Origin of the sequence: Flavobacterium oreochromis, assembly GCF_019565455.1 — a bacterium.
GTDB classification, from domain to species: domain Bacteria; phylum Bacteroidota; class Bacteroidia; order Flavobacteriales; family Flavobacteriaceae; genus Flavobacterium; species Flavobacterium oreochromis.
Genome location: NZ_CP067377.1, coordinates 1910686 through 1966742, shown reverse-complemented (window position 1 = coordinate 1966742; position 56057 = coordinate 1910686). Strand labels below are relative to the sequence as shown.

The window sequence follows — 56057 nt, the reverse complement described above, 5'->3', positions numbered from 1 at the left end:
AAATAATATTTTTTTCATATTTGTTTTTAGTTTATACTAATTGCTATATGCAAAAATATCTAAAAGTATTTTGAAAAAGAAAAAAATCGGTAAACAGTAAAAAATAACAGCTAAAAATGTATAAATCAATTATGTAGATGCAATTTGCAAACGGAATAAATTAGGTGTTTTATTTAGCTGAAATAAGAAAAACATATATAAATTTGTGTAGAAATCGCATGTTTTACTTAAATAAACACCTGCAAAAGCAAATAAAATTTTAACAAAACATACGGAAAAACCGTAACATTTTTTTTTAATAAACCTTTAAATTCGCAAACAGAATGAAAAAATTTTTGATTCTTATTTTTGTATTTTTTTGCACAACAAGCTGCACATACGAAGAAGTAATTGATTACATTACTGGGAATGATCAAGATCCCCAAGCAACTGAAGCTACATCAAGACTATCTGAGTCTTATTATGACATAGATCCTGATAAAATAAAACCACCAACTCATGGCTAAACTATTTACTATTGACAAAATAATATGTTTGTTAATTATTTTAACTGTTCCTTTTTTTTATTGTTATGAATTAGTCCCTGATAAAAAGGAGGTAGATTTTGTTATTTTTAAATATGAAAGCATTTATTACCAGAGCCTTTACGCGTTAGCGTGGGCTTTGGTTCAAAAGATTATAATCATATTTTTAATTTTCATCTGGTACACTACTAATAAAAATTGGTGGAAATATTCTCTGGTTGCTCCAATTTTCATGTTTATATATCAATCAATCTATTTGCTAGTAGAAGATTGTAAGCCAAAAGATGAGTTTATGAATTCATGGAACTTTGTGGCACCTTCTACGTTAATAGTAATAATTTTCTTACATTACATAAGTATAGGCATACAACGAAGAATTGAATTATTGAATCTAAACAAGATTATAGAGGACGAAATAGAAAAAGCTTCTAGATCGTAAAAACAGCTATTTTTGACAATGGTTGAAAGACTAAAAAACAAACTAAATAAATGCCTCTCTATCGAAGATGATAAAGAGAGGCTTAGACAGCTACGCTTAATTAAAGCAGAAGTAATGTTACTTCTCTTAGAAGAAAAAAATAAAAAATTGAAAAACGAAATTTTATTTATGTTAAAAAATTCATTTAATTAAGTTTTTGGAATTTCAATTTTTGATTTTGCTTAACTTCCAATGTGGTAATTTCAGAGTCTATCTTAAGCATGATTTTCATCAGGTCAATAAATTCTTCAACTTTTTTCAGCCTATTATTAGTAATATCAATTACACTATTGTAATCTTCTGTAGTCTTTTTTCTATATAAATCTAATTGACTTCTCAACTCTATTATAATATTACGCTGTTCCTCTATTATAGCTAAATAATCCTGATGGTTAATATCCTTATCTGATTTTCCACGATTTATTACGTGATTAGTGTCTACTAGCATAGGCTCAGTTCCATGTAACAACCACTCGAACCTAATGTTTGGATATGTTTCGCTGATGTCCTTTGCTAGCTTCTCAGAAATCTCATTCCTGCCTGATGTAACATACGTTAACCTCATGCCATTCTTGTCACCTATCGATACACCTATTGCATGTTTAGTCATTTTTAAGTAAGCTAACACAGATTCTATTCTTTCTTTCCCATTCATATTCAACCTATTAACCTTTATATCTTTCATTAGACATAAATCTTATTTAGAATAATTTTAAATTAAATAATTTTGTTTCGTTTTGTTTCAAAATGTTTTGATATGTTTCAATATGTTTTTATATTTGCTAAGTACAATTTGCAAAGCGCAAATTAAGCAAAGTTCTTTGACATATTGAATAAAATCGACGAAAGGCAAAAAAAACACTGTCAAGAGATTATAAGTTAAATCTTACAGTTGTAAAATACCCAGTTAGTTTAATGAAAACATATTGAAAGATATATACTAGATTCAATTCTGGTACTGGGTCTAATAATTTTAAAAAACCGAATCTATGCAAGAAGAAATTTATAAGATCATCAGAAATAATATTCCATTAAGGAAAAATATTGCTGATTTTTTAGAAGTAACTGAAACTACAGTTTATGGCCACGCAAAACGCAAGGCCCCTACCTTAAATAATTATATAGTTGTAAAAATTATAATGAAACATACCAATAAAAAGGAATCTGAAATTTTCGAAAAATCAGACCTCAATTTCATATGAATAAAAAACAAAAAATACAATTTTATAAACAGCAGGTTGAATCTGCCAAAATGATGAAAGAAGGAGCTAAGCTCCTTATTCACAATGCTAAACGTCTCGAAAGCGAAGCACAAAAGGCTCTGGATCAATTGGGAGTTGATCTAGAGCCTACTAGAAAACCAAAGTTTTCTTTATCAGATGAAACAAAATTCAAGCTAAGAGCAAACCTAACAAAATAAAAATAACCACTTCTTGCAGGAAGTGGCTAAGGATTAATAAACGCCTGGCATGGCATAAAACTAAAGTTATGACAAAGATACAAATATTGCAACAACTTGTACATACTCAAGTTAGCAATGACAAATCCAAGGATCTTTTAGGTAAAATTATCAGAAAAGAATTCGATGCTACTGATAATGAACAAAAAGCTTTTGAATTATTGACAATTGCTTTTAGATGGAAACTGCCTCAATTCAACGAAATGATTGATGATTATGAATTTAGTGATTTAAATTGGTTTTAAAATGCAAGAGGAATTCATAGAAGGAATAATTTACTTATGCATCTCGGGTATAATTTTTTTAGGAATATTCAATCTTCTATACTGGATATACAAAAAAACAAATAAATGGTATTAATCACAAAATCAACTTAAAAACAAACATATATGAGGACTATTAATATAAAAAAAATACAACTTATTAATTTCAAAGGAATTAAAAATTTGACGATTGACTTTGATAATAAAACGGATATTCTTGGCGCAAATGGAACAGGAAAAACAACAATTGCCGATGCTTTTACATGGTTATTATTTGGAAAAGACTCTACTGACAGAAAAGAGTTTGAAATTAAAACTTTAGATGAAGTTGGTAATGTAATTCCAATGATTGATCACGAAGTTTCGGCAGAACTGATAGTTGATAGTGAAATTCTAACAATTAAAAGAGTATTACGCGAAAATTGGGTTAAAAAGAGAGGTTATGAAGAAAGAGAATTTGGCGGGAATAAAATTGATTTGTATTGGAATGAAGTTCCAATGACAATAACCGAATTCAATAAAAAAATAAACACTCTTCTTGATGAGCAAGTGTTCAAAATGATTACGTCACCTACTTATTTTAACTCAATCAAATGGCCAGATAGACGAAACCTTTTGATTGATATTTTTGGAGAGGTATCAAATGAAGATGTAGCAAGAGGTAATTCTGCATTTGAAAAATTACTTGCTAAACTAACACAAGGAAAGACTCTCGATGATTATAAGGCACAAATATTAGCCTCAATCAAAAAGGCAAAAGAGGATTTAAAAAATATTCCGTCTCGAATTGATGAAGTTTTTAGAGGCAAACCAGAGGCACAAGATTTTGAAGTATTAGAGAAACAAAAGGCAAGCCTTGAAATCCAACTTAATAAAGTTGATTTAGAAATTTCAGATGTAAACAAAGCTTTCGATTCTAAATTAGCTTCCCAGAGAGAACAAAAATTAAGAGTAAACAATCTAAAAAGCGATTTAGAAATAATTGAGCAAAACGCCAAAAAAGAAGCTGAAAACAGATTAAAATCTGATACTTCTATTTTAGATTCTTTAGTAAAGCAGAAAACTGATAAAGAACAGGAATTACAATCCTATGAGTCGGCATTAAAAACGCTTAAAACTAAGAAAGAAGGGATTGAAGATCAAATTTCTTCAACTGAAAAGCAAATGGAAGATAAGCGCCAACAATGGCACGAAGAAAATAACAAGACTTTAGAATTCGACACGGATGATTGCACTTGTCCTACCTGCAAACAAGCTTTACCAACTGGAGACATCGAAGCTAAGAAATCACAAGCAATTACCAACTTCAATACTACTAAGTTGACTAATATTAGACGAATTGAAGCGGAAGGCACAAATCTTAAAGCTCAAAAAGAGAATTTAGAAGCTGAAATTAAAACCTTTGAAGCAAGAATTGAAACGGGTAAAGGTTCTGTTGAAAATGCCAAAACGCAACTTCAAGAAATTATTTATAAAATAGAATCTGAAAACTCAACCAGTTCTGAAATGCAGACGTTTGAATGCGTCTACGAGTCATTGATTTCTTCAAACAAAGAATATCAAGAAAAATCAATAGAGTTATCAAAATTTAAAGAAAGCAACGAAGAGGTGGGTCTAACGGTTGACAATTCCGAACTAATCGAAAAACGAAAATCATTAGTCTTCGAAATCGATAACTTAAAATCAAAGCTTCAAACTAAAGCACAGATTGAATCTGCTGAAATAAGAATTGCTGAATTACAACAAGAAGAAAAAACTTTAGCACAACAAATTGCTAATGTAGAAAAAGAACAATTCATCATTGAAAATTTCATAAAAGCAAAAGTTAATGCGCTCGAAGATGTTGTTAATAGCAAATTCAAATTTGTGAAATTCAAAATGTTTGACCAGCAAATTAATGGTGGCTTTAAAGATACTTGTGAAGTTACGGTAAACGGTGTTCCTTATTCAGATATAAACACCGCTTCAAAAATCAACGCAGGTTTAGATGTTATAAATGTGCTGTCGGAATTTTATGGAATATCAGCTCCAATTTTCATAGACAACGCAGAGAGTGTTCATACTTTAATTGATACAAAAAGCCAACTAATCAGATTAGTTGTTTCTGAGAATGATACTAAATTAAGGATCACCACTAAAGAGTTAGAAATAGCTCAGTTATGATTCCTTATAGAGTAAAAAGAAACCCCGATGGAACACTTGCTGAAAATTGCAAAGAAAATATCGGGGTAAAAATTGGCAGTTTTGATTGTACTGCCAAATGTCCATACAATCAAAATTCAAAAAAGAAATTCAAGAACAAGCTTTTAATCTTAAAGAGGTTAAATGCTCTGTTATTTCTAAAATTCAATTAATATTAGATATTTAAAATATGAGCGCAGAAGCAAACAACGCTACAGCAGTGGCAAAAGTAAAAAACGATATTTCGGTACAAGTGCTTTCAAAAATAAGTGCTTTTCAAGAATCAGGAGAACTGACCTTACCTAAAGATTATAAGGTAGAAAACGCTTTGAAAGCGGCATACATTATTCTGTCAGACCCTAAGAATAATCTACTTGCAAAGTGTGACAAATCAAGCATTTCTGAAGCTTTGCTTAAAATGGTAGTCTACGGTGTATCACCGATAAAAAAACAATGCTACTTTATTCCTTACGGAGATAAATTAGAATGTTCAATATCATATGCAGGTAACATTGCTATTGCAAAAAGATATGGAAAGCTTAAAAGCATCAAAGGGAATGCCATTTTTGAAGGCGATACTTTTGAATTTGAAGTAGACCAAAAAACAGGGCGTCGTAAAGTAATAAAACACATCCAAACTTTAGAAAGTGTTGGTACTAATAAAATAAAAGGAGCTTACGCTGTTTATGAACTAAATGATGGTTCTGTAGACGTAGAGGTTATGAGTATTAATCAAATTCAAATGGCATGGGCTCAAGGAGGTTCAAGGGGTAACTCTTCAGCTCACAAAAATTTTGCGGACCAAATGGCAATAAAAACAGTGCTTAACAGAACTTGTAAATTACTTATAAGCGCATCTGATGATTCTGTTTTATACGATCCATTAGAGGAAGAAAAGGTGATAGATGTAGTAGCTGAAAATGTTCAACATGAAGTTGAAACAAATGCAAATAAAGAATCATTAGACTTTAGTGCAGAAGCAGTAGAAACGCAATTTGAGGAAGTTCAAGCTACCGAGGCTGTTATGGAGACTGAATTTAAAGGACCAGGATTCTAATTATGAAACTTAAAGTAATAGGATCAGGATCGAAAGGAAATGCCTACATTCTCGAAAATGAGAATGAGGCGCTACTAATTGAAGCTGGAGTCAACATCAAAGAGATAAAGCAAGCCTTTGATTTTGATTTATCAAAATTAAAAGGATGTATCGTTACACATGAACACCTTGATCACGCTAAAGCAATGCATGATGTAATGCAATTAGGTATCGACGTTTATGCTTCGAAAGGAACTTTAAAAGCTAGAAACCTTCTTAATGAAAAAAGAGCTAATATCTTAACCCCCAAAGAATCAGTTGAAATAGGTGGTTTCAAAATACTTCCATTTGATGTAAAACATGACGCATCGGAACCTTTGGGGTTTCTAATAGATCATCCAGATTGCGGTAAAACACTTTTCTTAACAGATACTTATTATTGTAAGTATCTGTTTAAAGGACTTAGCAATATTATAATTGAGGCTAACTATTCTAAAGAAATTATTAACCAAAAATATGGTCCAGAAAGCGAAATGGAGTTTTTAAGAAATAGGATCTTAAAATCACACATGTCATTAGCTAACTGCAAGGAAACGTTAAAAGCAAATGATTTACGCCAAGTAAACAACATTGTGCTTATCCACTTATCGGATAGTAATTCTGATGAAAAACAGTTTGTCAAAGAAATTAATGAGTTAACTCAAAAAAATGTTACCGCTGCTGTTAATGGATTAGAAATAAACTTTAATAAAACTCCTTTTTGATGATTTATAATTCAGAAAAGAAAATTGATACACAAAGAGCTCTTGTCAAAATAAGACAGCTTATTTCTCAACGAAAAACCTTCGAGCTTACAGAAAAACGCCCCAAAAGAACTCTTAGTCAAAATAATTACCTACACCTTATCCTTTCTTGGTATGCTTTAGAATACGGAGAAACACTTGCTTACATTAAGCAGGAAGTATTCAAAAAACAAATTAACCAAGACCTTTTTCATACTGAGTTTATCAACAGAAAAACAGGAGAGATTAGAGATAGTTGGCGTAGTTCTGCAGACCTTTCTACTGCGGAACTCACGCAGGCTATAGAAAGGTTTAGAAATTATTCTGCTAAAGAAGCGGGTATTTATCTGCCCGAACCAAGTGATTTAGCTTACATAAAAGAGATAGAAATTCAAATCGAAAACAATAAACTCTACTTATGAAGATTACACCTCAAATGATTGAAAACACACAGGCGTTTTCAAAATTAGAAAAGTTCAAACAAAACCTATTGGTGAAAAAAAGTAACCGTTCAGTTTTGGAAACAGCTTTTATCCACCACTCTATTTCAGGCGAAATATTGCCAAACATCGGTGGCTCTAACACTGGTATCTTAAAAGAAATTATTCATGGAAAAGCAAGATGCTCAACAGAAGTACAAGATTAGCTGGATTGACTACAAACCAGGTAGTCAAGAGCATTTTGATATGTGCAACCCTTTTTTTTCATACCAATGTAGAGTTGTTTATCAGGCGTTATTACGCGGAGAAAAGATAACCACTAGCACAGCTTTGATAAAATACAAAGTAGGTGACCTTCGAAGAAGGGTAAAAGACCTAAAAGATATGTGGGGTGTACCAGTACTATCTGAGTACACTAAAACACGATATAAAATTTATTTTCTAAACATTAACCCCAAATAAAATGAATATCACGATTAAAAAGGCTTCATTACGAAATAATATGTTTCTTAATTACGAATTCGAACAGAAAGACACAGAAGTAAACAATACTATTAAGACCCAGTCCGACGCACCAATTCACGAGGATTTGGCTAACCTATTCCGAAAGCTGATACCTCACTTCGCTTTCATAACAGAAGAGATTAGCGAGGATTTGGCTCTTAATGCAATAAACGACCCCGACGATTATTTGTTCAGGCCTTTAGAGAATGCAATTGAACCAAAACTTTATAATTTCTATGTGACAGAATTCTGTGTAGTAGATAAAAAAGGATTGAATTTTGTTTCACTCTCTGGAGGTAAAGTTTTGGCTTCTAAAGACACAATTTCTTTTTCCACCTACTTAGTAGACCTTGATTCGTTAAACGATTACAAATTTGTAAGCGAGCTGTCAGATTTAATTGAAGAATTGAAAAGAGAGGTTTTACTTTATATGGATGGAAAGCAAGCGCCTAGAAAGCAACTTGAAATGTTTGACGAAGAAGAACCTAAGTCAAAAAGAAAAAGAAAGTAGAACAAGAAACGAGTGCTTTTGAATAATGCAGATTATTGAGCACCCAACAGAGTTTCATATTCGCATAGAATATGACAGATTTAAGATCACAAATGAAAATAAGATAAAGAAAATAGACGGATCTAAGTTTTCATGGGCAAAAAAAGTTTGGGTTGTGCCTTATTCGAAAAAACAGGAATTAGAGGAGGTTCAGAAGCAAACAAGAGCTGAGTGGATTGTTTTAGATAATCGTCCCGAAATAGTCGGGGCGATTCCTCCAATGCCTGATTTAGATTTCGATTTAAATATCGTAAACAGCGAAAATGGCTACAAGCCCAGACCTTATCAATTACAAGGAATAGCCAGAGGTTTAGAGTTAAAAATGTTTATCAATGGTGATGAACAAGGATTAGGAAAAACACTCCAATCATTAGCTACTATTTATGCTGCACACCTAAAAGGTGAAGATGTATTTCCTTGTGTTGTAGTTTGTCCATCGACAACTAAAATAAACTGGCAACGAGAATGGAAGATGTGGACAGGGATTGACGCTTTAATCCTTGAAGATAAGAATAAAGATACCTGGAACAGATTCTACGAAATGGGATTAAATAAGGTATTTATAGTCAATTATGAATCATTAAAGAAATACTTCGTAAAGTCGATGCCGAAAGGAAGGTTTAAATCTTCTGAAATGATAATGGATGAACGAATTCATCTATTTAAATCGATAATCATTGACGAAATACACAGGCTGAAAAACCCTTCCTCTCAACAAACCAAAATAGCTTTAAGATTAGCAGTAGGTAAAAAATACCGAATAGGACTAACAGGTACTTTGGTGCCTAACAGACCTATAGAAGCCTTACCTCAATTAGCTATTATAGGTAAGCTAAAAAGCGAAAAAGTATTCAAAGAGCGATATTGTGCAGGTGGTTCTGGAGCTTCGAATTTGAAAGAACTCAACTATATGCTTTACCAACACTGTTATTTCAGACGTGAGAAAAAGGAAGTAGCAAAAGACTTACCAGAAAAACAAAGACAAACAATTCTTTGTTCGATATCTAATCAAGATGAATACGACAAAGCTAAAAATGACTTTACAAAATGGCTCGCAGAACAAGGCTGTGATGATGCTGATATAGCTAAAAAGCTACAAGGTGAAATCATGGTAAAAATGGGAGCTTTGAAACAGATTTCTGCTAAAGGAAAACTAAAAGAAGTCAAAGACTTTGTTCAAGACATAGTAGATTCAGGAGAAAAGATAATACTGTTTGCTAACCTACATTCTATTGTTGACGAAGTTATACAATTATTCCCAGGTGCAGTAGAAGTCACGGGTAGATTAAGCCAAGAAGAGAAACAGCGATCTATAGACAGCTTTCAAAACAATTCAGATGTAAAAGTGATTGTTTGTAATATCAAAGCTGCAGGAGTAGGTATCACCCTTACAGCTTCTTCAAGAGTGGCATTTATAGAATACCCATGGACCTACGCCGATTGCGCACAATGCGAAGATCGAGCGCACCGTATAGGGCAAAAAAATACCGTAATGTGTACCTACTTCTTAGGAAACAATACCATAGACGAGTATATGTATAATATGATACAGCAAAAAAGACATATAGGCAACACTATAACAGGAGCAACTGATAATATGGAAATGACATTTGTGGACAATGTAATTAATCTATTCAAAACATGATCGATATAAACGCAATTAACCGTGGTAAAGCGGTGGTTAACGAAATAGCCTTTGCGCGATCATTTCATCATAGCAACACCTACTACCTGTTCAGAAATGTATCTGAACAGGTAGTAATAAAGATTGAAAACAACAAATTATTGTCTAGTCACAAACTATCTGGTCAAGAGATAGAATACCTACAAAATCAATTCCCAAATCTATTAAAAACACTTTAATACTATGGCAGAAAACAAAAAATCATTTGTCGCATATTGTGATTGGCAGGGTATTTTTGATATGTTAACGGATCAAGAAGCAGGAATTTTAGTCAAACATTTATTCTCTTATGTGAATGATGAATCGCCAATTTTAGAAGATAGAGTTTTAAAAATGGCTTTCGAATCTATAAAAACACAATTAAAAAGAGATTTAAATAAGTATAACTGTGAGTTAGAAAAGAAGAGCTTAAGCGGTAGAATAGGTAATTTAAAAAGATGGAATCCAGATATTTACAGTGATTTTATTGGTAAAAAAATAAGCCTTGAAGAAGCTGAAAAAATCGCAGAGCATCGCAAAACATCGCATTGCGATATTTTTATCGCAAACATCGCTGATAATGATAATGATAATGATAATGATATTATTAATATTAATAATTCTAAATCTCATTGTGTCGCTAACGCGCCACTTCCAAAAAAAAATAAATCAACCCCAATTAGCTTCTTCTAAAAATTCAAAAAAAATAGAAAAAGAAAAAAAAGTTGCGCCAAAAAAGAAAAAGCAACAGAGCATTGGAAATCGTTGCTAAACGTTTGGTTTAACTTTTACAAAACAAAATTTGCCATCGAGCCGACTTTCAATTCAGCCCAAGGCAAGATTTTAAAAACTATTCTGGAAAATTGTTACTCGCTGTCTCAAAAAAAGGACATATCAGAGGGAAAGGATTTTGCTTGGCCAGAAGACCGAGCCGTTCGAGTGTTTACTAAATTTCTTGAAAACGCGTGGAGTAACAAATGGCTTCGAGAGCATTTTTTGCTTAAAAATCTCATGTCCAACTTTGACGCAATTACAAATCAAACCGTAAAACAAACGCCAAATGAAAACACAAAGACACCTACCTACAAAAAGCAATTCAGGTTTAGCACTGCAAACGCCATCGAGACCATTACTGGCGGTTCTTAACGAGGATTATCCGAAAATACGAGCTGTTGAGGATGTTGCTGAGACCGACGGCTTGATGAATTATTTAATCACGCTTTTGAATCTGAAAATCTCAAACGAAGAGGAAGAGCGGGATTTGAATATCCAGATGCTGGTGGTTAAAGATTTTATCATTTCCAAATTCGGAAATCTAACCATTCCAGAAATCAAAGAAGCGTTCAAAATGTATGTTGCTAGAGAGTTTTCAAATATAAAAACTTTCAGATTATTAGATAGTATTAGCGCAGGAGAGGTTTTGAGTGCGTTTTTAGACCACCGAAACGAGTCGTTAAGGGTGTACGACCATAAGATGAAAATAAACGCGTTAAAACAAGAATTTCGAAATGAAGACGAAATAGCCAAAACAAAACATCTTCTTTTAAAAAACATTTTCACGGATGTAGAAGGAAAAGGGTATTCAGGCGATGCTTGGATGCTTTACGACGAACTTTATAATTCTGGAAAAATAACAATCTCCGATAGCGAAAAAAAGGATTTGTACAAAAAACAATTGCAAAAACACATCAAGGAAGAAAAGCAAATTGTGAACTCAAAAAGACCGCTGAACTACAAGGCGGTTTTGGCAGAAATTCAAAAAGAAGCCATGTCGAGTAAACCACTTTTAGTGGTTCAAAACAGGTGTAAAAGCGTTTTGGTTTCGGAATACATAAAGAATAATTTCAAAGACAAAGAGGAGTTTCTTGCCTCATTTTAAGCCATTTAAATCATGAAAGAAAAAATATTAATCGGCATCGATCCTGATGTTGATAAGAGCGGTTTTGCCTTTATTAAAGAGAATAAATTGCAACTGAAAAACTTAACCTTTTTCGAGCTTTTTGATACACTAAAATTTTACAGTGAAAGAGAAATTAAGCCAACGGTTTATGTGGAAATGGGAGCTTTGAATAAATCAAATTGGCATTCAAAAGAAGGTAAATCATCAAAATGGAACGCGAATATAGGGGCTGCTTTAGGGCGAAATTTTGAAGTAGCTAATAAGCTTGTAGAAATGTGTAAATATCTAAAGATACCTGTTGAATGCGTTAAACCGACAAGAAAAAAAAACTGACGGTGAAATGTTTAAAAAACTGACGGGTTTGAAAATTAGAACCAATCAAGAGCAACGCGACGCCTATATGCTTATCCATGGAAGATAAGTATAAAATTCCTTTCACAGGTTGAATTGTCAACCCAATATTGCTTCGTAATACTTAACAAATGAGCCACACATCATTCCCTTACGCCGAGGTTTTTATAAATCAGCGTTGGTGGGATCAATAATTAAAATTTATAACAATGAGTAACACTTTAAAAATTCAAATTCCTGCTGGATTTGAGATTGACAATTTCGACCCTAAAACAGGCGAGGTAAAATTCAAAGAAACGCCTAAAGACATCAAAGAACGTATCAAAACCTTTGTAGATGTATTAATAGTATTAAACATTGACGGTTCAGCGTTTGCAGAACAAACCCAAAACTTACCTTCAGACGAATTGGCGTACAAACAATTAAAACTAATTGCCCAAGCATTAAATCAAGGTTGGACGCCTGATTGGTCAAACAAAATGGAATATAAATATTATCCATGGTTCGAAATAGGTTCTCCTTCGGGTGGCGGTTTTTCGTTCGGCGGCTACGATCTCTGGTATTCGGTTTCGCTTGTCGGCTCGCGCCTTTGCTTCAAATCATCTGAATTAGCAGAATATGCAGGAAAACAGTTTGAAGCGATTTACAAAGATTTTTTAACCCTTAACAAATAACACAATACCGTATGGCAACGAGAATTTGATACAGATACCTCTCCAATAGATAAAAATCATATTAACGACAACTTAGTAGATAATATTATGAATACATCACCAGCATTTAAAAAAGCGATACAAAATTACTTAGAGAAACGAGCGTCTGAGGATGAACTCTTCGCAATCACCTACAAAAAAGAAAACAAAAGCATAGACGAATGTTGCAACTACATTTTAGAATGTGCTAAAAAGGGAAAGCAATTGGATATGCTGATGAAGAAGTGTATGGGTGGGCGGCTCATTATTACGATGAAGACGACATTAAGGATATTAAAGCAACTCCTTGTAATGTAGTTGTAAACGAATCGGTAAAAGTAGTTCCTAACGCTACGCTAGAAGCGTTAAAAAATAAGCCAAAAACGAAACCAATTAAAAAGGTAGAGGCTGCTAATGTATTAGATTTATTTAGTGATCTATGAAGCCTGTTACTAAATTACAGCATGAGGTAGTAGAATGCAGTAGCAGACTACTGCCTATTGAGAAAGAAGTTGTGGATTGGGCAAAAAAGATTGTTTATTGCATAAAGGGTTCTATACTAAAAACAGTGTTTTATGTATGGATTGCGGAGAAAAGTTTGAAAGAAATTTCAAAAAAAGAAAAAAGATAAAATGTCCTAACTGCCAAACGGCACTTAACTTAGAAGAAAGTAGGTGCTTTACAGATAAACAATCCGTTTGCTACGCTACAGCTGAAATATACGGCAGGTTTCAAGTGATTAGAAACTTTGAGTTAACCTCTGATCACCGTAAGGGAGAAAAAGTAAAATACACTAATAGAGAACTTGTCCAATACTGGATTGATGAAAAAGGAAAAGTTACCTTTATAGGATTGAAACATATACTTAACTCATATGCAGATAGCTGGAATTCTAATTGGGAGATTAGATTAGCAAGAAGTACCTACTGGTGTCGAAATAACTATGATACTTATCCTTTTATGTATCATAAAGACTCTTACTTTCAAGAGCGATACACCAAGTTAGGTATATCGCATAATCTCCCCAAAACAGGCTTATCTATTCTAGAGGCAGAAACAGAGATAGCTAGTAGGCCAAAAGTCGAGACACTAATTAAGCAAAATAAATTTGAACTTGCTAGATTCATAATAAGGGATAATTACAAAGGTAACCTATATTGGTCTAGCATTAAAATAGCGCTAAAACACCAATACTTAATAAAAGATGTTACTCTTTGGGTTGATTATTTAGATGTTTTAAAATACTTTAAAAAGGATTTAAACAACCCTTCAATAATTTGTCCTGATAATCTTAAAAAGGAACACGACCGGTTGTTCAAAAAGAAGTCAGAGATTGAGCGAAAAAAGCAACGCGAACGGGAAAGAAAGGCTGCTATACAAAGACAAAAACAACTTGAAGAAGCCGAGAAAAGATATCGGGATTTTGTATCAAAATTCACCAATATAAAACTTGAAAAAGGGAATATTACCGTTAGTGTTTTAAAGGATATCAACGAATTCAGAATAGAGGGGACATTCCTTGATCACTGTGTGTTTAGTAACGAATATTATTTAAAAGAAAATTCACTATGCCTTTCAGCCAAAGTAGCTGGAGTACGAACGGAAACTATAGAGCTTGATATAAATACACTTGAAATCATTCAATCTCGAGGCAAAAACAATAAACCCTCTCCATATCATACAAAAATTATCAACCTAGTAAAAAATAACTTATCAAAAATTAGAGAAATCATTAACAGTAAATTAACAGCGTGAAAAATGGAATTAAAAATAGACAGCAAGAAATTATTAGAAAAATTTCAATATCTAAACGGGGTTATTTCAAATAACTCTACTATGCCAATTCTTGATAATTTCTACCTAGAAATTGAAACGGATAAAATGCAGATCACAGCTTCTGACTTAGAAAACACTTTTGTTACAAGCATTGAGCTTTTAGAAAGCGTAATGATTAAGCAAGAGTTATGCATAAATGCAAAAATTATTATTGAGATTCTTAAAGCCATACCACATCAGCCATTGACCTTGAAGATAAACGAGAATAATACGGTAGATATTGTTTCAGAATCTGGAAATTACTCAATTGCGTACAGCGATGCAGTCCAATACCCTAAAGTTAAAAGTATTGTGAATCCAAAAGGGATTTCAATTAGTTCTGACACCTTACTGAAAGGAATTAGTAAAACAGTATTTGCTGCAAGTAACGATGATTTACGTCCCGTGCTAACGGGGGTGTTTATTGAATCATCAACAGAGCTAATCACGTTTGTAGCAACCAATGCGCATAAATTAGCTAAATACTCGGTACCAACGAGTAACACAGAATCTTTTTCTTTTATCTGCCCTAAAAAGCCTCTTTTATTATTAAAATCTATTTTGGAAAATGGCAAAACAATAAGCATAGAGTACAACGAAACGAATGCTTTGTTTGACTTAGGGAATTACAAACTAACTACTCGTTTAGTAGATGGTAAATACCCTAATTACGAAGCGGTAATTCCTAAAGACAATCCTTATCAAGTAATTGTTAATCGTCTTTCATTACTGAATTCGATTAAGATGTGTTCAATATTCTCAAGCAAAGAAACGAACAGTATAAAATTACATTTCAAAGAAGGAAATGTGGCTGTTTCTGCAGAAGATATTAACTACTCTAAAAGTGCGATAGAAAACCTTGCGTGTGTGTATGCTGGGGATGAAATAGCAATTGGATTTAACGCTAGATATTTCATGGAACTATTATCAAATATAGATTCGGAAGAAATTTATTTACAGCTTTCAGACCCTAGAAAAGCGGGAATATTACTACCAGTTGAAGGAGAGACGAACAGCACATCATTAATGCTGTTAATGCCAACATTATTAAGTTAAACAAATTATAGATCATGGAAATTTTAGGAAGAATTAAAGTCATTAACCCCACACAAGAAGTTAGTGCGTCTTTTAAGAAGAGAGAGTTAGTAATTACAACAGACGAGCAGTATCCACAGCATATCATGGTTGAGTTTACTCAAGCAAAAGTGGATGATTTGAATAATTTCCAAGTGGGAGAACAAGTAAAAGTATCGATCAACTTGCGTGGTCGAGAATGGATTAACCCACAAGGAGAAGCTAAATATTTTAATTCAATTCAAGGATGGCAAATAGAAAGACTTAATCAAAATAATACTACTCAAAGGCCTGAAAGCGCAGTTGATAGATACATGGAAAATAAAGCAGTGTTTAACCAAGAAGACGACGATTTACCGTTTTAATATTATTGTTTAAAATGAATTACGATAAAAAACAAACTTTTGTAAACGGCGTAATTATCGGGGTATTGATTTCATTTATCCTGAACGCATTATTAATACTATTAACATGTTAAATATAACTGCTTATGTGCACGGTATTCTGTTAAAATATCTCCCTTATGGGGTTTATTTTAATTCAAAATATGCAAGAATAAAATTAATAGGATATAATGGGAGATTTATATGTTTTTTTAACCAAATAAAATGATATGACGACCAAAACTAAGAAAAAGAAACCAGTAGGCACGCTTAATATTTTTGAAATAGAAAAAAAACTTCGTTTAGATGCTATACACATTTCACAAAACCGAGTAGAAACAGGGAAAGTGAAATATTTGTTGAAGAATTAGAGAAAATAACAACCAATTAAGAAAAATATGATTTGGAATAAACTTTCAGAAAAAAGACCATTTGCTTATAAAACAGGAATTTTCGATGGCAAACAAAGCGATAAAGTTTTGGTTTGTGACGAATACGGAAAATACCACATTGCAGAAATGTATGAGGGTTTTTTAGATGGTTCATCATTTTGCGACTTCTATGACCAAAATGACAATGAAATTAAAAACGTTGAGTATTGGATTGAAATTGAAAATCCTTTTTAAGCAAATAGTCACCAAAAACTAAAAAAATATGGATCATTACGAAGAAGTATTGAAACTATTACACGATAAATTCGGTTGGAATTTAACAAATTCACTCACTGCAACAGGCAAAAAACTTGTTGCAGATACAATTGAAGCCTTAAAGAATTTTGAACATAATAAAAATAAAAAGATAAAACTAGAAGTCACTGAAGCCCAATTGAATGCTATAATGAATTTAACAGATGATATATCTGCAATGGTTGGTGGAGGTGTACCAGCAGAAAAAGCAAGCCAAACAAGACCGAAAAAATAAAATTAACCAAGCTTTATTAAATTAACTATGAAAGACAACAAATCGAACCACGGCTACCGCGTAGAAACTAATGGGGAATGTTTAACACCTGTTATAAGAAGTAGCGGGTATAAATTTTAAAAGTAATTATGAATTTCACTATTGAACAATTAGAATATTTATTTAAACAACAAAAAGAATTAGTCGTGGATAGATTGCTAAATTCAACTGGTTCTTACAATAATAAAACTGATTCAGGGAATTACGTTCCTTTAGATATAAATAAAGAAGAGTTTAGAAAAATAGCTATGTCTGCAAAAATGCCAAATGATATAGAGATATTAAAAAAATATGATGCAAAGTAGATATGTAGCTATTTCTTATAACTAATAAATAGACGCAACTCCGTAAGTAATGAATAAACTTGAATTATGAAAAAAAAAGAATTAGATTTTTTAGAAACGCGGTTAATAAATACGCTATCTATCTGTAGTAGATTCGCTTTTAGTGAGATAGAATATGTTTACAGAAAAGTAAATTCGTTCGATAAAACAATACTATGTTTGAAATTAGCAACGTCAGGTATTCCTTTGAGTGATTCAATTTTAGAAATGGTAGAAGGCTTAAAAGCCACAGGTGCCGATCCTATTTAGTTGCGTTGAATTGGGGAGATGGCTGCGTCTGCTTTTGGTTGGTTATAAAATGCCCTATAACTAATAAATAGACGCAACTCCTTTTAAATTTCGTCCTACAGCGGGTAAATATGGTATTGTACCCAACCAATACGAATATAATATTGGCGACCGCATAGGGCAGTTAATTCTCCCTTATCCAAGTGTTAATTTTATTGAAACTGACCAACTTTCAGAAACCGAAAGAGGGATTAGAGGGTATGGTTCTAGTGGAAAGTAAAAAAATATTTTCGCTAAGAATTGTATTACAAATAAGGCTGTCTAAATAGACAGCCTTATTACTATATTCGGTTTGTAGGTTTTTTTAAACTTCTTCATCAACAAGTTGCATAGCTTCTTCTGATTTCAATTGGAAATTCTCCCATTCAATTTGTTTTTGTTTATCTTTTGTAAACGCTTCTTCTATAGCTAGACTTTCTCTATACTGAATAGCTTCGGCTGTCATTGTCCATTTTGCTTGGATGCCAAGTCTGTCTAATTCATCTTTTATATCTGAAAGTTGTAATTTGAAAAACTCTTTTCTTGGATTTACTTTGTTCAATTGAGAAAACATGAATTTTTATGAAGTTCTTTTTCAAGTTTAGGAGCGTCATCACTAAAAATCATAGAATGAACATCAAATTCAAATGGAACACTAGCATCGCCCAACTCCCTAACTCTATCAAGTGGATCCAAACGTCTTGTCATACCAATTTTAAACACATTTTCTCCAAAAGAACCAATATTTGAAATAATATAGACGTTCCCAGATTTTGTCTGTTGAGCCATTGATAATGCTCTTTTATTTTTATCCTCAGCAAGTTGAAGTTTGTCTTCTAACTCGCGTAACTTTTGTTCTAGTTCTAATCTTTGCTCATCGTTTGCTTGTGATGCTTCTTTTTGAGCTTTTTCTATTAGTTTTTTTAGAGTTTCTTCTTCTTTTTGAGCTTCTTTAATAGCTTTTTCATATTCTCTTCTTGCTCTTTCTTCCTCTCTAATCTGATCTCTAAGTATCTTTTGTTCTTCCTGATCTTTCCATTTTAATTCCTGAGCAATTACCGCCCATTTTAACTCGTCAATTCTAGCTTGTAAATACTCCTCTGTGATAACAGCGTTTCTAAAAGCTTTCCCATTGTTGTTTACTAATTGATATGAATCTTTGATCTTTTGTTCTAAAGTTCCATAATTATCTTTTTTTACTTGTGAAAGAATACTATCTACTTTTCCATTAAAAGCATCCAAAACAAAACTCATTGCTATTTGCTTTCTGTTTGCCTCTACATAATCACATTTGGCATAAGTTTCATTTTTAACCATTAATCTCGTTTTTTCCCTACAAAACTTTAGTTTTTCTCCAGCTTCTGTGTGTTTAAAATCTTCTGCTAAATTATCTAACAAACTATAAGTTGGAATTAGATATTGGTCTCCGTATCCCTCAATTATATTTTTCATAGCCTTTGCTGTTCTTTCATACTCCTTAGAGTCTTGCAAAGCTTTAAAAGCATCACCAGCTATTTCTTCAGCCTTTCTTTCTGCTGTCTCAATAATTTGTTTTGCTTCTTCAGTAGAATTGTTTAAAAGACTTGTTGCATTTTCCTTTAAAAGTAAAGCATCGGCATTAGCTTTAGATTTTGTTAATTTAGCCTCAGAAACAGCTTGATCAAGATTTTGCTTTGCAGTTTCAAGAATATCATTAGCTTCTAAATTAGCTTTTAATAAAATATCCTTAGCCGTTTGTTCGACATCAACAATGCCTTGATATTTTTTTAGAGAATTAATGTTTTCTTCTAAGATGGAGTTTTTTTCGGTTAACACCGCCTTTTCTTTTTCAAGAAGTTCAATTTCAGAACTTAAAGATTTAGCTTTTAGTTCTAAATCAGCGATGATTTTTTTGTATTTCTTTTTGTTATTGATTAAAACCACTGTCATAATTATGACAGCTAAAAAAAGGATAAAGCCCATAAAATCTGTTTGTTTAAGTTTATTTAAAATGAATTATTAATATGTTTTGTTTAAATAAGTATCGACTTGTATTTGTCCTTTTCGGTTTTCTAGTTCTGCTGCTACGGAAATAGGAACACATTTTTTATTTACAGGATTCAAAAATACTCGAAGTGACTTCGCTATTACTAATGCTATAGGGATACCTACAATAGAAAAGCAAAGCGCAAAAACTTGAGTTATTGCAAAGCAAGCTAAACACAATCCAAGTGGGAAATATATTATAGACACTATTGCAGAGTAAGCTTCCCACAAAGTGTTCTGTTTAATATTAAGTTTGTCTTTGCTTATCATTGTATTTCCAAATGGTTTTAACAGGAATTTACCATATTCCATAAGCCCAATGCCAATTGGTGAAGCGACTATAGTTGCTGTTAAAATTAATCCAAATAACATTGTTAGAATTGCTGTTAAAAACCCCAAAAAAGGGAAGTACCAAAGAATGTTTCCGATTGTCCTCATTAGAATTTGTTTTTAGTTAATTATTGTGATTTTTAAAACTGCTAATATATCCAAAAAACAATATCAATAAAACCATTTTTTCTTGAATAACTAAAATTATCAACCCAATATTGCTCTATAATTAACAAGCATAAATATGACAATTTTAACTTTTATTCCAGAAACAGATTTAGACCTAACTTTCGCAGCAGGCACTTTAAACAAAGCTAATATTAACTACGTATTCAACAGTCACAAAAACGCGATACTAATTACTTGCGACGATGAACAGACCGCTCATGTAGAAGGATTAATCATGTCCGGTGCAAACGGTAAACTAGTAGAAAAAAATACAGATTATTTATTAGGTGCCGAGGTGATAATCTGCCGTAATTTAACTTCTGATCCTTACAATAAAAAAGGTGGAACAGGAAAAATAATAGGATATTCAGATGATAAACACATGGAATTGTCAACATATAAAATCCAGTTTCTTGACGGAGTAGTCGGTTTATATCAATATGGAACTTTTAAATAAATATGTTTAAATTTTGTAAACGCTGTTTCACTTTCAGATTGTTCAAAAACAGCAAATGTATAGTATGCAATAAAAAGCCACTTTTTTAAGGTGGCTTTTTTAGTATATTTTACTATTTAATAATATAATTTACTAATTTTGTTTCATAATAATTCCAAAAAACAAAATATAGTGATAGGAAACAAAGTAATAGCTACAAGATTAATACAATGGAAGGAGTTACAATTCATTCAACAACCAAACTTCAAGGAATGGATAGGCTCTTCTGATAAGAAGCTTCAAGAATCATTGCTTAAATATCAATTTGCAGACCCTTTTAAGGTCTGGGAAGAAAATGGAACCATCTATTGTTTAGATGGCAAGCACAGATATTTAGACCTTGTTAAACTTTCAGAATCAGGTTTAGATGTACCTGAGTTGTTACCAGCGACATTTATAGATTGTGCCTCAAAAAAAGAAGCTGCCGAGTTAGTGTTAATCTACTCTTCAAGTTACGCTAAAATAACAGAACAAGGCCTTTTAGAGTTTGTCCAAAATTTTGAGCTAGACTTTCCAGACTTAGCTGAAATGATTAACATTCCAGACTTTGATGATATTGCATTTCAAGGTCTTCTAAACAAAGACGAGAATCCTTTGCAAGAAGAACGCGTTCCTAGTTCGTTAAAAGAAAGCTTTCTAATCCCTCCTTTCTCTGTTTTAGATACTAGAAATGGTGAATGGCAAGCTCGAAAAAGAAAATGGTCTACATTATTCAACTCACAAGAAAGCAGAGAAGATGTTGAGTTAATTGCTAAAAGTGGACAATCAACCGCTATTTATGAGTTAAGAAACAAAATGCGTGAAGCATTGAGCCGAGAGCCAAACTGGGATGAAACAATAGATTATGCAAAGAAAAAAGGGATGCACGTTTTTGAAGGTGCTAGTATATTCGACCCCGTTCTTTGTGAATTATCGTATCGTTGGTTTTGCCCTGATGGTGGAAAGATATTGGATCCATTTGCTGGCGGTTCAGTTCGTGGTGCAGTTGCAGGAATTCTAGGGTATTTCTATGAGGGAATTGATTTAAGAGCGGACCAGGTAGAGGCAAACAGAAAGCAAGTTAGAGAATTATCCCTCAAAGACGTGCATTATAATATTGGCGATAGTAACGAAGTACTTGATAGAATATCGATGAATGCTGACTTTGTGTATAGCTGTCCTCCTTATGCTGATTTAGAAAAATATAGCGATGATGCGAAAGACTTGTCTAACATGGACTACAAATACTTTAAGGAAGTATATTTTTCTATCATTAAAAAATCAGTCGCCAAACTCAAAGACGACCGCTTTGCGTGCTTTGTAGTTGGTGATGTTAGAGACAAAAAAGGGTTTTACTACAATTTTGTAAGCGATACTATTCAAGCGTTTAAAGAAGCTGGCATGGAACTTTACAACGAAATGATACTTGTAAACGTAGCTGGTTCCTTAGCTATTAGAGTAAGACGCCAATTTAATAATGGTCGAAAGGTAGGTAAAATGCATCAAAATATCCTTGTGTTTTATAAAGGTGATCCGAAAAAAATCAAAGATAATTTCCCAGAACTTAACCTTGGCGAGCTTGAAGCAACAGAGGAAGTAGAAACGGTTTTTTAAAACATAAATAAATAGGTTTGGTTATTTTTACGCCATTAAATTAAACCTAGTCAAAAATGGCGTTAACCAATGAAGAATGCATAAGAGAAATGGTAACAACAATAATATCATACCTAGACGATGAGAAGGTAATTAATGAAAACGCTTTGAAGGCCTACGAAAACAATTCCTTATTAGACACTGATTCAGATATTAGAATTTTAAGAGAAAAAGAAGCGATTAAGTTGCGCGATAGAATCACAGAACTAAGCCGACATATTGCCGTAATCAAACGAATGTTCCCAAATGGCTAAAAGCACGAAGATAGAAACGGAAAAAAGGGTTTTCACCATTCAAGGCTGGATCTTGAATGGTGTTCCTGATTATCTGATTCTCAAAAATATTGAGCAATCAGATTGGGATATTGGCAGACGCCAAGCTAAAAACTTGCTAAGAAAAGCTTACTTAGCATGGCATGAAAATGAAGAGGCTACGATTGAACAAAAAAGAAGTCTTAGAATTGCGGAAATAAAACAGAAACTCCGCAACATGAAATCGGAGTTTCAAAATACACCGAAAGGAATGCAAGTTTATTTGAACTATATAAAGGAAATAAATAAACTAGAATCACTATACCCTATAACTAGACATATAATTCAAGGAGACTCTGATAAACCTATAGTTGTAGAGTCAAGAGAGGATTTAGATGCTAGAATAGACCAACTTCTTGCTAAAGCTGAAATGCAAAAAAAATTATCAAATAAATAGTATATTTTACTATTTAATAATATATAGTATTAATTTTGTTAAAAAAATATTATGATAACTATAGAGGGAGGAAAAATATACGTGGACTCGGTAGAAACTGACAACACTGAGTTAATTGGTAACGCATTGAAAGATTATGCCGAAGCATCAAAGGACGATAAAATGTGTATTTATCTGAAAGATAATGACGTATTTATTTACGATAAAACTGAGAAACAGCATGAAATTTCTGAACAACTACTTTAAAAAACGAGCTGACAAGAAAAAAGAATCTAGGAAGCTACAAAGAAAGTAATATCGAATTATAACAACCTTATCAACGAGTACAACCTTATCATTGAAAAAAAATCAAAGCTATCAAAAAAGAACGAGATAATGTGATGTTAACCGTTGCTTATTTGATAGAAAAAAAACACCTAGTATTTGACAAATGAGTTTGACCGAAGCTGAAATATTAGAACTTGAATCGCTACTAGAGAAACGAGAACTTTATATTAAGCGAGACAGGCTTATCACTACAGACGAGCATACTAACCCTAACTTCTTGCTGTTACAGAAGTCTATCCAGGATCAGAAATACAATGAGGAGGGACATCTATTAGCAGGCTATAGAGGTGTAGCACTTGAAGGTTCGTCGCGTTCGGGAAAAACATGGTCGGGGGTTGATATTATCATTTGGCTATGTATGTACATTGAACTGAAAGGTTGTACTATCAACATCTATAGAGAAACATACAACGAATTCAAGACCACGTTATACGACGACTTCAAAAGACGATTAGATGATTACGGTTTGCCTAACCCCTTTAATCAAGCCAAAGAGATTAAGAGCTTCAAGATAAACAAAAGCACTATTTATTTCCTTGGTGATGGTAAGCACGGATCGAGTTGCGATTATGCCTTTTCAATGAAATCATGTTTATTGATAACCACGTGTTCGATCAATCAGAAATGCGCTGTCGTAAATTCTGGTGGGCCGACTACAACCCCTCAGTAACAGAACACTGGTTCTTTGATAAGGTATTGAAACGCCCTGATATTGCTTTCTTAAGAACGACTTACAAGCAAAACAAACACATATCAATACAGGAAAGAAACAAGATTCTATCGTATGAACCGTGGAAACAAGGTTCGTATATGGTCAAAGACAATATTATCTGTTGTTACAATAAGCTTACAAATAAGGTTGAACCAATTTCCAAAACCAATATACCTCCTCCACACCCTGATAATATTGATAACGGGACCGCTGATGAATATATGTGGAAAGTGTATGGTTTAGGCTTGCGTGGTACCATGAAAGGAATAATATTCTCATATGTAGAATGGATAGACAAGTTCCCAGATGATATGACTTACATCTATGGTAATGATTTTGGATTTACAACAGATCCGAATGCCACGGTAAAATATGCAGAGGACGAAAAAAACATATGGATTGAAGCCCTTTGTTATCAACCTATAGAAACTGAAAGTGATTTAGCAGATTTCTTCGTAGCTGCTAAAATAGATAAAGACGCTATAGTAGCCTGTGATAGTTCTGACAAGTACACAAGTGAATCAAAAGGCACTATAGAAATGGTGAAGGGTTTGAAAAAATTAGGATGGAAAAAAGCTTTTAAAATAAGCAAAACAAAAGGAGTCCTCTATTGGGTCAACTCGATGAAAAAAAGAAAATTCATATTGTAAAAAATAGACTATATGGATTAATAAAAAGGAACAAGAAAATTATAAAATGCGAGAAATAGCAGGTATGGTAGTAAACCAACCGTTAGACAAGTTCAATCATTTTTGGGATGCCGCTAGATACGCACATATTGCGTATAACCAACCTTCAACTATTTACGATTCGTCCGAAGAAGATATTGAAAACATAAATTACTAACTATGGAAAAAGAAATATTACTACAATTATTGCTAACTGAACCTGAAAAGGCAGTTGAAAAAATAAGAGCTACAGGTAAAAATATAGAGGAGATATCCAAGTATCAAAAAGAATACAAACAACACGACCGAAGCGTCAGAGATACGCAAGTAGCCAATATTCAAAAAGATAAGATGGCAGGTACTGGAACAAAAAAAAGGCTTGTGAAAGCTGTTCGCATACCGATAAACTTCCCTAAGAAAATAGTCACGACTTCTGTTTCGTTTGAAGTCGGAAAACCTGTTACACTGGTTCCTTCTGAAGATAATAATTTGTCAAAGCTTATAGCTCAGTTATGGAAAGTTAACAGAATTGATTCCTTAATTCAAAAACTGGTCCTGCTTAAGAAATCAGAAACCCAAGGAGCTTTACAATTGTATATAAAAGACATTGGTCCATCGTCTATACTTAGCAAAATGCTTGCTAAAATTGGGATAAAAAGTCAAGCTAAAGAAATCAAATCTAAGTTACTAGATAACAATACAGGAAAAATGACTCCTTTCTTCGATGCTTCTGGTAACATGACGTTGTTTATGTGGGAATATTCAACTTTCAATTCTGAGGGGAAGGAAATTATAAACATCGAGATTTGGGATGAAAAAAATTGTCATAAATTATCCACTGAAACAGGAAAATTAGCGTATTCAGACACTCCTAAACCTCACGGATTTGATAGAATCCCTATAGTTTATGTTAGTCAAGATGAACCTGAATGGTTCGATGTTAAAGAACTGATCGATAGATTAGAGACTACCTTATCGAAGTTAGGCGCATCAAACGACTATACTGCTTATCCTTTATTACAGATTTTTGGAGAAATTAAATCGTTCCCTGAGAAAGATGATACAGGTAAGGTGTTGCATTTCCCGATCAAAGTAGATGAAGACACAAACAAGCCAATACACGGAAAAGCTGAATTCTTAACAGCTAACAATTCCGTTGATCGAAGTAAGCTAGAAATTGAAAGTTTACTTTCATTGGTGTATAGCATCAGCAACACACCAAACACTTCATTTGACAATGTAAAGGGAATAGGAAGTGTGTCTGGCGTAGCCATGAAATTAATGTTTCTTGACGCTATAATCAAGGCCTACAGCAACGAAGGTGACAATAGAACTATGATTGAGCGAATTATTAATATTATGATTGGTGGAGTTATCACCACTACAAATCAATCATTGTCAAAAGAAGCTACAACTTTATATTTTGATGTCATTTTTAATTCTATCCTTCCAGACGACTTGAAAGAATTGGTGGAAACTACCTCTACGGCAGTTCAATCAGGCATAATGAGTAAGAAAACAGCGGTAGGCAAGTTGAACCAAACAGATGATAACGCTTCTGAATTAGAAGAAATTAAGAATGATAAATCAGTTGTTGCTTAATTTTTTTTGCGTTCTTATTTTTATTTAGTCTAAATTAAAATAATATATTTGTACTTTAATTTATCAATTTCAAAACCTATCAAAATGGCAGTTCCTAAAGTAAAAGTGATCGAAAGACTTAAGGCGTTATTCCCTAAGGCTAACCTGTCACAAAAGAGGTTAGACGCACTAGCGGATAAACTCGCAACCAAACCAGCCGACGATGCAGACGACTCGGCAATTGATGATGTGATTAATGATTTTAATCAGATCTTAAGTATTGAGGAAATCGCAAAAGATGACGATAGACTCAGAACTCTTGAATCTAAACAAAAAGAACCAAAGACACCTGTGTCTCCACAAGACCTACCTGCTCCTACACCGCCAAAAGAGGATATCCCTGAATGGGCGAAACAGCTGATTTCTTCAAACCAAAAAACACTTGAGGAAATAGAAGCTATTAAGACAGGAAAGGTACTTGAAACCAAAAGAGTCACCGCATCAGAATTGTTTTCAAAATCAAATACCTTAAACAAGATGCCTGATACTATCAAGACTAGCTGGCTAAACAGAATTGACTTGAATTCAGAAACAGCTATCGAAGATCAAGTAAAATCACTAGAAGAAGAGTACGCTGTTTTATCACAAACAGCAGCTAATAACACAGGTTATTCTGGACCAGCAGGTAGTGGGAATCCAAACGGATCAGTTGACGAGAAATTGGTAGAGAAGTTTGTAAACGAAATGTAAACCTATTTTAAAAAAAGAAATGGCAACAACAGCAAATTTAAACAACACACCAGTACAGGTAGATACTACTTTCGATGATATCATTGTGAGAAAAGCTACACATGATATTCCTGGTGGAAAAACACTAGACGTGACGGGAGTTGCGGACGAAGTGTTGAAAGCTGGAAGAATTGTAATCCAGAACACAACCAGCGGAGACATGAAACTATTGCTTATCGTAAGCGGTAATTATGAGTCTTTACCATCGGGCTATGCTTATAAAGGTATTTTAAAAGCATCAATCTTGAAGACAAAGCCTTTTGCCTCAGTGGTTGTAGGCGGAGAAATTAACGAGGCAGCTGCGGTTAATTATGGATTACCTGCTATTCCAGCAGAAGCAAAAACAGCTTTAACACACATTATTTTTACTAAAGACTAATTTATTATGCAAAAATCATTATTCCCTCAATGGGTCGATAAATATTTTCCGATGGCAGTATCAAAGGTTGTTGAAAAAAATCAACGGGAGTAACTCACCACTTACGTACTTACATCGTGAAATGTTAACTAAAGAGTTTTCCCCAACTCTTAGATGGAATTCGTTGTCAGTAAACAACGTAGCGGTTTCTGCTGATATAGTAGCGATGGATAGTTCGCTACCATTAAAAAGACGTGATTCATTACGAAAAGCGGATGGTGAAATTCCAAAATTAGGAATGGCTCTATCGCTTAACGAAACTCAAATGAACGAGTTGAATATCTTGATTGCTACCAACGCAGGTGATGGCGAGATATTCAAAAAATTGTTTAAAGACTCGGAAAGAGTGGTTCAAGGTATCTACGAACGATTAGAGGCAATGTTCCTAGAATCATTGTCTACTGGGCTCACAGTTATTACAGACGAGAAAAACCCTGGTTTAGGGATTAGAATTAATTTTGAACACCCAGAAGCAAACAAATATGGGGTTGTCATTCCTTGGTCGGATCCTAAGGCAAAGCCTATTGATGATATCGATAGAGTGATTGACAAAGCAAGAGATAAACATAGTAACGTAGTGCGTTACATCATGATGGATAAAACGACATTTAATAAGTTTCGTTCTAATGCGCAGGTTAAAGAGAAATATGCCTTTTTCTTAGGCTTCACGGGTACAAATATCCCGTCGGTTCCTAACGTAAGTGCTGCTAACGAGTTTTTATCTGCATCGTATCAAGTAGAAATCAAGATTGTGAATAGATCTATCATCACCGAGAAAGACGGTAAAAGAAGTTCATATACACCTTGGGCTTCAAATGCTGTTGTGTTCTTAACTGATTTAAACGTAGGTACGCTAACCTATGGTAAGTTGGCAGAAGAAACATTCAAGGTACAAGGGGTTGATTATGCTAAAGTGGATGATTTTATTTTAGTATCTAAATACCACGAGAACAACCCTATTAAGGAGTTTACGACTTCACAGGCTTTAGTTTTACCTGTAATTCAGAATATCGATGCAATTTATATTATGAATTGCGAAGAAGCCGTGACAGACGTTCAAACAGAAGGCGATGCTGGATTTGCATACAACTCTAAGAACTATACTAAATCGTCTGTTGTAAGTGCTATCAATACAGCTGTAGGATCTACTAAGGCTAAGTCTACGAATAAAGACGAAACATTATTGACATACATTAATGAATTGTCTGAGGAGCAGATTTTAATTTTTGAAGCTAACATAACCTTAGTGTAATGTATAGTAAAGAAACTATAGATGTAATATCAAAAAAAATAGGCTGGCCCATTACGAATCAGCCTATTACCTTGTCTTTAGATAACAGAGGTACATCTGTAAAAAGACAAGCTTGTATCACCCTTTAGTTACTCTAGAAAATGTAATAGCTACTCATCATAATACAGAAGCTACTGAGGCAGAAATAAATGAGTTTATTCGCTCTCAAATGATTCAAACAACTATGGTTACTATTGAATCTATATTAGATAATCACGAAGACTACGACAACTCAAAAGATTATAGTGATGTAATCCTATCTAAAGCTTCTTTGTTTGAAAATGCAGTCGGGTATGCGTTTGCTATCAAGATGATTGAGAGTTTTATTTCTTCTCCACGAAAAAACATACATGAGAGAGATTCGAAACTTACCTATCAAACTCTAAAAATAGAGATCGAAGGAGTTAAAAACGACCAAGGACACTTTGTAGCCAAAGGTCTTACTTATAAACTTCAAGGAGCTATTGCAAAGGCTCAGGCTCTGATATTCCCTAAAAGCATAACTGTTGAATCAGGTAATTTTTGGTAAATGATTTACTTAATAGAACACCCGATAGGGATAGACAAAGAAATACAAAAGATACAGTCTGCTATTTACAAAAATATCAACTGGGGAAATATCCAATGTTTCGGAAGAGTACAAAAGAATCCTAAAGGAGAAAAAGGATTTGTAGCTGAATCATACGTAGGCAAAGGGGAATATAAAGATGTTCTTTTTGACGACAAGTTTAACGCTACAATTTGCTTTATAGAAGATGAAACACATAAGGTTAGTAAGCTAGGAGAACTATCCACAGAAGTTAAAGTAGTGTTCTCCGTGGATCTAAATAAAATATTTCATAACAATTCCAAAAGAATGGATTCTGAAATAGAAATAGAGGCTTTCAAACTACTTAGTAAGCAAGGAATGTTTACAATAAAAGAGATAGAAAAAGAGGTCGACACTATATTCAAAGGATACGATACCTCTAAGATAAAAACTTTGAATATGTACCCTTATCACACATTCGCAATAATAGGCGAACTTAAATACAAAATTAATAACTGTTAAAAAAAATAATCATGGTATATCACGAGTGCAAAAATGGCGACACTGGATTAAAAAATACAGGAGCCCGCGAACAATGTTTAGTTGGCGTAACCGTACGTTATATGGTTGCGATCCCTGGTTTCTCTTTCGCTAATGTAGACGAGTTGAAAGACTTGTCTAAAATCAATCAATACGTAAAAGAAAAGAAACTATATCCGCTTTACGATGTGAACGAATATGCGGTAGCGGATAAAGAAGCGACTTTTTACGAAGGGAAGACTTACAGTTACGAAACAGGAAAAGCGAAAAAAGTCAGAACCTTCAAGAGTGTAGTTGGCTCATGTTCTTACAACGCATTAAGCAGTTTCAACGAAAAAGAAATGCAGGCGTTTGAATTCACGGAAGATGGCTACATCAAGGCTGTTATTACAGCTGATAAGAAAATAAAAGGACAGACTATCAAACTTAACGTAGGGCGTCTGCAAGACGCTGTTGATGGAACGCCACAGTCTACCCTAGTTACTGTAAACTACAAAGACTTCAAGGAGTACGAGCAAAATGGAGCAAACGTCCTAATTGATTACAGCTATAGCGATGTTTACGGCATCTTCGATGTTACTCTGTTGCAAGTTTCAGCAAGTGCAACAGAAATTAAATTCAAAGTAAAAGAAGGATGTGCTGGTGGTGGTACATCGGTTACTACTCTAACCGCTAGCGATATCGTTGTTAGAAATACTGCTGGAGCAATACAAAGTGTTTCATTCGTAACAGCTACATCAGACGGTGTATATACGCTTACAGGAACTACTTTTACCACTGGGTATACCGTGTCACTAAACAACGTTGTAGCGTCGGCTGGTAACAATTACGAAGCCTTAGAAAAATTAAAAGTAACTGTATAATTAATCCGTATGAGTACTTATAAAGGAATCACATTCGCAAAGAACTATAACAAGTCCTTTGCTGAATTTAAAAAAGAGTTTAGCAACACGCACGTATTTTTGGAAGTGACAAGTGCTGAGTTGGAGGAAGAATTGAATAAAGCTTACAAAATAGCAACCAATCATGGCGACACTTCTGGAACAATTGGAAAAAGCAAAAAAGCTGACATATCAGCAGATGACCAATGATTTATTCAAGTACATACGTTCAATAGAAAAAGAGTTCATTGAAAAAGAAAAACACAGAATTTCAGCAGATAGCAAGGATATAAACGGAAATCCTTTAGGGTTTTACTCAAAAGCGACTGAGGTTATAACCGGTGGTAAAAAAAAAAGCTGGGGATCCGTTTACAGGTATAGACACTGGCGATTGGTTCAAAGGGTTTTATATGCAAGAGGTTTCAGGTGTCTTGCGATTTAGTAGTAAAGACCCTAAAAACAGTAAGATTCTTGGTAATGAAAACTGGCTTTCAGATGAAATTTTCGGACTTTCAGATACAGACTTAAAGGCAATAATCGATGAACGGTTATTGCCTTTTATCCTAAGAAATATACGAACAAAATTAGACTTATAGCTATGCATTATTCATCTTTAGATTACTTACCTGTAAAGGTGTACTATGATATTTTAGAAACTAACAACGTCAATTTATTGTCTGACACGATTACAGATAAAAAGGAGTTGTCGGAATTATGGACAAGTCTGAGTAATAAATTCAAAGACTTAGACAATAGCGACTATGCAAAGCAAACATTCAGTAGAAACAAGCAAATACAAGTCCTTGAAGTAAAACAAAGGCTCGTATTGATGTATCTGAATCTGTTGAGCTTTGAGTACGATGATGCTATAGTAAGCAAGCTAAATGCGTTGGGATATAACGTAAGAACTGACAATACAGATGATTATTACTTAGACCTAAAGAGAGTTGAGGTTGAAACAAATGGTATTGAAGTTAAAATTAACGCTCTGAAGAATCAAGCCTCTAAAACAGATAACTCTCAATCAGTAACTATAGATGAAGTATTAGCTAGTTATTCAGTTATTCTAGGATTCGACTACGACTATAACACAATATCGTGTACTAAATACCTAGCATTGAAGAGCCAAGTAAATAAAAAAATAAAAGCCTTAGAAACAAAAAACACTGCAAAATGAGTAAAGGGGTTGTAACAAGAAAAGATTTATTCGAGGATGAGGCAATGAAATTTGGTGAAGTCTTAGTGAAACAATTCCAAATGACCATTGAAAAAAGTGAGGAGTTGAAAAAAAGCTTGAAGGAATATGAACGAATTTTCAATTCATTAAAAAAGTCAACAGACAACACTTCATTATACAACAGCATGAAAGAAGAAAAACTATTATTTCTTCAAAATATCAATGCTATAAAGGAACGTGAAGCCGCTGAAAAATCATTTATTAAAGTTCAGCAAGAAGAGACTAAAGTCCTTCAAGAAAAAATAAAAGCAGAAAAGCTTAAGCTCCAATTAGATAATCAACGAGCAGCTCAACAGAAAAGAAATATCGAACTGACTGTTGAAGAAAAGATACAGAATCAACTTGCCAGCAAAGCGGAAAGAGAGGCTGCTTTAGATAAATTAGGGTTAGTAGGCGCATACGATAAGCTAAATAAAGCGCGTTCGGAAGCAAAAAGTAAACTTAGAGATCTAATAATAGCCGAAGGCGAACACTCAGCATCTGTAAAAAAAGCACAAAAAGAATATGACGAGCTAGACGCAAGAGTGCGTAAAGCCGATAAAGCTGTTGGGGACTTCACTAAGAACGTAGGTAATTATCCTACACTAAGCAATATTACGAGCAACCTAACCGAATTATTATCTGCTTTAGGGGCGTTTGCAGGTGTATCATCAGCTTTTGATGTATTGAAAGATGGTTTAAATACGATTGTAGAGTTTGATCAAGCTGTGTCTGATTTGAAAGCTATTACTGGAGCAACAGGAAAAGACTTAAAATTCTTAAGACAACAAGCCGTAGAATTAGGAAAAAGCACTAAAGGAGGTGCTGTACAAGTGGTTGAAGCGTACAAATTAATAGCTTCTGCCAAACCTGAACTCTTAGAGAATGTAGAAGCGCTAAATAGTGTTACAGAAGCAACCTTAATACTGTCTAAAGCATCTGGCTTAGAGTTGCCTGATGCAGCCGCACGTTTAACTGATGCCATGAATCAATTTGGTGCGTCCGCAGAAGAAGCTAATAGATATATAGATACATTAGCCAATGGTGCTAAATATGGCTCAGCAGAAATACCAAATGTTACAGACGCTTTATTAAAATTCGGAGCAGTCGCAAAATCATCAAACATATCAATCGAAGAGAGTACAGCTTTAATAGAATTACTAGCGGAGAAAGGACAAAAAGGTGCAGAAGCAGGTACTTCATTGAGAAATGTTTTGCTTAAAATATCGGCACCAGATACGTTGCCTAAAGAAGCTTTAGCTGTGTTTGATAAGTTTGGAATATCTATCGAAAAACTCAAAGACAATACACTACCTATTCAGGATCGATTAGAAATGTTGAAACCAATATTAGTTGATAACTCTAATTTGGTTAAAATATTTGGTCAAGAAAACATAGTAGCGGCTCGTAATGTTCTTGAAAATACAGACAGATTGAAGGAGTTGACTTCTAAGATGTCTGAATTCGGAACAGCACAAAAACAAGCGGAAGAACGTAGCAATACTTTACAAGGGAAAATTGATAGCCTATCAGCAACATATGATAGTTTCATTATCAATCTGAACGAAGGGAGAGGCGTTATTTCAAAGTTGTTTGTATTATTTGCTGACGGTGTAAAATACGCTTTAGAAGGACTTATTAAACTGAATAGTACATGGGATGAACTGTTAGACAAATCAAGAAAAGAGGGGATAAAATCTGGATCAAAAGTATTTAAAGAAAGGTTTAACCTTATGGGAGGGAATATAAAAGAATTATCCGACGAGGCTAGAAAATCTGTTCGAGCACAACTAAGTGTTATACAAGAAGAGATTAGTAAAGGGAATAAAGACTCTAAATTACTAGAAGAAAAAAATCGACTTATTAGTTTGTTAGGAGCTAATCCAGAGGGAATAGCAAAATCTATAAAAGAAAGTTCTAAAAATAGATTAAAAGAATTACAAGATGAACTTTCAAAATTGCATAAAGAGGCTGCTGAAAAATCTAAACATTTAAGTGAGAGTGATAGGGAATATTTTATAAAAAGAACAGTTGATCCTGCTAGAAAAAGAGAACTGCTTCGAGAGATTCAGGAGGAAGCATCAATAATAAAAGAAGCAAACAAAAAAATAACTCACTTAAAAAGTGGGATTGCAAAAGATTCGGAGCAAAAGACTAGTACAGAACCTGTTGACGACAAAAAAGCAGAAGAAGCAAGAAGAAAAGCAATAGAAATAAAAAAACAATTAAACGCATCTGAATACGAATTAGATAAACAGCGTTTAGAACAACACATCGAGATCGCTAATGAAATTGCTCAAAATGAAAAAGAAGCAGATGCTGTTAGAATTGAAGCTATAAACAATAGGACGACAAAAGAGAAGGAATTGCTAGATCTAACTAAGAAGTACGAGTTACAAAAAGAGAAAGATAATTATAAAGAATTATTAATTGAGAATAAAGATAACGTAAAGAATATAGAAGTTATCGAGAAACAACATGCTATAAATAAAAAAATAATTAATGAGGATTTTTTATTCGAAACTAAGGAGGCCGAGAAAAAGAAAGCAGAAGAAATAAAAAAGATAAGAGAATTTGATTTCGATTCATACTCGAAAATATTAGAGGAAAAGTCTACAAGAAATGTAATTTCTATGAATTCTGAACTTCAGAAAGAAAACGAGCGTTTCAAATCTTTGGGTGATATCACTAAAATGTCACAAAACAAACAAGAAAAAATACTTGAAGAGCATGAAAAAAAGAAATTAGATATAAAGAAAAAGTATGCGGTCGAGGGTGTTAAAATTCAAATTAAAAACCTTGAAGACACACTATCTGCTTATGATTCACTCCCTGAGAATGAAAAAACTTCATCCGAAAAAAGGCTAGATATAGCAAAACAGCTTTCAGAAGCAAAGCTCAAACTAAGCGAGTTTGAGGTTGAAAAAAACGAAGAGAATAACGAAAAGAAGAAGTACTCTGATAAAGAATGGGCAGAAGCTATTTTAAATGTGTCGCAGAATATAACTTCTGCTATGGGGCAACTAGGGAACGCGTATTTCGAGTCTAGAACCGCCAACATCGACGAGGATATCAAAAAGAATGATGAATATTATTCGAAACAAATAGAACTAGCCAGCAACGATAAAAGAAAAAAAGAAGAATTAGAGAAGGATGCTGAGAAAAAAAGAAAGCAATTGGAGGACAAGAAAAAGAAAGAACAATATCAGCAAGCTGTGTTTAATAAAACATTATCAGCTGTACAAATTGGAATTTCTACTGCTCAGGCCATCATGCAGTCTTACGCTCAATTAGGACCTATTGGTGGTTCGGCTGGTGCTATTTTAGCTGGAGTCGTGGGAGCAATTCAATTAGCTGCCGTTTTAGCTGCGCCAATACCTAAGTATAAAGACGGTCGTCAAGGAGGTCGTAAAGAGCTTGCAATTGTAGGTGATGGAGGTAAACACGAAGTTATCGAACGCGCATCTGGAAAGATAGAATTAACCCCTGCGACTGATACATTAGTACAATTGTATGAGAATGACAAAGTACATAGTTCTATTGAAGAATATAATAGAGCATTGAGAGTTGCAAACAAGATGTCTTTAGTTTCTGAAATAAACAAAATAAAGGACTACGACTTAAAAAAAACGTTAAATAGTCTTTATGATCAAGAAGTATTAAATGAGCTAAAACGAAACACGCAAGCTATTAGAGAGGGAAAAACGACAGTCAACAACAACATAAAAGTAGATTTAAATCACCATTTGTGGAAAATAAAAAATAACACCTGGAACTAATGAGCAATATTAATCCGATACAAATAGACAGAATTAGATATACCCTGAAAAGTGAATACCTGCCAGATATGGTTATTGATGAACCTATAGGGTGGAATGATGATGAAAAGGAATATTCTCGTCATGAGAACTACATGGGGATATTTACGAAACTTTCAAATAGCTTGAAATTCAATAAATCATCCAGAGATTACATCAATATTATTTACAATAATTACGGTATCAATTCCGATATTACGCTAGTTAAAGAAGAGCGTAATCCTACTACAGATATATTTGAGATTATATACACAGGAGTACTGGATATGTCTACTTGGGAGGAGGAAGACGGAATTGTAAGATTGAAGTTTAACTCTGGCGGAATCGAAAAGGAACTAAAAAACAAAGAAAATCAGATGGTTGAGATAGACCGTCTGACTTCTTTAGGCGGAGATCCAATTCCTAGTTTAAATACAGTAACCGTAACACTAGACGGGCGAAAAATATTTTTGAGAACTGAGTTAGAGCAGAACAGCTTGAATAATAGTGCTTACTTAGAAAATTACGGAGAAGGAATAACAGTAGGGATGACAAAATCTATTCCTATTAAATTAAAAATAAAGTCTCACGAAGAGGCGAAAGATGTTGAGCCAGATGTTTATAGAGCGTATGACCGTCATAGTTCTTCTTGGGCGTTAGACCAGCCGTTAGAAACAAGTTTGTGTTTCTTTTCGCAATCAAATTTTAGGCGAAAATTAAAAATAAGTATAAATATAAGATGCAACTTGCAAAGAGTAAAATTCGATAGTGTTAATAGCCATGCTATTCATATAAGACTAGGTCAATATTCAGGAGGGAGTAATTATAATTTTAAAAGAAATTACAGCTTATTGCATATCTCTAATTTACATGAGCTGCCACAATCGCAAGACATTAATCTTAACCTAAACGATACAATAATTTTAGAAAAAGGAGATAGTCTGTCTTTAACAGCTGATCAAGTTACGAGTTTAGGTGACTCTTATACAGAAAGAGGGCATTTACATGTAAAATTCACCTTTTATGAAGTTAAAATTGACATTCAAGAAGAGTCAGAATTCGAATCGACAACAACAAAAGCCGTGTTTGCTCATGAATTAGGCGAAAGACTCACTAGTATAATTACTGGCAAGCAAAACCTATTGTATTCAGAAGTTTTAGGGCGAAAAGAAATTGGCTATAAAGAAGATGGAGAATTTAGCCATTTAGCTATGGCACACGGTTTATGGATTAGAGGGTTTGAAAAAGATCCTAATTCGGAAAATGATTTATTCAAACCTCTTACGACTTCATTGAAAGACTACTTATCATCATTAATGGCTAGTTGTGATCTAGGTATGGGTATTGAGTACATAGGCAACAAGGAGAGAGTAAGAATTGAAAGTAGAAAGTTCTTTTTCAACGGAAACGTAACTATAAAACTACCTAACCAGGTAAAAAATGTAAAGAGAAACGTTGCTACAGATAGATGCTATTCTTCTGTAGAAATTGGCTATAAAGATGGTGGTACCTACGAAGAAGCTTTTGGGCTAGATGAATACAATTCCAAGACAACTTTTTCGACGGTACTGACAAGGCTAAAAAACTCATACAATCAGATATCTGAATATGCAGCAGATTCTTACGGCTTAGAGTTTACTCGAAGAAAACAAAAGTCTAAAAACGAAACCGTAGACACTCCTCGAGACAACTCTGTGTTTTTTTTAGATTTGAAAAAGGATATCGCCTCTAACCATTATAAATTAAGAACATGGGTAGATGATAAAAAATCAAAGCCAACGGGTGTTTTTTCACCTGAAACAGCTACGCATCTAAGGTTTACCCCTTTCAACATGATGTTACGTCATGCGTGGTGGTTCGGAGGTTGTTTAATAAAAAACAAAACTGATTATTTACGTTACACTAGTTCAACCTCAAACAGTAATCTGACAACTGAACTACTTACTGGGATGAAGATAAAAGAAAGTGGCGATATTCAGAATATTGAATTGCCAAGGCCTCGTTTCATGGTAGAAGAAGTTGAATTTGATTACAAATGTGATAATCAAATAATGAAGTTAATAAATGGATCCACAAGAATTGATGGTAGGCTTATACCTAATTTGTACGGAATGATCGAGTTTACTAACGAGAAAGGATTACAAGAATACGGGTACTTAATAAACTTAAAACCTAACGGCAAAGGTCGTTGGAAATTAATTAAAGCAAATCGATAAAATATGAATTCAACTATCACAATAACATTTAACAAGAGCTTTACAATAGATTACACATACTTTTATTTTTATATAGGTACTTATGGTCAGTCGTATCCGCAAAATAAAAGTATAGGAAGTTACTACTGGATGAACGGCGCAAGCAATATGTTACCTATTTTACCGCCAACTAATATTCCTGGAGAAACAGAAGCTATTCAACTATATAACGCATTACAAGCATCTAATCGTTCACTTACAACCACTAGAGTTGCTAATATAGTTACCATAGAATTGAAAGATTCTAATCAATATTTTGCAAAATATGGATCTGGAGCACCAAATTACAATGGATCAGACTTAATTACTGCCATAATCAATAATTACAACCCTGCTAGATTAAACCTTTTGAACGTTAATTTTAAAACTGATAATTCATATAAATGTAAAAAAGTAGAATGTGAAATTATCACAAACAAAACAGTTAACCTGATTAACGGAGGGATTAATCAGGCTAACCCAATTAAATTAAATTTAGACAGGGGTTCTAGTTCTGAATATACACTTGTTTCTTTACCTCGTAAGCAGATAAGTGAAATGTTAAGGTTTTCTAATATAGGTGATATTTCATGTATTATCGTATCATCTCCATACAGGGATTATTTTTATAAAGGAAGTAGTTTTTTAGTGCTGTACTCAAAAACTACAGAAAATAATAAACTTTTCACAATAAAAGACATACATTTAACAGATAACACAGAATACATCTTATATATTGATAAGCCTGTCACGTCTACATATGTAAACGAAAGAGTTATTATCGATTACACAGATACAGTCGTATTGAATATAAATACACCCTCTGTTCTAGATCCTAATAATTATCTTATTTCTGTAGTAAACAATAACAACACCTATTCTGCAGTAGTAAATTCTAATACAAGCACGACTGGACTTGCATTAGAATATTCACTTGACAACATAAATTATCAAGTATCTAATCAATTTACACAAGTACCACTTGGCTCAAATACATTATATGTCAGAGATCAATTTGGTTGCTCTTTTACAAAAACTTTTACCGTTTCTGAATTTGGCGATAACGATCCTTATTTTTATTTATCAAAATCGAATAGCATTCGATTTGCTGATAGAATAGCATGGGGTGATTCCGCAAACTACAAAAAAGACGAAAATACATTGAGTTATGAGGTAGATGTTGATAGTAGATTTAGAGAAGTTCAGCAATTTCAAACGGCTGATATAATTACAACACAATTTAAATCGAATTATAAAATAAACAATGTTTTCGTAAATCATTCAGGATTGACCACTAATTTACTTGTAGATAAAAAATCTAACAATTTAAACATAACTGATATTAGAGATTCTTCAGTATTATCTGTAAATGGCAAATTGGCCATATACTTTAAATCAGGGAATGTATACGATTCATCTAATAATGTAATTTCAAAATATACATTAAATGGCGACCTGCCAGAGTGGGGAGATATTGGAAATATTTTCTCCATAAATTCTGTTTCATATACAATTCAAGAATTGCATTATGATGATAAACTAGATTCTTATATTTTAATAACGAACAACAGTTATAGTGATATAGAACGCATAGAAAAAGTAAAATGTACTTATAATCGATTACCTTATGAAGTATACGAGTTTACAATTGATATGAGTAATTATATCGATGAAACAATTACAGTTAGTATTGAAGCCTCAATGTCTAATTTACACCCGCTAAAACTATTAAGCGAAGATATTGACGTGAGAGTAAGACACGCTGATACTGTTGAAATAAAGTACTATAACGATACAAATACAGATATTGATTATAGCACAGGAATAATTCATAAAATAAGAATTCCATTGACAAAAAAATCAGGAAAAGTAGATGGTGACTCAGAAACTCAAAGAACAGACAGTTCTGTTTATATGCTTAAATCAAATTTGTACGAAGTTGATGAGTTTAAATTTGAACCAGTTACAAAAGAAATTTGGCGTAAAGTAATGATAGCACTTTCACATGAAAATGTTTTTATTGACGAGGTAGGCTACGTTAAGAACTCTGATTTTAATACTGAAGGTCCGCTCGAAAACAGTAACCTGTATGTTCTTACAGCTTCTATGATAAAAACTGGCAGCGCATATAATAGTAAAACCACTGGGAATGTTGGGTACAATGGAAGTGTTTCTGCTATACCAGGAATAATTGAATATGATAATGGGTATATTCTATACTAAAAAATAAAGCCGTCTATTGACGGCTTTTCTGTTTATAATTAAATTCTTTTTCAAATTCTTCTTCTCTTTTTTATTATGGTATTCAACACCTTTTCGGTGATATTCATCATCTATTACTGTAATATTCTGATGTGTATGGTAGTGATTATTTACAGAACTATCAATATACTTACCGCCTGAAAAAGAATTATCTAAATAACCTCCTATTGACTTGCCGATATTACAGCCTAACCAAGGTAGGCCTACTACGATTAAAAGTATAAAGACTAAAGCTCCCATAGTTCCAAATTTACTAATAATCTAAGCAATATAAAATTTGTTGTATTTATTTTTATTTAGTCTAAATAAAAATAAAGTATATTTGTACAGAGAAAAATAACTGATAATGAGTGATATTTTATCTGTACTATCGCAAAAAGTAACCGAGCTAAGCAAGAAGTATAACGATCTTGTTTCTGCTGGGAAGAAAATATACGAACTACCATGGCAATCTATTTTAAAATCAGACTCAAAAATACCTGTTTCAAGTAGCGGGGTTTCTGAACATATAACGGTTGGGCAAATAATAGATGCTGTTCAAATAAAACAAAACAATAGGCTGTTAAGCGTTGGTAGTATTGTTTTGGCTGGAAATAATTTGACCGTGAAAGCACAAGTTTCTGCATTAATTAACGGAATCACTTGCTTTCAAAATCAAGACACATTAATTAATATCCCTTTTTCTAGTGCTGGCACAATAAGGGTCGATATTATAATTATTAATTCTAACAGCACAATTACTAGAGTTGTAGGCACAGAATCAATAGGAATAGCATTAGATCCTTCGGTTCCTATTGATTCTGTAATTATTGCTAAGATAAACATTACTGATAATTCATTAAGCAATACACCTCCTATTTTAGGCTTAATAGATAGATCAGCTTCTCACCCTAAAGGTTATTATGATGCCTTTCACAATACTCCCCTATTAGCAGATGGCACAGGTGAAAAAGGAGATTATTTAACCGTTTCAGTAGAAGGATCTAGAGACTTTGGCTCAGGAGTTATTCATCTTAAGAAAGACGACCGCATAGAATACAATGGGAAAATTTGGTGTAAAACCACAGATAACAATCAGAAAACGCCACTAACCAGCGACAGTCTTGGTCAGGCAACCGACAGCTTTCCAAAAACTGACGTAATAGCTCAAGAGGATTATATTGACTTTACTATGTCTACTTCAAAGAAGAAATATAAAATTATTTTTTCGAATTTTTTAGAAATTTTGGCTAATGTCTTTCAGATAAAACTCATTAGTGGTCAGAATATTAAAACACTCAATAACACATCGCTATTAGGTTTGGGTAATATTGATATTAATTTTTCCCCATCTACCACGAAGTGTTATCAACTTCTTTATCAACACAAGATATTGCAGGTATTGTAAAATACTTAAATACATTAGTGCCTGATATTATCATTCCTGCTAATTCAATATTAAAAGTAATTGTCACTGACACTGGTCAGATGTTTGAAGTAAAAGTTAATAATAGAGTTATTGGAAAGAATAAATCTGAATTATTTGCTAATGAAGTAATTCAGATAGTTAAGAATGATGAATTTTATAATATTTCATTCCCTAAATGTAGAGTAATAGGCTATGGACTAGGATCTTCAGCTAGATATATGGGTTTAGAATTTCCCTCTTTTTACTCGGGAAATTTATTTAGTTTCAATACAGGAGTTAATCAAGCCTCGGCTTTAGTCCCTAACTTTTTCTCTTTGGTAGGGATCTCTCCATTTGAAATGACACTTGATTCTATATACTATGTAGATAATGTGGCTGCTTCGACAAAAATAGCCATATACACAAGTGAAAACAATTTTAATAACAGTGTATTATACACTGAATCTATAATAAAACATGGATTTAACAGCGGGTTTTCCTTACCTACTATAGCTAAAGATAAGCTAATCACATTATATATAATGATAGAGACGTTGGCAGCTCCAACAGGTTCTATTCATTTAAGATTTAAAAAAGCAAAATAAATAAAATGAAAGAAGATGAAAGAATATTCATTAATTGTGAACGGTAAACCCAATAAAGTATATACACAAGAATTTATAGAAAACAACAGAGGATTGTTTAGTAATTCTATTTTAGCGCCAAAATATTTAGGGGATTTTATAGACCCCCACTGGAATGGCAGTTCTTATTATGAAGGTCTGAATTCTAAAGAAATAAGAGAAAAAAAGAATGACCAAATAATAAGTTACCTTGATAAGGTAATATTAAAGATCAAGGTATACATAAAATCTATGGCGATGGCTAAGTCAATAAATGACGACTTAGATTATTACGAAGAGGCTTATACAAACAAATATAATTTATGTGTAAGGTTAAAATGTTATTTGGAAAAGGGAGGAGAAAACCCCGATCCTTTTAATACGATAGCCACGGAAGCTCAATTAGAAGGGCAAACAACCTTCAAGTTTATCAATAATGTGATAGATAAATTCGAGCAAGGTAAAGCGTTTAATGATAATGGAATTCAGCTTATTGAATGCTTACGAAAGCGAATCTATTTGGATTTAGACCAAGAACTACACGAAAAGGCAATGAGCCGATTAAAGCTAATTGACGATTTACCAGCAACGATAACGCCTGCTGATGTAGCGAGTATTTACCAACAAGTAATGAGTATATAATTATGAAAAGTATCATTAATTTATTTTTAGAAATACTGCTAACAGCGGTTAGTTTCGTGGTGTTCCCAACCTTGTTTATTATAGGAATAATTTACTCATTGGGTAAGCACATTTGGCAATTAGACTACTCGCTAAACAAGCAATTGCGACCAATATTCAGAAGCATAAGTTTATCACTCGATGGATTGGCTAATGCTGGTGCTGGCGAACTGTTAAACGATACGTTCAAGTTAAAAGGTGGTATAAAATATGGCAAATGGTATCAAACCATTTCAGCCGTTACAGGAATGATAATGCTTTTCATAAACGATACGTGGCTAAGGCGATTCTTAGACAAAGTATTGGGGAAAAACCATTGCGTTGATGCAATATCGGAAGAGGACAAACAATTTTATAAAATAAATCACTAACCAAATTTTAACTTACTTATTTTAAAAAAATGAAAGAATTAGACTTTTCAAATGTATTGAACAACCTTGCTCATTGGGAATTATTCATCATCGTATTAATCGTGGTAATTTCCTACTATTACCGCAATGCTATTGCCGAAATTATTAAAGCAAAATCAATCCTGAAAAAGAAAAAAGACATTGCTAATCTTGTTCAACACGACTTTTTCAATACCACGGTAAACGTGCGCAACGAAATTATGCGAATAGACTTCGCAACTAATGGAGAGGTGGATATGATTAAGACTAAATTATTACATCACTTAATCAAATTGAAGACAACTGAAATTGAAGCCTCAATGACGGCTTTTTTAAAAAGACCTGATCTAAACGAATGCAGTTCGCAAGGCTTACGATACTTAGTAAAGTCTAATCTTTTCAATATAGTAAATAATTACACAATACAGGCTGAGCGTGACTTTATTCGTTGCGGTATTACTGTAGAAGATGCACGCTTTGTAATTAATTCCTATGAAGACTTTCGCCAAGAGGTGGTCGACGGATTTGTGCAACGTGTAGAAAGTATCACAACCAATGATGACTACTTTTCGAACTACGATAAAATGAGTGCAATATTAGAAGTAGTGGCGATTAGTTTATTTTTAATTCCAAAAGACGCTAAAAATGCGTTTGACAAGATAAACGGGCGCTTCAAAAAATATCAAAACGTAAACTTAGATTTATTAGGATAATATGGATGAAATCACGCTAAAAAGGATAGAGCAAGCGCACCCAAAGGTAAGGGAGAGATTGCTTGAGCAATATAAAGAAGTTAATAGCTTATTAGGCAAAGGCGTGCGTTTACGCTTTGCCTATGTTTATAGATCGCCTGAAGAGCAAAGGGCTTTATTTAAAAAACGCCCAAAAGTTACAAATGCAGATGCTTGGCAATCTATACATAATTACGGTCTTGCTTTTGATATTGTTTTGTTGATTGACAAAGATGGAGACGGCAATTTTGAAACTGTGTCTTGGGATATGGCCAAAGATTTTGATGGTGATAAAGTTGCTGATTGGATGGAAGTAACAAACTACTTCAAGTCGAAAGGATGGGAATGGGGTGGTGATTGGAAAACCTTTAAGGATTTTCCTCATTTTGAAATGAACTTTGGTTTTGATTGGAAAGCATTAAAACAGCGAATTGACAAAGGAATAATTATAAAAGATTCAAACAGGATAGTTTATCCGCTTATTTAAAAGAGCTATGAAAAAGTACATTTTACTATTATTTCTAATTCTTGTCAATTCATGCGGAATCATAAAGAAAAACAAAGCCTTTTTTAAAGAGAAAACAAAGGTTGAATTAATCGAAAACAAGAATGTTAAACAAACTGAGCTTGATACTTCTAAAGTCTTTGAGCCTGTCGATGTAACTAAGCCAATGGTGGTAAATGGCGACACTATATACAATACAAGAGTTGTGAATAATTACAAAACCATTCATACAATTGTGCGTGATAGCATTCATTTAATAAAAGATGATCAAAAAAAAGAAGTGGTCAAAGAAAAAGAAACTGATAACACTACTGTTTATTTATATCTGTTTGGTTTCGTATTCTTGTTTTTGTTTGCCGTAATTGTTTTTCTAATTGTGTATTACGGCAAAAAATAATTTTTATCTTATTTGGTTAGCTTAAAACTGCGAGATATTTATATATTCTCGCAGTTTTTTTGTTTTAAGAGAAAATGGAGGCTTAAAAAAATACAATTTTTAAAGAAAATTATATACAAAATTCTGTAAAAATTATATAATGCGTTTTTGATAAGTCCTGCTTTCTTGTTTTTTAATCGATAAAATTTGCATTTCATCTATTTTTAAAAGTTTTCTTTTGAAAACTAAATTTTAGTCGTATATTTGTAGAGTCAAAATGAAACAATAAAAATAAAATTAAAATTATGAAAACTTACAACGTACAAAAAGAGTATCAACAGAGAAAAATACAGAATCTTACAACACAATAGAATTTGATAACTTAGCAGAAGCGGTTATAAAATTTAACGAATTATTAGCATTACAAGCAAATTCTGCAGGTGAATTTAATAATGATCAATTTTCTGAATATTACAGTGAATACCTAGAAATTGAGTCTTTCGATGAAGAAACAGAAGAGTTTGAAACAGAAAAAGAAGTTTTAGTTTATGTAGAAAGAACTTTTGACCGAAACAATTACAGAGGGAATCATGCTAGCAATTACTGGGGAGTTGGCAAATGGAATGGAAAAGAGTTAGTTTACTCCTTCAGCTATGACGGAGAGGTTCAGTATTCAGAAGTAAAGGAAAGTGAATTAAAGGAATGGTATAATTACTAATAAAAAAGCCTCTCAATGAGAGGCTTACATTTGTCAAAATAAAATTTTAATAAAATTAAAATTTTATTACAAATATAAACATAAACATAAACATAAAAAAATAATGGCTTTTGAGGAGTATTTAATTCCTGCATTTTTACTTTGTAAAAATGCAGCGAAAATAATAATGACAGCGTACGCCTATGGGTGTACGCTGTCAAACACCTATCATTAATTGAGGTGATCCCTTTAAGTGGGATTTTGATTAGTGATATAAAAGTAAAAAATAAGAAATTTGGCTATATCAATTCAGATGGTGAAGTTGAAAATTTTATTTTAGCTTTTACACAAAACAACGTCGAAGCAGTGTCAACTGACACAGAAGATGAAGTTTTAGAAAAAGCTTTTAGATTTTTTGAAAAGTACATGAAAAGTACTTAACAAATAATTAATATTTATTTATCAGTAAATTATTTTTAAAAAAACTCATATGAACGAACATAGTATAAATAAATTGGATTCAATAGGCGAACAACTTAACGCCATTTTAAAAAAAAAAGGTTTAAAACCCCAGCATCTAATCGACGCGGGGAAGAACAGTAATCAAGTATATTCTGTTCTTCGAAGAGGTAACCCCTCACGAGTTGATTATCGCATATCTAGTTTAGTAGACATTCTTGTTTTACTAAACTTAGAATTAACAATTGAAGAAAAAGAATAAAAAAATATAATATTATTTGTTTTTGATAGTAATTTTACTATCTTTGAGGAGTCAATTAATAACACGTTCTATGAAATCATCTGAATTCCACCGAAAGGTACTAAGAAACGGATGGGTGCACATCCGAACAGATGGTAGTCATTACATCTACGAAAAGAACGGCAGAACTTACCCTGTTCCTTTTCACGGAGCAAAGGAATTAGGGAAAGGACTTGAGTCTAAAATGACAAAAGAGATGGGGTTGAAATAAGCCCCTCTCTTAAAAAAATAGAGTTTTAAAAAGTTGTAGCGATGAAAATTGTAAGAATTATTATTGAAAGATCAGAAGATATGTTTTCTGCTTTCGCTGAAAATGTAGAGGGAATCTATGCTGGAGGTGACACTGTTGAAGAAGCTAAACAATCAGTATTAGATTCGATACGATTATTAAAAGAACATAACTCTCTTGAGAATATTCCTGACATTTTAAAAGGAGAATACAACGTTGTTTTTCTTTTTGATACAGTTAGTCTTTTAAATTACTATAAAGGCATATTCTCAAATGCAGCATTGGAAAAACTAACAGGAATAAATCAGAAACAATTACAACATTATTCTACAGGACACAGAAAACCAAGACTAGAACAACGCGAAAAAATAGAAAATGCCCTGCATAAGTTGGGAAAAGAGCTTTTAGCCGTGGAACTATAAAATAGAGGTGTATAATTAATTGACAATTTATTGAATTCACCTTCAATGAAAAACCCCTTTTAAAGGGGTTTTTGTATTTGTTAAGCAAAATTATTATTTAAAGACTTCAAGCGTATAAATTGTCTTTCCTTTTCACCTACCGCATAATGCTTTTCCACCATTTGAGTTGATTTATGACTCGCCATTGCTGCAGCATCTTTCATTGATAACATATCAGCAGTTTCATCTAAATTAATATGTTTAAGAGCGTAAAAATCAGCCTTTATATCTAATTTCTTTTTAACATGCGTGCTCCATCTTCTGCTAATTTGTTCTCTTCGTATTCTTTGTGGACCAGGTATTAATCCTTTTGAAAAAACATAATCATCTTGAGCGCCACCATATAAAGATTTTTCCCATAAATCAAAAGCAACGTCTTTGATCACACGCTCAACCCATTTATATTGTTTCCCTTTTGCTATTAAAACCCTGTATTTTTGGTAATCAAGAAGAACATCCTTAACTTTCAGATCTAGTAATTCGCTAATCCGTCCGCCTGAATGGAAAAATAAAACGGTGAATCTCCAGAAGTCTGGGTGATGATTTTTTAGATGCTCATTAACTTTCTTTCGTTCAGATTTATTCAAAACCTCTCTAATAGTTGTTTCTTGAACTCTTTTCTTTATGGATATAACTACATCTGATTCGACCGCTTCGAACTCCATCATTTCTTTAAACAAAATGGATAGATAACCTCTATATTTATTGAATTTATGTTCGGAAAAAGTAGCCTCTGTTTCTTCAAGGTAATCAAGAACAGTTCTTATATGCTTTCTCTTAACATCTTGAATTTTGACCTTATCCATTTCTACTGCTTCAATTGCGGGAATTACTTTATTAAGCATGTATTTGATATCGTAATTTGTTGATTTAGCTACTTTTAAACTTGCGTGTGCTAATTTCAACGCATCAGGAAAATAAGACTCAGGAGTTAGTTCTTTTGTGTTGGCATAGGTCCTATCTTCCATAAAATGTTTAGTTATAGGATTGTAGCCTTTGTCAAGTATCTCTACAATTTCAGATAAATAGAATTCAGCTGCAGCCTTTCGTTCTTCAAGGGTCTTGAACTTATTTAATTTTTTTCGATATGGAAATCCTTTAGGGTATTTATCTTTAAACTTTGGATCGAAGAAGTTGCACTGGACATACCAATTTGAGTTCATAAGTTTTTTAGAAGACGATTTATTCCAGTCTTCAGGTGACACCCACGCATCAGTTCGTGAGCAACCGAAAAGTAATTTTTTCATGTGTTTGCGTAATTACATTGCCGTTTACATTGCCGTTTGCTAAATTACGCGTCTCGAAAGTGTTTATAAAAAAAGTTCTAAACCCTTATTGGGAGTGGGTTTAGAACCTTGTAGCGAAGACGGGAGTTGAACCCGTGACCTCAGGGTTATGAATCCTGCGCTCTAACCAACTGAGCTACCTCGCCATTTTTTTCGTTGGTAACATCCTTTCCGAATGCGAGTGCAAATTTACAACTAAATTCAAGTTGTGCAAACTTTTTTTCTACTTTTTTTTATTTTTTTTAATAAAAAAAGACAAAACACTGTAAAACAATAACTTAAAAAATAAAAAAACATACAAATTTAGACAGAATAAAAGATAACTCTTTAAAAACTTCTTTATTATTAAAAAATAACTAAATCCACAATACAACTTCTAATGCAAGAGATAAATAAAAAAAACATTTTACTTGTTTTAGTAACTCATATTATCTATATTTCGAAAAAAAATCATTATGAACAGCAAAATACGATACGAATTAGAGTTTCCTATACATTCATCTCCTCAATTGTTATATCAATATATTTCAACCCCATCTGGATTACAAGAATGGTTTGCTAACAACGTTAATTCAAGAGGCGATTTCTTCACATTCAAATGGGATGACTCAGAAGAAAAAGCACGTATTTTTTCTAAAAAAACAGGTGAAAAAATTAAGTTCAAATGGGTTGATGAAGAAAATAAAGATACAGAGTATTACTTTGAACTAAGAATATTGGAAGACGACATCACAAAAGATGTTTCTTTAATGGTAGTGGATTTTGCTGAAGAAGATGATCTATCAGAAGCTAAAATGCTTTGGGAAAATCAAATTTCTGATTTAAAACATGTTTTAGGCTCTATTTAAAAAAGAATATAACTTATCTTTGTCCCGATTTATCGGGATTTTTTTATGGACATTTTTTCAACTTTACAAGACAACAGAGCTTTTCTATATGGAGATGCTGTCTTTGAAACTTTAAAAGTATTAGACAACAAAGTTTTATTTTTAGAAGACCATTACTTTCGATTAATGGCATCTATGCGTATTTTAAGAATGGAAATTCCTTTAAGATTTACTCTAGAATATTTTGAAAATCAAATATTAAAAACTGTCAAAGAATTAAACATAGAGAAATCTGCTCGTGTTCGATTTAATGTTTTCAGAAAAAATGGAGGGTTGTATTTACCACAAACAAATGAAGTAGATTATTTTGCAACTGCTATTTCATCAGAAAACACTATATACACTATAACAAATAATACTTATGAAGTAGACATATACAAGGATTTTGTTATAACAAAGCAACTTTTATCAACTATTAAAAGTACCAATCGAACAATAAACATAACAGGAAGTATTTACGCAAATGAAAACAACCTTGACAATTGCTTACTATTAAACCATGAAAAAAATGTAATTGAAGCATTAAATGGAAATATTTTTATGGTTAAAGACGATACTTTAATAACTCCTCCTCTTTCTGAAGGGTGCATTAATGGAGTAATGAGAAAACAACTGCTTACAATTGCTCAACATATTGAATCCTTAAAAATAGAGGAAAGACCGATATCTTCTTTTGAATTACAAAAAGCAGATGAGTTGTTTATAACAAATGTTATTAAAGGAATTCAACCTATAACAAAATATAGAAAAAAAGACTATAAAACCTCTACATCTGAGCTATTAACTTCAAAACTAAATATCAAGATTCGATTAGATTAATTATAGATAGGATTCTCGGGAGCATTTGACCATACTAAATACTCCCCTCCTTGTTCTATTATTTTTTCTCTCCAAAAATCAGACGAGGATTTACCTATTATATTATTGCTCAAATCATTTTCAGAAATGATCCATGAATGAGACTGTAACTCACTTTGTAATTGTTCTGCATCCCATCCTGAATACCCTAAGAAAAAACGTATATTATTTCTACTTATTTTCCCACTATTTATAAGCTCTTTCGTTTGCTGAAAGTCTCCTCCCCAATAAATTCCCGATGCTATTTCTATACTTCCTGAAATTAAATGAGGTACATTATGTATAAAATACAAATTATCTTGTTCAACAGGCCCTCCATTATATATTACAAAAGAAGCTGAAATTTCAGGAATTAAATCTTTAATAGTATAATTTAATGGTTTATTTAATATAAAACCTACTGAACCTTCTTCATTATGATCAGCGAGCAAAACCACTGATCTGTTAAAAGATAAGTCACCTATAATAGAAGGTTCGGCTATTAACAAATGCCCTTTTTGCGGTTTAATTGCTATCATACTTATTATTTTTTTAACTAAATTTAACAAATAAAATATTTATAAACAAAATATAATTATAAAAAAATAAAAAAGCCACGATTTTACGTGGCTTTTTATATAATATTTAAAAAACTATTATTTATTAACAGCTCCTTCTAATTCTGCACCTGCTTTAAATTTCACTACGTTTTTAGCTTCAATTTTAATAGTATTACCAGTTTGAGGGTTTCTTCCTTCTCTAGCCGCTCTTGTAGACACTGACCATGATCCAAAACCTACTAAAGCAACTTTACCACCTTTACTTAAAGTTCCTTCAACATTACTTAAAAATGACTCTAATGCAGCTTTTGCAGCAGCTTTAGTAATTCCTGCATCAGCAGCCATAGCATCGATTAAATCTGATTTGTTCATAATAATTAGTTATTAATTGATAGGTTAATATTAATTCTAAGCCCCACAAATTTAGTAGGATTTCCTTACCACACAACATTTTTAACTCTTTTTTATTTATTTTTACAACAAAAGACACTCTAAAAGTAAGGTAAAAATATTTTTTGACAGAAAATACTGATTTAAATATAAGATTATTCTACTTTTAAATATTCTGAAAAACGCATTCCATTTAGTAACTCTGAAGCATTCATCCTCTTCTTTCCTGGAAATTGTAATGATTTTACATTTAAAAAACCTCCTTTTAAAGCAATACGAATTTCTTTTTTTGTACACTCTACTTTCCCTATTGGTAATTCATGTAGAGTATCTTCTTTTTCTACTTCATATAACTTTACACTCCATTGCTCTTCTTGATCAACAAAAGTACAATACGCTGCAGGATATGGCGCTAAACCTCTAATTTGATTATAAACAGCATCTATACTTCTATCAAAATCAACTTTACAATTATCTCTATCTAATTTGTATGCTGTTTTCATTTCAGGCAAATCTTTTTGCAAAACAGTCGTTACATTATTATTTGCTATTTTCTCTAAAGTTTCTACAACTGCTTCGCAACCTAATTTGATCAAACGATCATGTAATGCTCCTGCATTTTCATTTGGCAAAATAGAGGTTTCTTTACTTAAAATCATTGCCCCTGTATCAATCTTATCATCAATAAAAAAAGTAGTAACACCTGTTTTTGCTTCACCATTAATAATAGCCCAGTTAATAGGTGCCGCACCTCTATACTCTGGTAATAGAGAAGCATGAAGATTAAAGGTTCCTAATTCTGGCATTTTCCAAACAAGAGCAGGCAACATACGAAATGCTACTACAACTTGCAGATTTGCATCTAAAGAGCTTAATTCTTTTAAAAAAACTCATCTTTAAGATTTGTTGGTTGTAATAGACGAAGCCCTTTTTCTAATGCGTATTCTTTAACCGCTGAATATTTAATTTTTTGCCCTCTACCTGCAGGTTTATCAGGAGCTGTAACAACTCCTACTACTTCATATTTTTTTTCTTTTACAATGGCATCCAAAATTCCAACAGCAAATTCTGGCGTTCCCATAAAAACAATTCGTAATGATTTCATTATTTAAGAATAAATTGGTTTTTATGATCTAACTCGATCATATTATACTCTAACATTTCCTTTAAAACTTCAAAAAGTATTTTTTCTTCTATGTTTATTTTTTCTAAAATTTGGCGAGAACTCAACGCTTGATTTTTTAGTAACCCGATCAACTCTTTCGTTAATGTTTCTCTGTTAAAAGTTGTTTTATTTTTTTTTAGGCAATAAGAACAATTTCCACAATCCACAACTCCTGTTTCTCCAAAATAAGTGAGCAATAACTTATTTTTACATTGAATTTCATCATTTACATAAGCTATAACTGCTGCTAATTGACTTTTTTTTGTAAGATTTTGTTTTTCTAGATATTTTGCCACTCTATTTATAGTACGATCATCTTCTCGTACTTCTAAAAAAGCTATTTTAGACTCATTTTGAATAATTAATAACTGTACTATATTTTTATCTTTAAGCTTATGTAGTAAATCTAAAACATTTTCTTCTTTACAAAATGCTTGTTTTGCGACAAAAGAAGTATTTATATTCGTTTGAATTTCAAAAATACCAGGATAATTTCTTAAAATAGCCGTGATAATAGCTTCTTCTTCAGGATGAAGACTTATGTAGCGTATTACTTCTTTTGATTCAATTACAAACTGAAGTTGCACCTTTTCAGATTGTTCATTAGAAAGTGAAATAATTCCTTGTCTATCTAAAAATTGTAAAGCATTAAAAGTTTTTAAAACAGGAAAATTATAATGTATACAAAAACGATTTAAACTGAAAGTAAATTCTTCATTAATCCCTTCTCCATAAGGTATTTGAAAATAATTTGATAATTTTTTATATACTTCTTTTAAAAAAAAACACATCAGGCAAAACATTTATAAATTGCTCTTCTGCATGAATTACATCATTGGCAGATGCAATCATAATAGCAAAGGCTTTTTGACCTCCTCTACCTGCTCTACCTGCCTCTTGATAATAACTTTCTAAGTTTTCGGGTAAATTAACATGTATTACAGTCTTTACATTAGATTTATCTATCCCCATCCCAAAAGCATTAGTTGCAACCATAATAGAAGAACTTTCATTCATCCATGATTCCATATTTTTACTTTTATCTTTAGGCAATAAACCTCCATGATAATAAGTTGCATTAAAACCTAAAGCATTTAACTGGTTTGCATAATCTAAACATAATTTTCTATTCCTAACATACAGGATAGATGGTTCCGGATTTTTAAGTAAAATCTGTTGAATTTTATAAAGTTTATCCTCAGACTTTATAATATGATAACTCAAATTATCACGTAAAAATGATTTTTTAAAAATTTTAGGATTAACGAGTCCTAGATTTTTTAAAATATCATCTTGAACTTCTGGTGTTGCGGAGGCTGTAAGTGCTATAAAAGGAATTTTAGGAAAAGCTTTTTTTAATATATTAATTTTCAAATAGGAAGGTCTAAAATCATGCCCCCATTGAGAGACACAATGAGCTTCATCTATTGCTATTAAATTAATTGGTAAACTTTTAATACGGTCTAAAACCCAATCTTGCTCTAATCTTTCTGGTGATAAATACAGAAAACGATAATTTCCAAATTGGCAATTATCTAACAACTGTATAAGGTCATCTACATGTGTCCCTCCTGTTAAAGCAATTGCCTTAATCCCTCTTTTTTGAAGTTGATTAACTTGATCTTTCATTAAGGCAACTAGAGGCGATACGACGAGGCATAAACCATCAGTAGTCATTGCTGGAACCTGAAAACACAAAGATTTCCCTCCTCCAGTAGGAAGAAGAGCAAACGTATCATGACCTTCTAGAACTGACTGGATGACTTCATCCTGTACAGACCTAAAACTATCATATCCCCAATATTTTTGAAGAATTTGTAATGCTTTTTGCAAAAGTTAACTATTTAAATCAGGTTAAAGTTAATAACTTTAACAAACTTATCCAATTACTTTGAGCTGGTTAAAAATAAAATCAACACGATATTCTACTGTTCCTGTAGGAACTTCGATTAATTGATATCCATATTTTTGATAAGTAAGTTTTAAATGCTCATAAATAACCTTAGCTTGTTCAAAATTTTCATACCTCGCTTCATCACTTATGTATATATCTTCCCACGGAGGTAAAACAAAAACAGTATCATAACGTGTTTCATGGCATTGAACATCAAAATGCTCAGGATACTGATCACCTATAAAGTCCATATAAGCTAATACATCAGGAACCCCTCGATCAATAAAAACCAAATGATTTTCTTCATTTCGTGCATTTTGGAACTGCCTAAGACGCCCATCTAACAACATTTGACTAAACAATAACGGCTCTGTCAAAAACAATTGATCAACTCCTTGTTTTTTAGCCTCTAAAGTTACCTCACGCGAAATCTCGGGATAACAAACATATCCTTTTTCAACTAAGCTATTGATAATAGTAGTTTTACCTGTACCAGGACCTCCTGTAATTACAACAATTCCTCTTTTCAAAACATCAATTTCAAGGACGCAAACTTAATCAAACTATTTGTTTTTTAAAAATGAAAATAATACTTACCAGAAGTATATCTTAATTTATAATAATTTCCCATAATAACTCCTTACTTAATACTAAAATTTTAGACTTAAAGGAGTTAATTTATATTCAAGAGATCAATAAAAAACAAAGTAAATTTTGATCCTTAGAAAAAACCATTAAAAAGATTATATTTGCCTATATTTATAATGTAGAAGATGGATAAAAAAACCACTGAATTTTATATTCGATTAAAAGAGGAATTAAATGCTGTAAATAAAGTTTGGCCTTCAAAATATTTATATAAATTTATAGTTCCTACTGACACAAATAAGATAAGTGCAGTAGAAAAAGCTTTTGACTGCATGGGAGCTGTAATAGATACCCGTCAATCAAAAAACGGGACTTTTACTAGTATATCCGTTGATGTAGTAATGCCCAATGCAGAAGAGATCATAAAAAAATACCAAGAAGTGTCAACTATCGAAGGGATAATTTCATTATAAGATGAGTACAAAATTTAATGCAGATCAAGTTTTAGGAGCAATTCATTTTTTAGAGTACAACTCTGAAAGGAAACCTCTTGCTATACCAGAATATGGACGTCATCTTCATAGCTTGATTGACCAAGCAATTGCGGTTGAAAACCGAGAGGAACGTAATAAACTAGCAAAATATATCATTGGAGTTATGGGAGGAATGAATCCTCATTTACGTGACGTTCCTGACTTTCAACACAAACTTTGGGATCAACTTTTTATCATGTCTGACTTTAAATTAGATGTTGATTCTCCTTACCCAATCCCTACTCGTGAGGTAATAAATATGAAAGCTGCACCGCTACCTTATCCTCAAAACTTTCCAAAATATCGTTTTTACGGCAATAATATTACTTATATGATAGCCAAAGCAAACGAATGGGAAGACGGTGATCTTAAAAATGCTTTAATTCGCGTGATTGCAAATCATATGAAAAAATGTTATTTAAGTTGGAATAAGGATAGTGTAACGGATACTGTTATATTTGAACATTTATATGAATTATCTGGTGGAAAAATAAATCTTTCTTCTGCTAACGAAGAGCTTTCTAACACCCAAGATTTAATGCGTACCAATAAAAGAACATCTAACAAGATGCAAAGTAATAACAATAATAATAACAACGGTAAGCATAATAAGAATCAGAAAAGTATTCAACAAAAAAGACCTTTTAAAAAAAATAACTAAGAGCCGACAGCTCCATAACTTTCAACTCAAAACATGGGAACTTTTAAAATTGAAGGAGGAAAACCTCTTAAAGGAAACGTTCAACCACAAGGTGCTAAAAATGAAGCCCTACAAGTTTTATGCCCAGTACTTTTAACTTCTGAAAAA

At 32.7% G+C, this 56057-nt stretch carries 73 protein-coding genes, 1 tRNA gene and 2 pseudogenes (2 of these 76 only partly in view); 62 read left to right on the top strand and 14 right to left on the bottom strand.

What is annotated here, in order from left to right; translation table 11 throughout:
- Window positions 1-18: the beginning of a hypothetical protein gene (locus tag JJC03_RS09405; RefSeq protein WP_235873162.1), read on the bottom strand. 750 nt of this gene lie to the left of the window's left edge; the window shows 18 of its 768 coding nt (coding positions 1-18); it begins with the start codon at window positions 16-18; its stop codon lies beyond the left edge, outside the window.
- A 480-nt stretch (window positions 19-498) separates the two neighbouring features.
- On the opposite strand from JJC03_RS09405, the gene JJC03_RS09400 reads away from it, so the two are divergent.
- A complete protein-coding gene (locus tag JJC03_RS09400) occupies window positions 499-963 on the top strand; it encodes a hypothetical protein (RefSeq protein ID WP_235873160.1) in 465 nt (154 codons plus the stop codon).
- Window positions 964-1147: 184 nt separating this feature from the next.
- Here JJC03_RS09400 and JJC03_RS09395 read toward each other — a convergent pair whose 3' ends face one another.
- Window positions 1148-1687, bottom strand: a complete 540-nt coding sequence (locus JJC03_RS09395; protein WP_235873159.1) for a hypothetical protein — start codon at window positions 1685-1687, stop codon at window positions 1148-1150.
- Window positions 1688-1991: 304 nt separating this feature from the next.
- Here JJC03_RS09395 and JJC03_RS09390 point away from each other — a divergent pair, with 304 nt between their 5' ends.
- From JJC03_RS09390 to JJC03_RS09270, 24 genes and pseudogenes are all read left to right on the top strand, one after another.
- Window positions 1992-2204 (top strand): hypothetical protein, encoded by a 213-nt coding sequence (locus JJC03_RS09390; RefSeq protein ID WP_235873158.1) that lies wholly within the window; start codon window positions 1992-1994, stop codon window positions 2202-2204.
- Window positions 2201-2422: a hypothetical protein gene (locus JJC03_RS09385; RefSeq protein ID WP_235873156.1), complete on the top strand. Its 222-nt coding sequence runs from the start codon at window positions 2201-2203 to the stop codon at window positions 2420-2422. The genes JJC03_RS09390 and JJC03_RS09385 overlap by 4 nt, the downstream gene beginning before the upstream one ends.
- Before the next feature lie 68 nt (window positions 2423-2490).
- Complete coding sequence (locus JJC03_RS09380) at window positions 2491-2706, top strand: hypothetical protein (protein ID WP_235873154.1); 216 nt, start codon at window positions 2491-2493, stop codon at window positions 2704-2706.
- A 144-nt stretch (window positions 2707-2850) separates the two neighbouring features.
- Window positions 2851-4887: an AAA family ATPase gene (locus tag JJC03_RS09375; RefSeq protein ID WP_235873152.1), complete on the top strand. Its 2037-nt coding sequence runs from the start codon at window positions 2851-2853 to the stop codon at window positions 4885-4887.
- Between the two features lie 208 nt (window positions 4888-5095).
- Window positions 5096-5962, top strand: a complete 867-nt coding sequence (locus JJC03_RS09370) for a RecT family recombinase (RefSeq protein ID WP_235873151.1) — start codon at window positions 5096-5098, stop codon at window positions 5960-5962.
- A 2-nt stretch (window positions 5963-5964) separates the two neighbouring features.
- Entirely contained in the window at window positions 5965-6705 is a 741-nt protein-coding gene (locus tag JJC03_RS09365; protein ID WP_235873150.1) for an MBL fold metallo-hydrolase, read from the top strand.
- The gene (locus tag JJC03_RS09360; protein ID WP_235873148.1) at window positions 6705-7145 is read left to right on the top strand and encodes a hypothetical protein; all 441 of its coding nucleotides are present in this window, start codon (window positions 6705-6707) and stop codon (window positions 7143-7145) included. The genes JJC03_RS09365 and JJC03_RS09360 overlap by 1 nt, the downstream gene beginning before the upstream one ends.
- A complete protein-coding gene (locus JJC03_RS09355; RefSeq protein WP_235873146.1) occupies window positions 7142-7369 on the top strand; it encodes a hypothetical protein in 228 nt (75 codons plus the stop codon). The genes JJC03_RS09360 and JJC03_RS09355 overlap by 4 nt, the downstream gene beginning before the upstream one ends.
- Complete coding sequence (locus tag JJC03_RS09350; RefSeq protein ID WP_235873144.1) at window positions 7332-7625, top strand: helix-turn-helix domain-containing protein; 294 nt, start codon at window positions 7332-7334, stop codon at window positions 7623-7625. The genes JJC03_RS09355 and JJC03_RS09350 overlap by 38 nt, the downstream gene beginning before the upstream one ends.
- 1 nt (window position 7626) lies before the next feature.
- A complete protein-coding gene (locus JJC03_RS09345; RefSeq protein WP_235873143.1) occupies window positions 7627-8178 on the top strand; it encodes a hypothetical protein in 552 nt (183 codons plus the stop codon).
- A gap of 25 nt (window positions 8179-8203) precedes the next feature.
- Window positions 8204-9862 (top strand): DEAD/DEAH box helicase, encoded by a 1659-nt coding sequence (locus JJC03_RS09340; RefSeq protein ID WP_235873142.1) that lies wholly within the window; start codon window positions 8204-8206, stop codon window positions 9860-9862.
- A complete protein-coding gene (locus tag JJC03_RS09335; RefSeq protein ID WP_235873140.1) occupies window positions 9859-10080 on the top strand; it encodes a hypothetical protein in 222 nt (73 codons plus the stop codon). Before JJC03_RS09340 ends, JJC03_RS09335 begins: the two co-directional genes overlap by 4 nt.
- A gap of 4 nt (window positions 10081-10084) precedes the next feature.
- The gene (locus tag JJC03_RS09330; RefSeq protein ID WP_235873139.1) at window positions 10085-10573 is read left to right on the top strand and encodes a DUF6291 domain-containing protein; all 489 of its coding nucleotides are present in this window, start codon (window positions 10085-10087) and stop codon (window positions 10571-10573) included.
- A 367-nt stretch (window positions 10574-10940) separates the two neighbouring features.
- The gene (locus tag JJC03_RS09325) at window positions 10941-11759 is read left to right on the top strand and encodes a hypothetical protein (RefSeq protein WP_235873138.1); all 819 of its coding nucleotides are present in this window, start codon (window positions 10941-10943) and stop codon (window positions 11757-11759) included.
- Window positions 11760-11771: 12 nt separating this feature from the next.
- Window positions 11772-12113, top strand: a complete 342-nt coding sequence (locus JJC03_RS09320; protein WP_235873137.1) for a hypothetical protein — start codon at window positions 11772-11774, stop codon at window positions 12111-12113.
- Between the two features lie 227 nt (window positions 12114-12340).
- Complete coding sequence (locus JJC03_RS09315; RefSeq protein WP_235873136.1) at window positions 12341-12805, top strand: hypothetical protein; 465 nt, start codon at window positions 12341-12343, stop codon at window positions 12803-12805.
- An 87-nt stretch (window positions 12806-12892) separates the two neighbouring features.
- Window positions 12893-13266, top strand: a pseudogene (locus JJC03_RS19155) (PcfK-like family protein).
- 76 nt (window positions 13267-13342) lie between these two features.
- Complete coding sequence (locus JJC03_RS09300; protein WP_235873133.1) at window positions 13343-14578, top strand: PcfJ domain-containing protein; 1236 nt, start codon at window positions 13343-13345, stop codon at window positions 14576-14578.
- A 3-nt stretch (window positions 14579-14581) separates the two neighbouring features.
- Window positions 14582-15694 (top strand): DNA polymerase III subunit beta, encoded by a 1113-nt coding sequence (dnaN, locus tag JJC03_RS09295; protein WP_235873132.1) that lies wholly within the window; start codon window positions 14582-14584, stop codon window positions 15692-15694.
- Between the two features lie 14 nt (window positions 15695-15708).
- Window positions 15709-16077 (top strand): DUF3127 domain-containing protein, encoded by a 369-nt coding sequence (locus JJC03_RS09290; RefSeq protein ID WP_258930541.1) that lies wholly within the window; start codon window positions 15709-15711, stop codon window positions 16075-16077.
- Window positions 16078-16325: 248 nt separating this feature from the next.
- Entirely contained in the window at window positions 16326-16466 is a 141-nt protein-coding gene (locus JJC03_RS09285; RefSeq protein WP_235873131.1) for a hypothetical protein, read from the top strand.
- A 27-nt stretch (window positions 16467-16493) separates the two neighbouring features.
- Window positions 16494-16721, top strand: coding sequence for a hypothetical protein (locus JJC03_RS09280; protein WP_235873129.1), 228 nt, complete (start codon window positions 16494-16496; stop codon window positions 16719-16721).
- A 28-nt stretch (window positions 16722-16749) separates the two neighbouring features.
- Window positions 16750-17016, top strand: a complete 267-nt coding sequence (locus tag JJC03_RS09275; protein ID WP_235873128.1) for a hypothetical protein — start codon at window positions 16750-16752, stop codon at window positions 17014-17016.
- A 128-nt stretch (window positions 17017-17144) separates the two neighbouring features.
- On the top strand, window positions 17145-17360 hold the full coding sequence (locus JJC03_RS09270) for a hypothetical protein (protein WP_235873126.1): 216 nt from the start codon (window positions 17145-17147) through the stop codon (window positions 17358-17360).
- Between the two features lie 631 nt (window positions 17361-17991).
- On the opposite strand, the gene JJC03_RS09265 is transcribed toward JJC03_RS09270, so the two are convergent.
- Genes JJC03_RS09265 through JJC03_RS09255 form a run of 3 tightly spaced genes read right to left on the bottom strand, consistent with a single transcriptional unit; the run spans window position 17992 to window position 20129 of the window.
- Complete coding sequence (locus JJC03_RS09265; protein ID WP_235873124.1) at window positions 17992-18240, bottom strand: hypothetical protein; 249 nt, start codon at window positions 18238-18240, stop codon at window positions 17992-17994.
- Window positions 18225-19628, bottom strand: coding sequence for an SNIPE associated domain-containing protein (locus JJC03_RS09260; protein WP_235873122.1), 1404 nt, complete (start codon window positions 19626-19628; stop codon window positions 18225-18227). The genes JJC03_RS09265 and JJC03_RS09260 overlap by 16 nt, the downstream gene beginning before the upstream one ends.
- Window positions 19629-19664: 36 nt before the next feature.
- Complete coding sequence (locus JJC03_RS09255; RefSeq protein ID WP_235873121.1) at window positions 19665-20129, bottom strand: YccF domain-containing protein; 465 nt, start codon at window positions 20127-20129, stop codon at window positions 19665-19667.
- 136 nt (window positions 20130-20265) lie between these two features.
- On the opposite strand from JJC03_RS09255, the gene JJC03_RS09250 reads away from it, so the two are divergent.
- From JJC03_RS09250 to JJC03_RS09160, 21 genes are all read left to right on the top strand, one after another.
- Complete coding sequence (locus tag JJC03_RS09250) at window positions 20266-20646, top strand: hypothetical protein (RefSeq protein WP_235873119.1); 381 nt, start codon at window positions 20266-20268, stop codon at window positions 20644-20646.
- 171 nt (window positions 20647-20817) lie between these two features.
- A complete protein-coding gene (locus JJC03_RS09245; protein WP_235873118.1) occupies window positions 20818-22278 on the top strand; it encodes a class I SAM-dependent methyltransferase in 1461 nt (486 codons plus the stop codon).
- Between the two features lie 56 nt (window positions 22279-22334).
- Window positions 22335-22571 (top strand): hypothetical protein, encoded by a 237-nt coding sequence (locus JJC03_RS09240; protein WP_235873117.1) that lies wholly within the window; start codon window positions 22335-22337, stop codon window positions 22569-22571.
- Window positions 22564-23025 (top strand): hypothetical protein, encoded by a 462-nt coding sequence (locus JJC03_RS09235; RefSeq protein WP_235873116.1) that lies wholly within the window; start codon window positions 22564-22566, stop codon window positions 23023-23025. The genes JJC03_RS09240 and JJC03_RS09235 overlap by 8 nt, the downstream gene beginning before the upstream one ends.
- A 51-nt stretch (window positions 23026-23076) precedes the next feature.
- Window positions 23077-23271, top strand: coding sequence for a hypothetical protein (locus tag JJC03_RS09230; protein ID WP_235873115.1), 195 nt, complete (start codon window positions 23077-23079; stop codon window positions 23269-23271).
- A gap of 669 nt (window positions 23272-23940) precedes the next feature.
- Window positions 23941-24714, top strand: a complete 774-nt coding sequence (locus JJC03_RS17785; protein ID WP_258930533.1) for a terminase large subunit domain-containing protein — start codon at window positions 23941-23943, stop codon at window positions 24712-24714.
- Between the two features lie 46 nt (window positions 24715-24760).
- The gene (locus tag JJC03_RS17780; protein ID WP_258930530.1) at window positions 24761-24910 is read left to right on the top strand and encodes a hypothetical protein; all 150 of its coding nucleotides are present in this window, start codon (window positions 24761-24763) and stop codon (window positions 24908-24910) included.
- A gap of 2 nt (window positions 24911-24912) precedes the next feature.
- On the top strand, window positions 24913-26334 hold the full coding sequence (locus tag JJC03_RS09220) for a phage portal protein (protein ID WP_235873114.1): 1422 nt from the start codon (window positions 24913-24915) through the stop codon (window positions 26332-26334).
- A gap of 84 nt (window positions 26335-26418) precedes the next feature.
- Window positions 26419-27063, top strand: a complete 645-nt coding sequence (locus JJC03_RS09215; RefSeq protein WP_235873113.1) for a hypothetical protein — start codon at window positions 26419-26421, stop codon at window positions 27061-27063.
- Window positions 27064-27082: 19 nt separating this feature from the next.
- Window positions 27083-27481: a hypothetical protein gene (locus JJC03_RS09210; RefSeq protein WP_235873111.1), complete on the top strand. Its 399-nt coding sequence runs from the start codon at window positions 27083-27085 to the stop codon at window positions 27479-27481.
- Window positions 27482-27551: 70 nt separating this feature from the next.
- Window positions 27552-28772, top strand: coding sequence for a major capsid protein (locus JJC03_RS09205; protein WP_235873110.1), 1221 nt, complete (start codon window positions 27552-27554; stop codon window positions 28770-28772).
- Window positions 28772-28900: a hypothetical protein gene (locus tag JJC03_RS17775; RefSeq protein WP_258930526.1), complete on the top strand. Its 129-nt coding sequence runs from the start codon at window positions 28772-28774 to the stop codon at window positions 28898-28900. Before JJC03_RS09205 ends, JJC03_RS17775 begins: the two co-directional genes overlap by 1 nt.
- Window positions 28885-29340: a hypothetical protein gene (locus JJC03_RS09200; protein ID WP_235873109.1), complete on the top strand. Its 456-nt coding sequence runs from the start codon at window positions 28885-28887 to the stop codon at window positions 29338-29340. Before JJC03_RS17775 ends, JJC03_RS09200 begins: the two co-directional genes overlap by 16 nt.
- Window positions 29341-29862 carry a hypothetical protein gene (locus JJC03_RS09195; RefSeq protein ID WP_235873108.1) on the top strand — a complete coding sequence of 174 codons (522 nt, stop codon included), beginning with the start codon at window positions 29341-29343 and terminating at the stop codon, window positions 29860-29862.
- 11 nt (window positions 29863-29873) lie between these two features.
- Window positions 29874-30743: a hypothetical protein gene (locus JJC03_RS09190; RefSeq protein ID WP_235873107.1), complete on the top strand. Its 870-nt coding sequence runs from the start codon at window positions 29874-29876 to the stop codon at window positions 30741-30743.
- Between the two features lie 9 nt (window positions 30744-30752).
- Window positions 30753-30971 carry a hypothetical protein gene (locus JJC03_RS09185; RefSeq protein WP_235873106.1) on the top strand — a complete coding sequence of 73 codons (219 nt, stop codon included), beginning with the start codon at window positions 30753-30755 and terminating at the stop codon, window positions 30969-30971.
- A gap of 200 nt (window positions 30972-31171) precedes the next feature.
- Window positions 31172-31357: a hypothetical protein gene (locus tag JJC03_RS09180; RefSeq protein ID WP_235873104.1), complete on the top strand. Its 186-nt coding sequence runs from the start codon at window positions 31172-31174 to the stop codon at window positions 31355-31357.
- 2 nt (window positions 31358-31359) lie between these two features.
- The gene (locus JJC03_RS09175) at window positions 31360-31938 is read left to right on the top strand and encodes a hypothetical protein (protein WP_235873103.1); all 579 of its coding nucleotides are present in this window, start codon (window positions 31360-31362) and stop codon (window positions 31936-31938) included.
- On the top strand, window positions 31935-35756 hold the full coding sequence (locus JJC03_RS09170) for a phage tail tape measure protein (RefSeq protein ID WP_235873102.1): 3822 nt from the start codon (window positions 31935-31937) through the stop codon (window positions 35754-35756). The genes JJC03_RS09175 and JJC03_RS09170 overlap by 4 nt, the downstream gene beginning before the upstream one ends.
- Window positions 35756-37990: a hypothetical protein gene (locus JJC03_RS09165; RefSeq protein ID WP_235873099.1), complete on the top strand. Its 2235-nt coding sequence runs from the start codon at window positions 35756-35758 to the stop codon at window positions 37988-37990. The genes JJC03_RS09170 and JJC03_RS09165 overlap by 1 nt, the downstream gene beginning before the upstream one ends.
- Window positions 37991-37993: 3 nt before the next feature.
- Window positions 37994-40231 (top strand): hypothetical protein, encoded by a 2238-nt coding sequence (locus JJC03_RS09160; protein ID WP_235873097.1) that lies wholly within the window; start codon window positions 37994-37996, stop codon window positions 40229-40231.
- Here the strand turns inward: JJC03_RS09160 and JJC03_RS09155 are convergent.
- Window positions 40223-40510 (bottom strand): hypothetical protein, encoded by a 288-nt coding sequence (locus tag JJC03_RS09155; RefSeq protein WP_235873096.1) that lies wholly within the window; start codon window positions 40508-40510, stop codon window positions 40223-40225. The genes JJC03_RS09160 and JJC03_RS09155 overlap by 9 nt on opposite strands.
- A gap of 106 nt (window positions 40511-40616) precedes the next feature.
- Here JJC03_RS09155 and JJC03_RS09150 point away from each other — a divergent pair, with 106 nt between their 5' ends.
- From JJC03_RS09150 to JJC03_RS09100, 11 genes are all read left to right on the top strand, one after another.
- On the top strand, window positions 40617-41657 hold the full coding sequence (locus tag JJC03_RS09150; protein WP_235873095.1) for a hypothetical protein: 1041 nt from the start codon (window positions 40617-40619) through the stop codon (window positions 41655-41657).
- Window positions 41612-42262 carry a hypothetical protein gene (locus JJC03_RS09145; RefSeq protein WP_235873093.1) on the top strand — a complete coding sequence of 217 codons (651 nt, stop codon included), beginning with the start codon at window positions 41612-41614 and terminating at the stop codon, window positions 42260-42262. The genes JJC03_RS09150 and JJC03_RS09145 overlap by 46 nt, the downstream gene beginning before the upstream one ends.
- A 15-nt stretch (window positions 42263-42277) precedes the next feature.
- Window positions 42278-42922 carry a hypothetical protein gene (locus JJC03_RS09140; RefSeq protein WP_235873091.1) on the top strand — a complete coding sequence of 215 codons (645 nt, stop codon included), beginning with the start codon at window positions 42278-42280 and terminating at the stop codon, window positions 42920-42922.
- A gap of 143 nt (window positions 42923-43065) precedes the next feature.
- Window positions 43066-43332, top strand: coding sequence for a hypothetical protein (locus JJC03_RS09135; RefSeq protein WP_235873090.1), 267 nt, complete (start codon window positions 43066-43068; stop codon window positions 43330-43332).
- Window positions 43333-43361: 29 nt separating this feature from the next.
- Window positions 43362-44063, top strand: coding sequence for a hypothetical protein (locus tag JJC03_RS09130; protein WP_235873089.1), 702 nt, complete (start codon window positions 43362-43364; stop codon window positions 44061-44063).
- Window position 44064: 1 nt separating this feature from the next.
- Window positions 44065-44568: a M15 family metallopeptidase gene (locus tag JJC03_RS09125; RefSeq protein ID WP_235873088.1), complete on the top strand. Its 504-nt coding sequence runs from the start codon at window positions 44065-44067 to the stop codon at window positions 44566-44568.
- 7 nt (window positions 44569-44575) lie between these two features.
- Window positions 44576-44983 (top strand): hypothetical protein, encoded by a 408-nt coding sequence (locus JJC03_RS09120; protein ID WP_235873087.1) that lies wholly within the window; start codon window positions 44576-44578, stop codon window positions 44981-44983.
- Between the two features lie 883 nt (window positions 44984-45866).
- The gene (locus JJC03_RS09115) at window positions 45867-46100 is read left to right on the top strand and encodes a hypothetical protein (RefSeq protein ID WP_235873086.1); all 234 of its coding nucleotides are present in this window, start codon (window positions 45867-45869) and stop codon (window positions 46098-46100) included.
- A gap of 49 nt (window positions 46101-46149) precedes the next feature.
- A complete protein-coding gene (locus JJC03_RS09110; RefSeq protein WP_235873085.1) occupies window positions 46150-46380 on the top strand; it encodes a hypothetical protein in 231 nt (76 codons plus the stop codon).
- A 43-nt stretch (window positions 46381-46423) separates the two neighbouring features.
- Window positions 46424-46630 (top strand): type II toxin-antitoxin system HicA family toxin, encoded by a 207-nt coding sequence (locus JJC03_RS09105; protein ID WP_309597634.1) that lies wholly within the window; start codon window positions 46424-46426, stop codon window positions 46628-46630.
- 41 nt (window positions 46631-46671) lie between these two features.
- Window positions 46672-47070: a type II toxin-antitoxin system HicB family antitoxin gene (locus JJC03_RS09100; RefSeq protein WP_235873084.1), complete on the top strand. Its 399-nt coding sequence runs from the start codon at window positions 46672-46674 to the stop codon at window positions 47068-47070.
- A gap of 80 nt (window positions 47071-47150) precedes the next feature.
- Here the strand turns inward: JJC03_RS09100 and JJC03_RS09095 are convergent, their stop codons facing one another.
- Together JJC03_RS09095 and JJC03_RS09090 are read right to left on the bottom strand one after the other, a co-directional pair.
- Complete coding sequence (locus JJC03_RS09095) at window positions 47151-48356, bottom strand: tyrosine-type recombinase/integrase (protein WP_235873083.1); 1206 nt, start codon at window positions 48354-48356, stop codon at window positions 47151-47153.
- A gap of 111 nt (window positions 48357-48467) precedes the next feature.
- Window positions 48468-48541, bottom strand: a tRNA-Met gene (locus JJC03_RS09090).
- A 309-nt stretch (window positions 48542-48850) separates the two neighbouring features.
- Here JJC03_RS09090 and JJC03_RS09085 point away from each other — a divergent pair.
- Both JJC03_RS09085 and JJC03_RS09080 read left to right on the top strand, forming a co-directional pair.
- Window positions 48851-49243: an START-like domain-containing protein gene (locus tag JJC03_RS09085; protein WP_088444716.1), complete on the top strand. Its 393-nt coding sequence runs from the start codon at window positions 48851-48853 to the stop codon at window positions 49241-49243.
- Window positions 49244-49288: 45 nt separating this feature from the next.
- A complete protein-coding gene (locus tag JJC03_RS09080) occupies window positions 49289-50101 on the top strand; it encodes an aminotransferase class IV (protein WP_088398512.1) in 813 nt (270 codons plus the stop codon).
- On the opposite strand, the gene JJC03_RS09075 is transcribed toward JJC03_RS09080, so the two are convergent.
- From JJC03_RS09075 to JJC03_RS09055, 6 genes and pseudogenes are all read right to left on the bottom strand, one after another.
- A complete protein-coding gene (locus tag JJC03_RS09075) occupies window positions 50098-50658 on the bottom strand; it encodes a YqgE/AlgH family protein (RefSeq protein ID WP_088398513.1) in 561 nt (186 codons plus the stop codon). The two genes, JJC03_RS09080 and JJC03_RS09075, sit on opposite strands and share 4 nt — an antisense overlap.
- Window positions 50659-50775: 117 nt before the next feature.
- Window positions 50776-51051: an HU family DNA-binding protein gene (locus JJC03_RS09070; RefSeq protein WP_014165082.1), complete on the bottom strand. Its 276-nt coding sequence runs from the start codon at window positions 51049-51051 to the stop codon at window positions 50776-50778.
- A 173-nt stretch (window positions 51052-51224) separates the two neighbouring features.
- Window positions 51225-52174: pseudogene (gene fmt / locus JJC03_RS09065) on the bottom strand (methionyl-tRNA formyltransferase).
- The gene (locus JJC03_RS18810) at window positions 52174-53025 is read right to left on the bottom strand and encodes a RecQ family zinc-binding domain-containing protein (RefSeq protein ID WP_309597633.1); all 852 of its coding nucleotides are present in this window, start codon (window positions 53023-53025) and stop codon (window positions 52174-52176) included. Before JJC03_RS18810 ends, fmt begins: the two are co-directional and overlap by 1 nt.
- Window positions 52997-54067, bottom strand: coding sequence for a RecQ family ATP-dependent DNA helicase (locus JJC03_RS18805; RefSeq protein ID WP_309597632.1), 1071 nt, complete (start codon window positions 54065-54067; stop codon window positions 52997-52999). The genes JJC03_RS18810 and JJC03_RS18805 overlap by 29 nt, the downstream gene beginning before the upstream one ends.
- A gap of 45 nt (window positions 54068-54112) precedes the next feature.
- A complete protein-coding gene (locus JJC03_RS09055; RefSeq protein ID WP_088398516.1) occupies window positions 54113-54658 on the bottom strand; it encodes an AAA family ATPase in 546 nt (181 codons plus the stop codon).
- Window positions 54659-54901: 243 nt separating this feature from the next.
- Here JJC03_RS09055 and JJC03_RS09050 point away from each other — a divergent pair, with 243 nt between their 5' ends.
- The 3 genes in view from JJC03_RS09050 to murA are tightly spaced (at most 33 nt apart) and all read left to right on the top strand, a layout consistent with a single transcriptional unit that may run on beyond the window.
- On the top strand, window positions 54902-55189 hold the full coding sequence (locus JJC03_RS09050) for a DUF493 family protein (RefSeq protein ID WP_088398517.1): 288 nt from the start codon (window positions 54902-54904) through the stop codon (window positions 55187-55189).
- A 1-nt stretch (window position 55190) separates the two neighbouring features.
- Window positions 55191-55910: a DUF4290 domain-containing protein gene (locus tag JJC03_RS09045; RefSeq protein WP_088398518.1), complete on the top strand. Its 720-nt coding sequence runs from the start codon at window positions 55191-55193 to the stop codon at window positions 55908-55910.
- 33 nt (window positions 55911-55943) lie between these two features.
- Window positions 55944-56057, top strand: the 5' portion of a protein-coding gene (gene murA, locus JJC03_RS09040) for a UDP-N-acetylglucosamine 1-carboxyvinyltransferase (protein WP_088398519.1). 1197 nt of this gene lie beyond the right edge of the window; only the first 114 of its 1311 coding nucleotides appear in the window; the start codon lies at window positions 55944-55946; its stop codon lies off the right edge, out of view.

What these genes read in the sequence shown, in the direction of transcription:
- JJC03_RS09345 (WP_235873143.1), top strand. Translation starts at nt 7,627, where the DNA reads ATGAATATCACGATTAAAAAGGCTTCATTACGAAATAATATGTTTCTT.
- JJC03_RS09395 (WP_235873159.1), bottom strand. Translation starts at nt 1,687, where the DNA reads ATGAAAGATATAAAGGTTAATAGGTTGAATATGAATGGGAAAGAAAGA.
- JJC03_RS09355 (WP_235873146.1), top strand. Translation starts at nt 7,142, where the DNA reads ATGAAGATTACACCTCAAATGATTGAAAACACACAGGCGTTTTCAAAA.
- JJC03_RS09275 (WP_235873128.1), top strand. Translation starts at nt 16,750, where the DNA reads ATGGATCATTACGAAGAAGTATTGAAACTATTACACGATAAATTCGGT.
- JJC03_RS09045 (WP_088398518.1), top strand. Translation starts at nt 55,191, where the DNA reads ATGAGTACAAAATTTAATGCAGATCAAGTTTTAGGAGCAATTCATTTT.
- JJC03_RS09280 (WP_235873129.1), top strand. Translation starts at nt 16,494, where the DNA reads ATGATTTGGAATAAACTTTCAGAAAAAAGACCATTTGCTTATAAAACA.
- JJC03_RS09230 (WP_235873115.1), top strand. Translation starts at nt 23,077, where the DNA reads ATGATAACTATAGAGGGAGGAAAAATATACGTGGACTCGGTAGAAACT.
- JJC03_RS09260 (WP_235873122.1), bottom strand. Translation starts at nt 19,628, where the DNA reads ATGGGCTTTATCCTTTTTTTAGCTGTCATAATTATGACAGTGGTTTTA.
- JJC03_RS09180 (WP_235873104.1), top strand. Translation starts at nt 31,172, where the DNA reads ATGCAAGAGGTTTCAGGTGTCTTGCGATTTAGTAGTAAAGACCCTAAA.
- JJC03_RS09185 (WP_235873106.1), top strand. Translation starts at nt 30,753, where the DNA reads ATGAGTACTTATAAAGGAATCACATTCGCAAAGAACTATAACAAGTCC.
- JJC03_RS09165 (WP_235873099.1), top strand. Translation starts at nt 35,756, where the DNA reads ATGAGCAATATTAATCCGATACAAATAGACAGAATTAGATATACCCTG.
- JJC03_RS09360 (WP_235873148.1), top strand. Translation starts at nt 6,705, where the DNA reads ATGATTTATAATTCAGAAAAGAAAATTGATACACAAAGAGCTCTTGTC.
- JJC03_RS09110 (WP_235873085.1), top strand. Translation starts at nt 46,150, where the DNA reads ATGAACGAACATAGTATAAATAAATTGGATTCAATAGGCGAACAACTT.
- JJC03_RS09250 (WP_235873119.1), top strand. Translation starts at nt 20,266, where the DNA reads ATGACAATTTTAACTTTTATTCCAGAAACAGATTTAGACCTAACTTTC.
- JJC03_RS09175 (WP_235873103.1), top strand. Translation starts at nt 31,360, where the DNA reads ATGCATTATTCATCTTTAGATTACTTACCTGTAAAGGTGTACTATGAT.
- JJC03_RS17780 (WP_258930530.1), top strand. Translation starts at nt 24,761, where the DNA reads ATGCGAGAAATAGCAGGTATGGTAGTAAACCAACCGTTAGACAAGTTC.
- JJC03_RS09190 (WP_235873107.1), top strand. Translation starts at nt 29,874, where the DNA reads ATGGTATATCACGAGTGCAAAAATGGCGACACTGGATTAAAAAATACA.
- JJC03_RS09215 (WP_235873113.1), top strand. Translation starts at nt 26,419, where the DNA reads ATGGCAGTTCCTAAAGTAAAAGTGATCGAAAGACTTAAGGCGTTATTC.
- JJC03_RS09240 (WP_235873117.1), top strand. Translation starts at nt 22,335, where the DNA reads ATGGCGTTAACCAATGAAGAATGCATAAGAGAAATGGTAACAACAATA.
- JJC03_RS09385 (WP_235873156.1), top strand. Translation starts at nt 2,201, where the DNA reads ATGAATAAAAAACAAAAAATACAATTTTATAAACAGCAGGTTGAATCT.
- JJC03_RS09285 (WP_235873131.1), top strand. Translation starts at nt 16,326, where the DNA reads ATGACGACCAAAACTAAGAAAAAGAAACCAGTAGGCACGCTTAATATT.
- JJC03_RS09290 (WP_258930541.1), top strand. Translation starts at nt 15,709, where the DNA reads ATGGAAATTTTAGGAAGAATTAAAGTCATTAACCCCACACAAGAAGTT.
- JJC03_RS18810 (WP_309597633.1), bottom strand. Translation starts at nt 53,025, where the DNA reads ATGTGTTTTTTTTTAAAAGAAGTATATAAAAAATTATCAAATTATTTT.
- JJC03_RS09170 (WP_235873102.1), top strand. Translation starts at nt 31,935, where the DNA reads ATGAGTAAAGGGGTTGTAACAAGAAAAGATTTATTCGAGGATGAGGCA.
- JJC03_RS09125 (WP_235873088.1), top strand. Translation starts at nt 44,065, where the DNA reads ATGGATGAAATCACGCTAAAAAGGATAGAGCAAGCGCACCCAAAGGTA.
- JJC03_RS17775 (WP_258930526.1), top strand. Translation starts at nt 28,772, where the DNA reads ATGTATAGTAAAGAAACTATAGATGTAATATCAAAAAAAATAGGCTGG.
- JJC03_RS09210 (WP_235873111.1), top strand. Translation starts at nt 27,083, where the DNA reads ATGGCAACAACAGCAAATTTAAACAACACACCAGTACAGGTAGATACT.
- JJC03_RS09050 (WP_088398517.1), top strand. Translation starts at nt 54,902, where the DNA reads ATGGATAAAAAAACCACTGAATTTTATATTCGATTAAAAGAGGAATTA.
- JJC03_RS09265 (WP_235873124.1), bottom strand. Translation starts at nt 18,240, where the DNA reads ATGTTTTCTCAATTGAACAAAGTAAATCCAAGAAAAGAGTTTTTCAAA.
- JJC03_RS09390 (WP_235873158.1), top strand. Translation starts at nt 1,992, where the DNA reads ATGCAAGAAGAAATTTATAAGATCATCAGAAATAATATTCCATTAAGG.
- JJC03_RS09140 (WP_235873091.1), top strand. Translation starts at nt 42,278, where the DNA reads ATGAAAGAATATTCATTAATTGTGAACGGTAAACCCAATAAAGTATAT.
- JJC03_RS09195 (WP_235873108.1), top strand. Translation starts at nt 29,341, where the DNA reads ATGATTTACTTAATAGAACACCCGATAGGGATAGACAAAGAAATACAA.
- JJC03_RS09335 (WP_235873140.1), top strand. Translation starts at nt 9,859, where the DNA reads ATGATCGATATAAACGCAATTAACCGTGGTAAAGCGGTGGTTAACGAA.
- JJC03_RS09085 (WP_088444716.1), top strand. Translation starts at nt 48,851, where the DNA reads ATGAACAGCAAAATACGATACGAATTAGAGTTTCCTATACATTCATCT.
- JJC03_RS09255 (WP_235873121.1), bottom strand. Translation starts at nt 20,129, where the DNA reads ATGAGGACAATCGGAAACATTCTTTGGTACTTCCCTTTTTTGGGGTTT.
- JJC03_RS09330 (WP_235873139.1), top strand. Translation starts at nt 10,085, where the DNA reads ATGGCAGAAAACAAAAAATCATTTGTCGCATATTGTGATTGGCAGGGT.
- JJC03_RS09075 (WP_088398513.1), bottom strand. Translation starts at nt 50,658, where the DNA reads ATGATAGCAATTAAACCGCAAAAAGGGCATTTGTTAATAGCCGAACCT.
- JJC03_RS09220 (WP_235873114.1), top strand. Translation starts at nt 24,913, where the DNA reads ATGGAAAAAGAAATATTACTACAATTATTGCTAACTGAACCTGAAAAG.
- JJC03_RS09130 (WP_235873089.1), top strand. Translation starts at nt 43,362, where the DNA reads ATGAAAGAATTAGACTTTTCAAATGTATTGAACAACCTTGCTCATTGG.
- JJC03_RS09095 (WP_235873083.1), bottom strand. Translation starts at nt 48,356, where the DNA reads ATGAAAAAATTACTTTTCGGTTGCTCACGAACTGATGCGTGGGTGTCA.
- dnaN (WP_235873132.1), top strand. Translation starts at nt 14,582, where the DNA reads ATGGAATTAAAAATAGACAGCAAGAAATTATTAGAAAAATTTCAATAT.
- JJC03_RS09080 (WP_088398512.1), top strand. Translation starts at nt 49,289, where the DNA reads ATGGACATTTTTTCAACTTTACAAGACAACAGAGCTTTTCTATATGGA.
- JJC03_RS09400 (WP_235873160.1), top strand. Translation starts at nt 499, where the DNA reads ATGGCTAAACTATTTACTATTGACAAAATAATATGTTTGTTAATTATT.
- JJC03_RS09070 (WP_014165082.1), bottom strand. Translation starts at nt 51,051, where the DNA reads ATGAACAAATCAGATTTAATCGATGCTATGGCTGCTGATGCAGGAATT.
- JJC03_RS09150 (WP_235873095.1), top strand. Translation starts at nt 40,617, where the DNA reads ATGAGTGATATTTTATCTGTACTATCGCAAAAAGTAACCGAGCTAAGC.
- JJC03_RS09120 (WP_235873087.1), top strand. Translation starts at nt 44,576, where the DNA reads ATGAAAAAGTACATTTTACTATTATTTCTAATTCTTGTCAATTCATGC.
- JJC03_RS09325 (WP_235873138.1), top strand. Translation starts at nt 10,941, where the DNA reads ATGAAAACACAAAGACACCTACCTACAAAAAGCAATTCAGGTTTAGCA.
- JJC03_RS09370 (WP_235873151.1), top strand. Translation starts at nt 5,096, where the DNA reads ATGAGCGCAGAAGCAAACAACGCTACAGCAGTGGCAAAAGTAAAAAAC.
- JJC03_RS09270 (WP_235873126.1), top strand. Translation starts at nt 17,145, where the DNA reads ATGAATTTCACTATTGAACAATTAGAATATTTATTTAAACAACAAAAA.
- JJC03_RS09350 (WP_235873144.1), top strand. Translation starts at nt 7,332, where the DNA reads ATGGAAAAGCAAGATGCTCAACAGAAGTACAAGATTAGCTGGATTGAC.
- JJC03_RS09315 (WP_235873136.1), top strand. Translation starts at nt 12,341, where the DNA reads ATGAGTAACACTTTAAAAATTCAAATTCCTGCTGGATTTGAGATTGAC.
- JJC03_RS09375 (WP_235873152.1), top strand. Translation starts at nt 2,851, where the DNA reads ATGAGGACTATTAATATAAAAAAAATACAACTTATTAATTTCAAAGGA.
- JJC03_RS17785 (WP_258930533.1), top strand. Translation starts at nt 23,941, where the DNA reads ATGTTTATTGATAACCACGTGTTCGATCAATCAGAAATGCGCTGTCGT.
- JJC03_RS09155 (WP_235873096.1), bottom strand. Translation starts at nt 40,510, where the DNA reads ATGGGAGCTTTAGTCTTTATACTTTTAATCGTAGTAGGCCTACCTTGG.
- JJC03_RS09380 (WP_235873154.1), top strand. Translation starts at nt 2,491, where the DNA reads ATGACAAAGATACAAATATTGCAACAACTTGTACATACTCAAGTTAGC.
- JJC03_RS09320 (WP_235873137.1), top strand. Translation starts at nt 11,772, where the DNA reads ATGAAAGAAAAAATATTAATCGGCATCGATCCTGATGTTGATAAGAGC.
- JJC03_RS09365 (WP_235873150.1), top strand. Translation starts at nt 5,965, where the DNA reads ATGAAACTTAAAGTAATAGGATCAGGATCGAAAGGAAATGCCTACATT.
- JJC03_RS09340 (WP_235873142.1), top strand. Translation starts at nt 8,204, where the DNA reads ATGCAGATTATTGAGCACCCAACAGAGTTTCATATTCGCATAGAATAT.
- JJC03_RS09160 (WP_235873097.1), top strand. Translation starts at nt 37,994, where the DNA reads ATGAATTCAACTATCACAATAACATTTAACAAGAGCTTTACAATAGAT.
- JJC03_RS09100 (WP_235873084.1), top strand. Translation starts at nt 46,672, where the DNA reads ATGAAAATTGTAAGAATTATTATTGAAAGATCAGAAGATATGTTTTCT.
- JJC03_RS09235 (WP_235873116.1), top strand. Translation starts at nt 22,564, where the DNA reads ATGGCTAAAAGCACGAAGATAGAAACGGAAAAAAGGGTTTTCACCATT.